Annotated in this window: 65 protein-coding genes and 2 pseudogenes (2 of these 67 running past the window's edge); 56 read left to right on the top strand and 11 right to left on the bottom strand. The window is 27.0% G+C overall.

What is annotated here, in order from left to right; genetic code table 4:
• The 3 genes from secA to AACL22_RS09970 all read left to right on the top strand — a co-directional run.
• Positions 1-2,044, top strand: partial view of a preprotein translocase subunit SecA gene (secA, locus tag AACL22_RS09960; protein WP_338991844.1) — the 3' portion only. 347 nt of this gene lie to the left of the window's left edge; only the last 2,044 of its 2,391 coding nucleotides appear in the window; the start codon falls outside the window, past its left edge; it ends in the stop codon at positions 2,042-2,044.
• 76 nt (positions 2,045-2,120) lie between these two features.
• The gene (gene whiA / locus AACL22_RS09965) at positions 2,121-3,044 is read left to right on the top strand and encodes a DNA-binding protein WhiA (RefSeq protein WP_338991846.1); all 924 of its coding nucleotides are present in this window, start codon (positions 2,121-2,123) and stop codon (positions 3,042-3,044) included.
• Between the two features lie 64 nt (positions 3,045-3,108).
• The gene (locus AACL22_RS09970; protein WP_338991848.1) at positions 3,109-4,527 is read left to right on the top strand and encodes an APC family permease; all 1,419 of its coding nucleotides are present in this window, start codon (positions 3,109-3,111) and stop codon (positions 4,525-4,527) included.
• 80 nt (positions 4,528-4,607) lie between these two features.
• Here AACL22_RS09970 and AACL22_RS09975 read toward each other — a convergent pair whose 3' ends face one another.
• A complete protein-coding gene (locus tag AACL22_RS09975; protein ID WP_338991849.1) occupies positions 4,608-4,874 on the bottom strand; it encodes a rhodanese-like domain-containing protein in 267 nt (88 codons plus the stop codon).
• 110 nt (positions 4,875-4,984) lie between these two features.
• Here AACL22_RS09975 and tpiA point away from each other — a divergent pair, with 110 nt between their 5' ends.
• The 14 genes from tpiA (at position 4,985) to AACL22_RS10045 (ending at position 18,684) form a co-directional block, all read left to right on the top strand.
• Positions 4,985-5,722 (top strand): triose-phosphate isomerase, encoded by a 738-nt coding sequence (tpiA, locus tag AACL22_RS09980; RefSeq protein ID WP_338991851.1) that lies wholly within the window; start codon positions 4,985-4,987, stop codon positions 5,720-5,722.
• Between the two features lie 123 nt (positions 5,723-5,845).
• Positions 5,846-7,378, top strand: a complete 1,533-nt coding sequence (locus AACL22_RS09985; RefSeq protein ID WP_338991853.1) for an ABC-F family ATP-binding cassette domain-containing protein — start codon at positions 5,846-5,848, stop codon at positions 7,376-7,378.
• A 4-nt stretch (positions 7,379-7,382) separates the two neighbouring features.
• Complete coding sequence (locus AACL22_RS09990; protein ID WP_338991855.1) at positions 7,383-7,685, top strand: GIY-YIG nuclease family protein; 303 nt, start codon at positions 7,383-7,385, stop codon at positions 7,683-7,685.
• Positions 7,686-7,708: 23 nt separating this feature from the next.
• A complete protein-coding gene (locus tag AACL22_RS09995; RefSeq protein WP_338991857.1) occupies positions 7,709-8,281 on the top strand; it encodes a hypothetical protein in 573 nt (190 codons plus the stop codon).
• Positions 8,282-8,406: 125 nt separating this feature from the next.
• Positions 8,407-8,730 (top strand): hypothetical protein, encoded by a 324-nt coding sequence (locus tag AACL22_RS10000; protein ID WP_338991858.1) that lies wholly within the window; start codon positions 8,407-8,409, stop codon positions 8,728-8,730.
• Between the two features lie 144 nt (positions 8,731-8,874).
• Positions 8,875-11,712 (top strand): excinuclease ABC subunit UvrA, encoded by a 2,838-nt coding sequence (gene uvrA / locus AACL22_RS10005; protein ID WP_338991860.1) that lies wholly within the window; start codon positions 8,875-8,877, stop codon positions 11,710-11,712.
• Between the two features lie 9 nt (positions 11,713-11,721).
• Complete coding sequence (locus AACL22_RS10010) at positions 11,722-12,639, top strand: bifunctional folylpolyglutamate synthase/dihydrofolate synthase (RefSeq protein WP_338991862.1); 918 nt, start codon at positions 11,722-11,724, stop codon at positions 12,637-12,639.
• A gap of 209 nt (positions 12,640-12,848) precedes the next feature.
• Positions 12,849-13,553, top strand: coding sequence for a folate family ECF transporter S component (locus AACL22_RS10015; RefSeq protein WP_338991864.1), 705 nt, complete (start codon positions 12,849-12,851; stop codon positions 13,551-13,553).
• Between the two features lie 165 nt (positions 13,554-13,718).
• Positions 13,719-14,966 (top strand): DnaD domain protein, encoded by a 1,248-nt coding sequence (locus tag AACL22_RS10020; RefSeq protein ID WP_338991865.1) that lies wholly within the window; start codon positions 13,719-13,721, stop codon positions 14,964-14,966.
• A gap of 28 nt (positions 14,967-14,994) precedes the next feature.
• Positions 14,995-15,906 carry an ATP-binding protein gene (locus AACL22_RS10025; RefSeq protein ID WP_338991867.1) on the top strand — a complete coding sequence of 304 codons (912 nt, stop codon included), beginning with the start codon at positions 14,995-14,997 and terminating at the stop codon, positions 15,904-15,906.
• Positions 15,907-16,213: 307 nt separating this feature from the next.
• Positions 16,214-17,110, top strand: coding sequence for a substrate-binding domain-containing protein (locus AACL22_RS10030; RefSeq protein ID WP_338991869.1), 897 nt, complete (start codon positions 16,214-16,216; stop codon positions 17,108-17,110).
• A 3-nt stretch (positions 17,111-17,113) separates the two neighbouring features.
• On the top strand, positions 17,114-17,692 hold the full coding sequence (locus AACL22_RS10035; protein WP_338991871.1) for a hypothetical protein: 579 nt from the start codon (positions 17,114-17,116) through the stop codon (positions 17,690-17,692).
• A gap of 29 nt (positions 17,693-17,721) precedes the next feature.
• A complete protein-coding gene (locus tag AACL22_RS10040; protein ID WP_338991873.1) occupies positions 17,722-18,342 on the top strand; it encodes a hypothetical protein in 621 nt (206 codons plus the stop codon).
• Positions 18,343-18,429: 87 nt separating this feature from the next.
• Entirely contained in the window at positions 18,430-18,684 is a 255-nt protein-coding gene (locus AACL22_RS10045) for an ABC transporter permease subunit (RefSeq protein WP_338991874.1), read from the top strand.
• A gap of 70 nt (positions 18,685-18,754) precedes the next feature.
• On the opposite strand, the gene AACL22_RS10050 is transcribed toward AACL22_RS10045, so the two are convergent.
• Positions 18,755-19,333 (bottom strand): hypothetical protein, encoded by a 579-nt coding sequence (locus AACL22_RS10050; RefSeq protein ID WP_338991875.1) that lies wholly within the window; start codon positions 19,331-19,333, stop codon positions 18,755-18,757.
• A gap of 868 nt (positions 19,334-20,201) precedes the next feature.
• On the opposite strand from AACL22_RS10050, the gene AACL22_RS10055 reads away from it, so the two are divergent.
• The 13 genes from AACL22_RS10055 to AACL22_RS10115 all read left to right on the top strand — a co-directional run bounded on the left by AACL22_RS10055 (position 20,202) and on the right by AACL22_RS10115 (position 28,640).
• Positions 20,202-20,933: a hypothetical protein gene (locus AACL22_RS10055; protein WP_338991876.1), complete on the top strand. Its 732-nt coding sequence runs from the start codon at positions 20,202-20,204 to the stop codon at positions 20,931-20,933.
• Positions 20,934-21,146: 213 nt separating this feature from the next.
• Complete coding sequence (locus AACL22_RS10060) at positions 21,147-21,305, top strand: hypothetical protein (protein ID WP_338990165.1); 159 nt, start codon at positions 21,147-21,149, stop codon at positions 21,303-21,305.
• An 11-nt stretch (positions 21,306-21,316) separates the two neighbouring features.
• Positions 21,317-21,775, top strand: a complete 459-nt coding sequence (locus AACL22_RS10065) for a hypothetical protein (RefSeq protein WP_338991878.1) — start codon at positions 21,317-21,319, stop codon at positions 21,773-21,775.
• Between the two features lie 18 nt (positions 21,776-21,793).
• Entirely contained in the window at positions 21,794-23,020 is a 1,227-nt protein-coding gene (locus AACL22_RS10070; RefSeq protein WP_338990163.1) for a hypothetical protein, read from the top strand.
• A 95-nt stretch (positions 23,021-23,115) separates the two neighbouring features.
• Positions 23,116-23,553: a hypothetical protein gene (locus AACL22_RS10075; RefSeq protein WP_338990161.1), complete on the top strand. Its 438-nt coding sequence runs from the start codon at positions 23,116-23,118 to the stop codon at positions 23,551-23,553.
• Between the two features lie 42 nt (positions 23,554-23,595).
• Entirely contained in the window at positions 23,596-23,739 is a 144-nt protein-coding gene (locus tag AACL22_RS10080; protein WP_338989351.1) for a hypothetical protein, read from the top strand.
• Positions 23,723-24,148 carry a hypothetical protein gene (locus AACL22_RS10085; protein WP_338991880.1) on the top strand — a complete coding sequence of 142 codons (426 nt, stop codon included), beginning with the start codon at positions 23,723-23,725 and terminating at the stop codon, positions 24,146-24,148. Before AACL22_RS10080 ends, AACL22_RS10085 begins: the two co-directional genes overlap by 17 nt.
• A gap of 86 nt (positions 24,149-24,234) precedes the next feature.
• On the top strand, positions 24,235-24,651 hold the full coding sequence (locus AACL22_RS10090; RefSeq protein ID WP_338990158.1) for a hypothetical protein: 417 nt from the start codon (positions 24,235-24,237) through the stop codon (positions 24,649-24,651).
• A 12-nt stretch (positions 24,652-24,663) separates the two neighbouring features.
• Positions 24,664-25,029 carry a hypothetical protein gene (locus AACL22_RS10095; RefSeq protein ID WP_338990156.1) on the top strand — a complete coding sequence of 122 codons (366 nt, stop codon included), beginning with the start codon at positions 24,664-24,666 and terminating at the stop codon, positions 25,027-25,029.
• A 9-nt stretch (positions 25,030-25,038) separates the two neighbouring features.
• Entirely contained in the window at positions 25,039-25,599 is a 561-nt protein-coding gene (locus AACL22_RS10100) for a hypothetical protein (RefSeq protein WP_338991883.1), read from the top strand.
• A gap of 15 nt (positions 25,600-25,614) precedes the next feature.
• Positions 25,615-25,848: a hypothetical protein gene (locus AACL22_RS10105; protein WP_338991885.1), complete on the top strand. Its 234-nt coding sequence runs from the start codon at positions 25,615-25,617 to the stop codon at positions 25,846-25,848.
• A gap of 51 nt (positions 25,849-25,899) precedes the next feature.
• Positions 25,900-27,153 carry a hypothetical protein gene (locus AACL22_RS10110; RefSeq protein WP_338989934.1) on the top strand — a complete coding sequence of 418 codons (1,254 nt, stop codon included), beginning with the start codon at positions 25,900-25,902 and terminating at the stop codon, positions 27,151-27,153.
• Positions 27,153-28,640 (top strand): hypothetical protein, encoded by a 1,488-nt coding sequence (locus AACL22_RS10115; RefSeq protein ID WP_338991887.1) that lies wholly within the window; start codon positions 27,153-27,155, stop codon positions 28,638-28,640. The genes AACL22_RS10110 and AACL22_RS10115 overlap by 1 nt, the downstream gene beginning before the upstream one ends.
• A gap of 295 nt (positions 28,641-28,935) precedes the next feature.
• On the opposite strand, the gene AACL22_RS10120 is transcribed toward AACL22_RS10115, so the two are convergent.
• The 6 genes from AACL22_RS10120 to AACL22_RS10145 all read right to left on the bottom strand — a co-directional run bounded on the left by AACL22_RS10120 (position 28,936) and on the right by AACL22_RS10145 (position 33,478).
• The gene (locus AACL22_RS10120; RefSeq protein ID WP_338991890.1) at positions 28,936-29,085 is read right to left on the bottom strand and encodes a hypothetical protein; all 150 of its coding nucleotides are present in this window, start codon (positions 29,083-29,085) and stop codon (positions 28,936-28,938) included.
• Positions 29,086-29,601: 516 nt separating this feature from the next.
• On the bottom strand, positions 29,602-29,904 hold the full coding sequence (locus AACL22_RS10125) for a lipoprotein (protein ID WP_338990153.1): 303 nt from the start codon (positions 29,902-29,904) through the stop codon (positions 29,602-29,604).
• Between the two features lie 13 nt (positions 29,905-29,917).
• Complete coding sequence (locus AACL22_RS10130) at positions 29,918-30,553, bottom strand: hypothetical protein (protein WP_338989166.1); 636 nt, start codon at positions 30,551-30,553, stop codon at positions 29,918-29,920.
• 139 nt (positions 30,554-30,692) lie between these two features.
• On the bottom strand, positions 30,693-31,289 hold the full coding sequence (locus tag AACL22_RS10135; RefSeq protein WP_338991892.1) for a hypothetical protein: 597 nt from the start codon (positions 31,287-31,289) through the stop codon (positions 30,693-30,695).
• A 453-nt stretch (positions 31,290-31,742) separates the two neighbouring features.
• Entirely contained in the window at positions 31,743-32,165 is a 423-nt protein-coding gene (locus AACL22_RS10140; RefSeq protein ID WP_338990150.1) for a hypothetical protein, read from the bottom strand.
• Positions 32,156-33,478: a hypothetical protein gene (locus AACL22_RS10145; protein ID WP_338991894.1), complete on the bottom strand. Its 1,323-nt coding sequence runs from the start codon at positions 33,476-33,478 to the stop codon at positions 32,156-32,158. Before AACL22_RS10145 ends, AACL22_RS10140 begins: the two co-directional genes overlap by 10 nt.
• A gap of 66 nt (positions 33,479-33,544) precedes the next feature.
• Here AACL22_RS10145 and AACL22_RS10150 point away from each other — a divergent pair, with 66 nt between their 5' ends.
• Positions 33,545-34,525: an IS30 family transposase gene (locus AACL22_RS10150; RefSeq protein WP_338993064.1), complete on the top strand. Its 981-nt coding sequence runs from the start codon at positions 33,545-33,547 to the stop codon at positions 34,523-34,525.
• Between the two features lie 152 nt (positions 34,526-34,677).
• Here the strand turns inward: AACL22_RS10150 and AACL22_RS10155 are convergent, their stop codons facing one another.
• Positions 34,678-35,109 carry a hypothetical protein gene (locus tag AACL22_RS10155; protein ID WP_338991896.1) on the bottom strand — a complete coding sequence of 144 codons (432 nt, stop codon included), beginning with the start codon at positions 35,107-35,109 and terminating at the stop codon, positions 34,678-34,680.
• A 1,038-nt stretch (positions 35,110-36,147) separates the two neighbouring features.
• Between AACL22_RS10155 and AACL22_RS10160 the strand changes: the two genes are divergently transcribed.
• From AACL22_RS10160 to AACL22_RS10235, 16 genes and pseudogenes are all read left to right on the top strand, one after another.
• Positions 36,148-36,408, top strand: a complete 261-nt coding sequence (locus AACL22_RS10160) for a hypothetical protein (protein ID WP_338991898.1) — start codon at positions 36,148-36,150, stop codon at positions 36,406-36,408.
• Positions 36,409-36,493: 85 nt separating this feature from the next.
• Positions 36,494-37,261, top strand: a pseudogene (gene pstB, locus AACL22_RS10165) (phosphate ABC transporter ATP-binding protein PstB).
• A gap of 172 nt (positions 37,262-37,433) precedes the next feature.
• Positions 37,434-38,432 carry a type I glyceraldehyde-3-phosphate dehydrogenase gene (gap, locus tag AACL22_RS10170; protein WP_338991901.1) on the top strand — a complete coding sequence of 333 codons (999 nt, stop codon included), beginning with the start codon at positions 37,434-37,436 and terminating at the stop codon, positions 38,430-38,432.
• Between the two features lie 189 nt (positions 38,433-38,621).
• Complete coding sequence (locus tag AACL22_RS10175; RefSeq protein WP_338991902.1) at positions 38,622-39,077, top strand: hypothetical protein; 456 nt, start codon at positions 38,622-38,624, stop codon at positions 39,075-39,077.
• A 157-nt stretch (positions 39,078-39,234) separates the two neighbouring features.
• Entirely contained in the window at positions 39,235-40,815 is a 1,581-nt protein-coding gene (gene metG / locus AACL22_RS10180) for a methionine--tRNA ligase (RefSeq protein ID WP_338991903.1), read from the top strand.
• 22 nt (positions 40,816-40,837) lie between these two features.
• A complete protein-coding gene (gene mnmG / locus AACL22_RS10185) occupies positions 40,838-42,745 on the top strand; it encodes a tRNA uridine-5-carboxymethylaminomethyl(34) synthesis enzyme MnmG (RefSeq protein ID WP_422397510.1) in 1,908 nt (635 codons plus the stop codon).
• Positions 42,732-44,069, top strand: a complete 1,338-nt coding sequence (cysS, locus tag AACL22_RS10190) for a cysteine--tRNA ligase (RefSeq protein ID WP_338991906.1) — start codon at positions 42,732-42,734, stop codon at positions 44,067-44,069. The genes mnmG and cysS overlap by 14 nt, the downstream gene beginning before the upstream one ends.
• 4 nt (positions 44,070-44,073) lie before the next feature.
• Complete coding sequence (gene trmFO, locus AACL22_RS10195) at positions 44,074-45,153, top strand: methylenetetrahydrofolate--tRNA-(uracil(54)-C(5))-methyltransferase (FADH(2)-oxidizing) TrmFO (RefSeq protein WP_338991907.1); 1,080 nt, start codon at positions 44,074-44,076, stop codon at positions 45,151-45,153.
• A gap of 6 nt (positions 45,154-45,159) precedes the next feature.
• Positions 45,160-45,408, top strand: a complete 249-nt coding sequence (locus AACL22_RS10200; RefSeq protein ID WP_338991908.1) for a hypothetical protein — start codon at positions 45,160-45,162, stop codon at positions 45,406-45,408.
• Positions 45,409-45,447: 39 nt separating this feature from the next.
• The gene (gene rlmB / locus AACL22_RS10205) at positions 45,448-46,182 is read left to right on the top strand and encodes a 23S rRNA (guanosine(2251)-2'-O)-methyltransferase RlmB (protein ID WP_338991909.1); all 735 of its coding nucleotides are present in this window, start codon (positions 45,448-45,450) and stop codon (positions 46,180-46,182) included.
• A gap of 19 nt (positions 46,183-46,201) precedes the next feature.
• Positions 46,202-46,786 (top strand): RNA polymerase subunit sigma, encoded by a 585-nt coding sequence (locus AACL22_RS10210; RefSeq protein ID WP_338991910.1) that lies wholly within the window; start codon positions 46,202-46,204, stop codon positions 46,784-46,786.
• Between the two features lie 53 nt (positions 46,787-46,839).
• Positions 46,840-46,989, top strand: a complete 150-nt coding sequence (gene rpmG / locus AACL22_RS10215) for a 50S ribosomal protein L33 (protein WP_004028373.1) — start codon at positions 46,840-46,842, stop codon at positions 46,987-46,989.
• 11 nt (positions 46,990-47,000) lie between these two features.
• The gene (gene secE / locus AACL22_RS10220; protein WP_338991912.1) at positions 47,001-47,438 is read left to right on the top strand and encodes a preprotein translocase subunit SecE; all 438 of its coding nucleotides are present in this window, start codon (positions 47,001-47,003) and stop codon (positions 47,436-47,438) included.
• A gap of 31 nt (positions 47,439-47,469) precedes the next feature.
• Positions 47,470-48,123 (top strand): transcription termination/antitermination protein NusG, encoded by a 654-nt coding sequence (nusG, locus tag AACL22_RS10225; protein WP_338991914.1) that lies wholly within the window; start codon positions 47,470-47,472, stop codon positions 48,121-48,123.
• A gap of 45 nt (positions 48,124-48,168) precedes the next feature.
• Complete coding sequence (locus AACL22_RS10230; protein ID WP_338991915.1) at positions 48,169-48,762, top strand: DNA-3-methyladenine glycosylase; 594 nt, start codon at positions 48,169-48,171, stop codon at positions 48,760-48,762.
• A 9-nt stretch (positions 48,763-48,771) separates the two neighbouring features.
• Entirely contained in the window at positions 48,772-49,350 is a 579-nt protein-coding gene (locus AACL22_RS10235; protein ID WP_338991916.1) for an HNH endonuclease signature motif containing protein, read from the top strand.
• A 17-nt stretch (positions 49,351-49,367) separates the two neighbouring features.
• Here the strand turns inward: AACL22_RS10235 and AACL22_RS10240 are convergent, their stop codons facing one another.
• On the bottom strand, positions 49,368-49,526 hold the full coding sequence (locus AACL22_RS10240) for an isochorismatase family protein (RefSeq protein ID WP_338991917.1): 159 nt from the start codon (positions 49,524-49,526) through the stop codon (positions 49,368-49,370).
• Complete coding sequence (locus AACL22_RS10245) at positions 49,511-49,873, bottom strand: isochorismatase family protein (RefSeq protein WP_338991918.1); 363 nt, start codon at positions 49,871-49,873, stop codon at positions 49,511-49,513. The genes AACL22_RS10240 and AACL22_RS10245 overlap by 16 nt, the downstream gene beginning before the upstream one ends.
• A 113-nt stretch (positions 49,874-49,986) precedes the next feature.
• Between AACL22_RS10245 and rsmG the strand changes: the two genes are divergently transcribed.
• From rsmG to AACL22_RS13905, 9 genes and pseudogenes are all read left to right on the top strand, one after another.
• Entirely contained in the window at positions 49,987-50,661 is a 675-nt protein-coding gene (rsmG, locus tag AACL22_RS10250) for a 16S rRNA (guanine(527)-N(7))-methyltransferase RsmG (RefSeq protein ID WP_338991919.1), read from the top strand.
• An 83-nt stretch (positions 50,662-50,744) separates the two neighbouring features.
• The gene (locus tag AACL22_RS10255) at positions 50,745-51,515 is read left to right on the top strand and encodes an AAA family ATPase (RefSeq protein ID WP_338991921.1); all 771 of its coding nucleotides are present in this window, start codon (positions 50,745-50,747) and stop codon (positions 51,513-51,515) included.
• Positions 51,505-52,401, top strand: a complete 897-nt coding sequence (locus AACL22_RS10260) for a ParB/RepB/Spo0J family partition protein (RefSeq protein ID WP_338991923.1) — start codon at positions 51,505-51,507, stop codon at positions 52,399-52,401. The genes AACL22_RS10255 and AACL22_RS10260 overlap by 11 nt, the downstream gene beginning before the upstream one ends.
• Positions 52,402-52,422: 21 nt before the next feature.
• Positions 52,423-53,523, top strand: a complete 1,101-nt coding sequence (ychF, locus tag AACL22_RS10265) for a redox-regulated ATPase YchF (RefSeq protein WP_338991925.1) — start codon at positions 52,423-52,425, stop codon at positions 53,521-53,523.
• 12 nt (positions 53,524-53,535) lie between these two features.
• Positions 53,536-53,994 carry a 2-C-methyl-D-erythritol 2,4-cyclodiphosphate synthase gene (ispF, locus tag AACL22_RS10270; RefSeq protein WP_338991927.1) on the top strand — a complete coding sequence of 153 codons (459 nt, stop codon included), beginning with the start codon at positions 53,536-53,538 and terminating at the stop codon, positions 53,992-53,994.
• Positions 53,995-54,020: 26 nt separating this feature from the next.
• On the top strand, positions 54,021-55,469 hold the full coding sequence (gltX, locus tag AACL22_RS10275) for a glutamate--tRNA ligase (RefSeq protein WP_338991928.1): 1,449 nt from the start codon (positions 54,021-54,023) through the stop codon (positions 55,467-55,469).
• A 7-nt stretch (positions 55,470-55,476) separates the two neighbouring features.
• Positions 55,477-56,706: an HD domain-containing protein gene (locus tag AACL22_RS10280; RefSeq protein WP_338991930.1), complete on the top strand. Its 1,230-nt coding sequence runs from the start codon at positions 55,477-55,479 to the stop codon at positions 56,704-56,706.
• A gap of 18 nt (positions 56,707-56,724) precedes the next feature.
• The gene (gene rpoE, locus AACL22_RS10285; protein WP_338991932.1) at positions 56,725-57,255 is read left to right on the top strand and encodes a DNA-directed RNA polymerase subunit delta; all 531 of its coding nucleotides are present in this window, start codon (positions 56,725-56,727) and stop codon (positions 57,253-57,255) included.
• 84 nt (positions 57,256-57,339) lie between these two features.
• Positions 57,340-57,671: pseudogene (locus tag AACL22_RS13905) on the top strand (CTP synthase); it runs 1,226 nt beyond the window's last position.

Raw genomic sequence — 57,671 nt, forward strand, 5'->3', positions numbered from 1 at the left:
TGTTCATGTTATTACTGTTAATGAATATTTATCAAGACGGGATTCAGAAATTAATGGTCAAGTTTTTAGTTTTTTAGGTTTAACAGTTGGTTTAAATTCTCGTGATATCACTAAAGATGCAAAAAGAGAAGCATATAGTTGTGATATTACTTATACTACTAATGCTGAATTAGGATTTGATTATTTACGAGATAATATGGTAAAAGTTTACAGTGAGAAAGTCCAACGAGGATTAAATTATGCCATTATTGATGAGGCTGACTCAATTTTAATTGATGAATCAAGAACACCATTAATTATTTCGGGGGGACGTCAAAACCGAACACCGCAATATCAAGCAGCTGATCATTTTGCAAAATCATTATCACGAGAGAATGATCTTGAAATTGATTTAGAAACAAAACAAGTTTATTTAACTCCAGAAGGAATTACTAAAGCAGAAAAAATCTTTTCAATTAATTCTTTATTTGATATTAAAAATACTGAATTATACCATTTAATCCTAAATGCTTTAAAAGCTAATTTTGTTTTTAAAAATGGTGTTGAATATGTTGTTCAAAATAATGAAATTATTTTAATTGATCAGTTTACTGGCCGTTTAATGTCGGGACGTGCTTATAGTGATGGTTTGCAACAATCATTACAAGCAAAGGAACGTGTTGATATTGAAGAAGAAACAGTGACAATGGCAACAATTACTTACCAAAACTTTTTCCGATTATATAATAAATTAAGTGGGATGACTGGTACTGCAAAAACAGGGGAAGAAGAATTTATTAAAATTTATAATATGCGTGTAATTCAAGTTCCAACTAATCACCCATTAATTCGCCGTGATGAAGCTGATTATATGTTTGCAAATCGTGATGTAAAAATGCAAGCAATGATGAAAGAAATTATTGCCTTGCATGAAAAGGGACAACCAATTTTAATTGGAACAACTTCAGTTGATTCATCAGAAATTGTGTCGCATTATTTACGAAATGCTAACTTAAAATTTGAAATGTTAAATGCGAAAAATCATGAGCGTGAAGCAGACATTATTGCAAAAGCTGGTGAAAAAGGAGCTATTACTTTAGCAACAAATATGGCTGGTCGGGGAACAGACATTAAGTTAGGTGATGGTGTTAAAGAAATTGGAGGATTAGCTGTTTTTGGGGTTGAACGAAACGAAGCACGTCGAATTGATAACCAGTTACGAGGGCGAGCAGGACGACAAGGAGATCCTGGTTTTTCACGGTTTTATGTTGCTATGGATGATGAATTAATGATGCGTTTTGGTGGGGATCGCCTACGTCGAATTTTTGCTCGGTTAGGTTCGGATTTTATTCAATCACGAATGTTAACAAGAGCAATTTCTAATGCACAAAAAAAAGTTGAGGGAATGAATTTTGATCAACGAAAACATATTTTAGATTATGATAATGTTTTAGCACAACATCGTGAAGCAATGTATGCACGACGTGATCAAATTTTAACAGCAACTGATTTAAAACCAATTATTAAAAAAATGCAATATTCGGCAGCTTATGATTTAACCAAAATGTTTGGTAATGAATCGCATGAGGAATGATTTATTCATTATGATGATTTAATTAAGGGGATTAGTGATAAAGTTGTTGCAGCTAATGTGTTAGAAAAAGCAGTCATGGAAAAAATGAAGCGAGAAGAAGTTGCAAAATATGTGGCAACAAAAATGAATGAATTTTATTTAGCGCGAACAGAAGATGTTCCTGCTGCTGTTATTAATCAAATTGAACGAAGTGCAATTATTACTTCGTTTGATGATTATTGAACAAAACATATTGATCAAGCAAGTAAATTACGAAGTGGAATTTACTTACGAAGTTATGCTCAAACAAATCCATTACACGCTTATGTTGAAGAAGCTGCAAAATTATTTGAGCATATGCAATTATCAATTGCACATGAAGTTGTAATTAAATTAGCAAATGTTGTTATTCGCAAAATTGATGGTGATATTCAAGCTGAACCGTTTCATGATTCAGAACAAGAAATTCGAGAATTTAAACAAAAAGGGTAATTAATAAACCACTATGCTAAAGTAGTGGTTTTTCTGTATTATTAAATTAAAATGGGGGATAAAGATGAGCTTTGCGTTGGAAGTAAAAAAGGAAATTGTTAGAAAAGAATTTGACCAAATGTGTCAGAAAGCTTTTTTAACTGGTTTTGTTAAATATAATATGACATTAAATATTAGTAATCATTTTTTTAACTTTGAAGTAACCTCAATTAGTAATCTAATTATTCGAACAATTTATACGTTTTTAAAAAATTTATATCAAGTTAAAATTGACATCATTATTGTTCAAGGTACAAAATTAAAAAATAGCAAAACCTTCAATTTACGAATTAAAGAACGAGCTACTGAAATATTAAAAGACCTACAAATTTTTGATGCAGAAACTAATCAAAAAATTGTTGCCATTCCATCAGAATGAAATGAACGACAACAACGTGCTTATATTGCAGGCATTTTTGTTGCTTGTGGTAGTGTTAATTCACCAGAAACAAGTAATTATCATTTAGAAGTTCAGTTTAATGATGAAGTTTCAGCACAATATTTTCAAAAATTATTGCATAAATTTCATTTTCCATTTAAGATAATTGTCCGTCATGATCGTTATGTTTGTTATTTAAAAAAATCAATTTTAGTTTCAGATTTCTTAAAATTAATTGATGCAATTAATAGTGTCCTTGCTTTTGAAAATACTCGTATTTCAAGGGATATGGTTAATAGTATTAATCGTTTAAATAATATTGAAATTTCAAATCAACAAAAAGCAATTAAAGCTGGGGAAGAACAAGTTGCAATGATTAATTATTTACTTGAACATGATTTGTTTGATGAACTAAATGAAAATACCAAAAAAGTAGCTTTATTACGAATTGCTTATCCCGATGCATCGTTGCAAGATTTGTCAGCATTATTAGAAAATGAAACTAGTATTGAAATTTCAAAATCGGGAGTAAACCACTTATTTCGTGAAATTAAGAAAAAATATTATGAAAATATAAAATAATTTATGTTATAATTCATTTATTATTTTTTATTAAAATAGGTCATTAAAAATGGAGGAAAAACTAATGGGAAAGCCTAAAAAGCACGTTAAATTTTTTGAATTTTTAACTGTTTTTTCAACAGCGGTTGGAATTACAATTGGAATTGGAATTTATTTAAAAAATGATACTTCAGAAGGACATCTTTTATATTTTACTCAAAATCCTTATTTATCAATTGGATTATGGATTTTAGTTGGAATTTTAGGAATGGCAATGATTATGGTCTTTATTGAAGTTACATCAGTAAAAACTAAAAGTGGACATGGGACATTACCATCATGGGCTAATATTTTAATTGGTCGGCAAGTTGGTAGTTTAATAGCATTATTTTATATCTTTTTTTATTTCCCAATTTTATTGGGTCTTTTCCCAATTTTTAGTATTAATGCAATGTTTGATGCACTAGAAGTGCAAAGCATTAGTAAGGAAACACAACATATAATTGCGATTGCTGTTGGCCTTGTTATTTTAATTTTATTTTACTTAATAAATATTTTTTTCCGAAATGTTGGTAAATGAGTTCAAACAATTGGAACATTTATTAAATTTATTCCTTTACTAGTTAGTCTAGTTATAGGCTTTGTTGCTCCAATTGAAAATAATGTTTTTGATAAATATAGAGAATTAAAGTTTGGTAACTTCTTTATGGGGATTTTACCAGTATTATTTTCATTTGATGGTTTTATTTATGCTGCAGGATTACAAAAAGAAGTTTCTAACAAAAATGTTGTTCCAAAAGCATTATTTGCTGCAATGTTATTTATTACTATTTTTTATATTTTAGAAGTTATTTCTTTATTTTTAGGAACAAATGATGGTAGTGTTTTTACTTTATTTAAAAATCTCCTTGGTGGTCCAATTGCAAAAGTCTTAATGTGATTTATTATGTTAACAGCATTAATGAGTATTAATGGTTTAACCTTTGTAGCTCCTTCATTTGGACATACAGTGCAAGAAGAAAATCTTGTTTATATTGGAAAGAAAGAATTAAGTTATCAACAAATTGGTTTGATTCAAATGGCAATTACTGTTTGTTTCAATTTAATATTAATGGGACTTAGTCTTGGCGTTATAGGTGATCCAATGTATTTATTAGATCTTTCTTCTAATGCCGTTAGTTTTACTGCTTTTCTATGTTATATTAGTTTAATTATTGCTGTTTGTGTTAATCGTTATACAAAGCAAGTAGAAGTAGCAAAAGTAAAAGGAATGTATTATTATGCTGGTTTTTCTCTTTTCTTGCTAATAGATTTAATAGGTTATATTATGTATAATTTCTTTGCTTATAGTAGTAATCATAAAACTTTATATAGTTTATTAATTATTATTTGGGGAACATTAGTAATATGAGGTATTAATGAATTATTATTATGGCATAAAGCAACACCACCTGCTGGTGAAGTAAAAATAAAAACCCCATTGATTAATAATGTTAATCAATAGGATTATAAGTAAGAATTTTATCAAGTTCATCAAACTGATGAACTTTTTTTCATCCACCAATAAGAATATAAACTTTAAAATTATGTTTTTTTTAATAAACGGTATAAATCTAAAAGAGAATGGCCAGCACTTGAAACAAAAAGAATTTTTTTATTTTTAGTTACTTTTTTTGAATAAATTAAACGAAAAAGATGATGAGGAATATTAATACTATTAATAATATGACTTTCAATTCATTCTTCTTTTGGACGAATATCAATAATTAACCATTTATCTGAATTATTAATTTTTGGTAGTCTTTTAATTGATTTAGTATTGTATTTCATTTCAAATGCTGATAAAAACATCTTTTTACCTCTATGAAAACATTATAATATTAAGAAAGTTAATATTTTATTAAGAAATCATTAAAATTTAAGTATATAATTAAAATGTTAGATAGAAACGAGGGAGAAGAATGCGAAAACCAATTATTATTGGAAATTGAAAAATGCATAAAGCAACGGATGAAACAATTGACTTTTTAAAACAAGTTGATAATGTATGTCATGATTTAAAACTTGAAGCTGGTATTGCAGTACCATTTGTTAATTTAGCAGTAGCAAAACAACATGCGCATCATTTAATTATTGCGGCTCAAAATTGTCATTATGAAGATTTTGGGGCTTTTACTGGTGAAATTTCAGTTGAAATGTTGCAATCTTTAAAGATTACGCATGTTATTATTGGACACTCAGAACGTCGTGAAATGTTTAATGAGACAAATGAAACAATAAACTTAAAAGCAAAAAAAATCTTAGCAAAAGGGATGATGCCGATTATTTGCTGTGGTGAAACATTACAACAATATGAAAACAATGAAACACAGCAAATTGTTGAAACACAAATTAAAAAAGCATTACAAGGTATTGATTTTGAAGATGCAAAAACAATTGTTATTGCTTATGAACCAATTTGAGCAATTGGAACAGGGAAAACAGCAACAGCTGAGATTGCACAAAATGTTTGTGCAATAATCCGAGCAAAAATTGCTAATCTTTATGATGAAGTAGTAGCAAATATGATACGAATTCAATATGGAGGTAGTGTTAAACCGGAAAATATTCAAGAATTATTAGCTCAACCAGATATTGATGGTGCTTTGGTTGGCGGTGCTAGTTTAGAACCAAAAACTTTTTTAGGGTTAGTAAAATAATTAATAATAAAAAATAATAAATAAGATTTTATTTTCAGAAGTTAACTTTGATAGATTTAACTTTTTTTTATTTTTCTTAAAATAAGATATAATTATATCTTAGAATAAAGGATTGAGGTTAAAATGAGTTTAATTAATATTGAAAATTTAAGTCATGCTAACGGTGGGAAAGTTTTATATAAAAATTCAGCAATTTGAATTAATAAAGGTGAACATTTAGCTTTAATTGGAGCAAATGGAACAGGGAAAACAACATTATTAAGTATTATTTATGGAAAACTTACTCCTGATGAAGCAGATATTGAGTTGCATACAAGGGTAAAAATTGGTTATTTAGACCAACACCAAGAGTTAGATGGAACATTAACAGTTGATCAATTTTTAAAATTAACATATCAACATTTATTTGAAATTGAGGAAAAAATTCATGCAATTTATGAAAAAATGAGTCTTAATTATAATGAAGATGAACTTGTCAAAGCACTGAAATTACAAGAACACTTAGATCAAAATGGTTTTGAAACAATTGATAAGGAAATTCGTAGTTTAGTTGATGGTTTAGGAATTGATCCAGAAAAATTGAATGTTAAATTATCCGAATTATCGGGTGGTCAACGAGGAAAAGTTATCCTAGCAAAGTTATTATTATCAGAAAATGATTTTTTGTTATTAGATGAACCAACTAACTTTTTAGATTTAGAACAAGTTAAATGATTAGCCAAATTTTTACAAAATTATGAAAAAGCGTTTCTAGTTGTTTCTCATGATATTGATTTTATTAATAAAGTAGCAAAAGTGATTTATGCTATTGAAAACTTAAGCATTAATCGCTATGTTGGTAATTATCAACAATATTTAGCATTAAGTGAATTAAAAAATGAACAATATGATAAAGCACAAAAAGGTCAAGAACGTCTAATTAAAAAATTGGAAACTTATGTCGCAAAAAATAAGGCGCGTGCTTCAACAGCAAGAAGCGCCCAGTCACGACAAAAACAAATTGATAAAATTGAGGTAATGGATAAACGGCATGAATTAACAAAACCAAAATTTGTTTTTAAATATAAGAGACCAGCTAGTATGACTATTATTAGTGCAGAGCAATTAGCAATAGGATATCAGCTTCCTTTAATTAAGCAATTAACATTTGATATTCGTGATGGTGAAAAATGTATTGTGCAAGGATATAATGGAATTGGAAAAACAACCTTTCTAAATACTTTAGCAGGAAATATTCCTAAGTTAGGTGGAACATTAAAAATTGGTAATGGAGTAGTTATTGCGTATTTTCATCAAATTGAACAATTAATGGATATGACACCAATTGAATATTTAAAAAACTTATTTCCAGACTTGGAAGAAGGGCGAATTCGAAGTATTTTAGCCAACTTTGGCGTTAAAAGTACTTTAATGCAAAATCAGATAACAAAGTTGTCGGGTGGTGAACAAACAAAGGTTCGGTTATCGGCATTATCTTTACAACCATGTAGTTTACTAATTTTAGATGAACCAACGAACCATATTGATGTTTTGACCAAAAAAGCATTGTTAGAAGCAATTCAAGCCTTTGATGGAACAGTTCTAATTACAACGCATGATATTAATTTAAATGTTAATTGAGCTGACAAAGTGCTTGATTTTGAAACGATGGTTTAGCAATATGATGCAAAAACATTATTTTTATGTCTTATTCTGTGCTGATGAAACACTCTATGCTGGTTATACGGTTGATTTAAGACGGCGCGAAAAAGAACATAATATGGGCATTGGGGCAAAATATACCGCTTTAGCAAAACGACGACCAATCAAAATAATTTATAGTGAAGAATATGCAACTCGTTCTGCAGCAATGCAATGTGAAGCCGCTTTTAAGCAATTATCACGGTTAGAAAAAATTATCTTTTTGCAAGAACATAATATTAATTTACCATTTGTAATTTCATCAGATATGGTAAAATCATAATAGGAGCATGAAGTGGGGGTAGGATGGATAGTAATATTAAAGTTTTAGTTGATGAATTAACTAAACTATATCATCGTTATCAAACAGAATCACTGCGTAATGATATTATGACTTGCTTAGATATTTTAAAATATTATGATTTTAATGACAAAAATAATCAAATTTTTATTGGTTATGTCGTACGAGTTTTGTTTATTGTAACAGTAAAGGTTGAAGAAAATATTGATTTAACAACGGATTTATCAAATTTAGTTGCTAAAGGATATACAACTGGTAATCATCGTAATATTTTTCGCCGCAAAAAGTCAAAAAATACTAATGATTTTGAAAAAGAAGTTGAGTTTTATATTAAACGAAATTATTTTGATGATGAATATGAGCGTTTACAACGATTACTTTTGAAAAGGAACGCCAAACTAATTGGCCCCGTAAATGATTCTTTAGCAGGCTTTAATTATGAAAAAATATTAACTAATGCTATTCAATTATTGGATAATCAAGAATTAGTATTAAGATTACAAAATGTTGTAATTCTAATTTTAAAACCATTTGAAATTGAAAAAAAATGAATTTTTAACGAAAGAAACATTAATTAGTAAGCAATTGCTTGCAATTAATGAACATCGTGCTAAATATTTGAAGCAATATAACAAATTATTTCTTCAAACAAATAATTAATTTATATAGTACAATATAAGTAGTTTAAACAAGGGAGGAAGTTATGAAACCAGAATTAAAGGAATTATTATTAAAAATTAAAACTAAAATTAATGATGATAAACTTTTTCGTGATTTTATTGGCGAAGTTCTAAATGAAGCTAATTACAATAATTATTATGAACAATCAGTTGCTGATGAAGAAATTGCAGAGCAATTAGTTGAAATCTATTTTATTGAAAATTATAGTAGTGATGAAGAAGTTTCAGATCTAAAAGAAAAAATCATGAAAATTTTATTCTTTTTAGAAGGACAAGAAGAATTAATTAAAGAGTATGCTTATTTTGTTGAAACCAAAGTAAGTCAAATTGTGACAGAACTTAACTAATTTTATTAATCTGACAGTTAATGTTAGATTTTTTAAACTTAGATTTAATCATTTGTACATATTAAAAATTTACAATTTTCTTTTTTAAAAATAAGATTATTTTATGATGCTAATTTACAAAAAACTAATTAAGAGGGTGAGAGAATGGGAAAAGATTGAATCGTTGTTAAAGGCGCTCGAGAGAATAATTTAAAGAATATTGATGTTAAGGTACCTAAAGATAAATTAGTTGTTTTTACTGGTTTATTAGGAAGTGGAAAATCATCATTAGCTTTTAATACCATTTATGTAGAAGGAAGACGCCGTTATATTGAAAGTCTATCAAGTTATGCTTGCCAATTTTTAGGTGGAAAAGAAAAACCTGATGTTGATACAATTGAAGGTTTGTCACCAGCGATTTCTATTGATCAAAAAACAACTAGTCATAATCCTCGCAGTACTGTTGGAACAGTTACTGAAATTTATGATTATTTACGTTTATTATATGCTCGCGTTGGGACACCATATTGTATTAATGGTCATGGGGTTATTAAATCAGTAACAGTTAAAGAAATAATAAATAATTTAAAACAACTTTTAACAGAAGGTGAAAAATTTATGATTTTGTCGCCAGTAGTTCGTGATAAGAAAGGTAGTTTTAAAGATTTATTTGCACGTTTAAAACAAGAAATTTTTATTCGTGTCAAGGTTAAAGATAAAATCAAAACTTTAGATGAAGAAATTGAATTAAATAAAAATAAACGACAAAATATTGATATTATTATTGACCGTTTGGTTTATAAAGAATCAGCAGATTTATTAAGTCGAATTCATGATGCAATTGAAGTAGCGTTAAAATATGGTAATGCATTAGTAAAAATTGATTTTGCTGATCAAAAAAAAGAAATGCTTTTTTCAACTAATTATTCATGTAGTATTTGTGGTTTTGTTATTCCGGAATTAGAACCACGATTATTTTCATTTAATTCACCCTCAGGAGCTTGTAGTGAATGTAAAGGATTGGGAGTAAAATTAGAAGTTGATGAAGATTTATTGATACCTAATCGGTCATTATCAATTTTACAAGGGGCAATTATTTATTTAAAAAATATTGTTAATACAACAAATATTGAATGGCAAAAGTTTAAAGTTTTAGCTAATCATTATCATATTGTGTTAGAACAACCCGTCAGTGATTTGACAAAAGAGCAACTAGAATATTTGATTCGTGGTAGTGATGAACCAATTGAATATAATTTAAAAACAGCTAGTGGGAACATTATGCGGGGATATGATTATATTGAAGGAATTGGGCAGTTAATTGAACGTCGCTATACGGAAACATCAAGTGAATCACAACGTGAATATTATAAACAATTTATGACAGATAAAAAATGTGGAACTTGTTTAGGAAAGCGATTAAATGAAATTCCTTTATCAGTTAAGATTAACAATATTAGTATTTCTGAATTTACTGATTTATCTGTTGAAGATGAATTAAAAGAAGTTTTGAATTTAAAATTAACAGAATCACAACAAGAAATTGCACGATTAATTATTAATGAATTAGTTAATCGTTTGGATTTTTTAAGTCGTGTTGGATTAGGTTATTTAACGTTATCACGTAATACTTCAACATTATCAGGTGGAGAAGCTCAACGAATTCGATTAGCAACGCAAATTGGTAGTCAATTAACAGGGGTTTTGTATGTTCTCGATGAACCTTCAATTGGATTACACCAACGAGATAATGATAAATTAATTGAAACATTAAAAAGTTTACGTGATTTAGGAAATACTTTAATTGTTGTTGAGCACGATGAAGATACGATTTGTGCTAGTGATTATATTATTGACATTGGTCCACGTGCAGGAATTAATGGGGGGCAAGTTGTTGCTGCGGGAAGTATTGATGATATTCAACAAAACCCAAATTCAATTACTGGTAAATATTTAACTGGTGAATTAGCAATTGATGTGCCAAAAAAACGGCGTGGTGGTAATGGCTTAGTATTAGAAATTAAAGGAGCACGAGAAAACAATTTAAAAAATATTAATGTTACAATTCCTTTAAATAAATTTGTTTGTTTAACAGGTGTTTCAGGAAGTGGTAAATCAACTTTAATGAATAAAATTTTATGAAAGGGTATTAAGAAAAATTTAGGGTTAGCAACTAAACGACCAGGGGCACATGATAAAATCGTTGGGATTGATAACATTGATAAAGTAATTAATATTTCCCAATATCCAATTGGGAAAACACCACGGAGTAATCCAGCAACTTATACATCAGTTTTTGATGATATTCGTGATTTATTTGCCAATACAAATGAAGCTAAAGCACGAGGGTATTTGAAGGGTCGTTTTTCGTTTAATATGCCAGGTGGACGTTGTGAACATTGTCAAGGTGATGGAATTATTAAGATTTCAATGCACTTTCTACCAACGGTTTATGTTTCTTGTGAAGTTTGTGAAGGGAAACGTTATAATGATGAAACATTATTAGTTAAATTCAAAGATAAAAATATTTATGATGTTTTAAAAATGACAGTTGACCAAGCTTGTGATTTTTTTGCGGCACAACCAAAAATTAGTCAGAAGTTAGGAACAATGCAAGAGGTTAGGTTAGGTTATATTAAATTAGGTCAATCAGCAACAGAATTGTCTGGTGGAGAAGCCCAACGAGTTAAGTTATCAACCTTCTTGTTAAAACGGACAACGGGAAAAACTTTATTTTTATTAGATGAACCAACAACGGGATTACATGTTGATGATGTTAAAAGATTGTTAGTAGTTTTGAATAAAATTGTTGATAATGGTGATACTGTTATTACGATTGAACATAATTTAGATGTTATTAAAATGGCTGATTATATTATTGATTTAGGACCAGAAGGTGGCGTTGGTAATGGCATGATTGTTGCAACAGGAACACCAGAACAACTTGTTTTAAAAAGTGGCACTAGTTATACAGCGCAATATTTAAAACCTTTATTAAAGTAAGAGGTTACAATGGATGTAAAAAAACAACTTTTTAAGGCAACGTTTTTTCAAAAAAAATATAATTTGGCAAAATTATTAACAGAAAAATATGCGAATGCACAAAATAAAATTAAAGTAATTAATGTTGTTGGTACAAACGGAAAGGGATCAGTTTCAAATTACTTACACCGCCAGTTAATGTTAAATTATCAACGGGTAGGTCTTTTTACATCACCAGCATTTTCAAAACATAATGAACGAATTAAAATTAATAGCAAGATGATTAGTGATAGTGATTTAAAACGAATTATCAAAGAAATTAAAGAAGAAATTAAAACTTATCAATTAACTTTTTTTGAAATTTGAGTTTTAATTTGTATTAAATATTTTTTAGAGCAAAAAATTGATATTGCAATTATTGAAGCTGGAATTGGTGGCTGTTTAGATGCAACGAATGTTTTTAATAATCAATTAGCTGTTTTATTAACTTCAATTGATTATGAACATACTGAGATATTAGGCAATACTTTGGATAGTATTATTCAAAATAAAGTTGGAATTGCAAAAAACAATTGTCAACTTTTTATTAGTGCTAGTTGTAAAAAACATTTTAATTTAATTGCAAAATATTATAATTCGGATAATATTATTACAAGCGAAGTTTACCCACATGCAATTAATTATTACCAAGAATTTAATGTTGGCTTAGTTATTAAGTTTTTAAAAATTTTTAAGTTTAAAATTAATTATGAGCTTTTAAAAGTGAACCCAGTCTTAGGGCGTTTTACCCAACTAAGTAAAAATCCGTATTTTATTATTGATGGAGCACATAATCCAGAAGGAATTCGTGCCTGTATTCATACTTTTGAAATGTTACATAATTTGAATCGAAATGAAGTATTAGTATTGTATGCTTCTTCACAAAAAAAAATTATATGCAAAATTTAACTTTATTGAAGGAACATTTTGACAATAATTTATATATTACGGAATTTCAGCATCCAATGTCCTGAGACATTAATAATATTAAGATACAGAACAAAGTTAAAAATTGGAAAAAATTATTATTACGAAATAAAACAAAAAATATTTTAGTTTGTGGGTCTTTATATTTTATTCCGTTGGTTTATCAGTTTTATTTAGAGAGGGTGTAAAATATGCTATATATATTAACAAATATTGGTGCTTGTTTAGGAATTGCTATTTTATTTTATCTTGGGGTATTATTAGATTATAAAAATTGAAAAAAAATTAGTATTTTAACAATTACAATTATAAGTTTATTAATTACATTATCTGTTATTTTCACAAATGTCATTAGTTATACTATTCCGTTTCCATTTATGGGAGGAGGAGTAATTCAATTAGCATTAGGTAACTTTTTAATTTTTGTGATTGGAATGTTATTTGGACCATTTTTGGGTGTATTGAGTGGTCTTGCTACTGATGCTTTAGGGGCTTTGGTAAATATTAGTGGAACATATCATAGTGGTTTTTCCTTTAATCTTGCTTTATATGGTTTTTTAGGAAGTATGGTTTTTTTATTTAAAAGTGATAAATTTTGAATATTAAAAACAATTATCTTATATGCAATAGGGTTTGCTTTAATTTCATTTGCATTTAATGTTTTATGATTATATGCAATCGGTCTAAAACAAGTTCTTTTCCCAATGGCTTTTGTTATTAAAGCAATTAAGTTTCCAATTCAATTGGCAATTTATTTACCAATGGTTATTTCAAGTTTTACTATTTTATATAAATTAATTACTTCACGTCATAATCTTGCTTTATGATGCACCCAAAAAGGATTATTAGTTTTAACACCAATTAAATTTAAAAAACAGAAAAGATATAATAGTTAAAAGTTGTTTATATGTGGAAAAGTTTTAAAAACTTAATAATTATAACTGTTTTATTTAAAAAAGATTGTGGATAAGTCAGTTAATAGCATTATTTTAACAAATTATATTTACTTATTAATTGTTCATTGTAATATTATTAATGATTAAACAAAGAGGAACGGGAAAATGATGGAAAAAGAAACTACTTATTTAATTAAACAAGAATATCAATTGTCAGATGATGAACGTATGTTACTTTTATGTTTATATCGGCCAATTATTGGCGATAAAGCACATATGTTATATATTGCCTTAACAGCACAAGATTTCATCTTAGAATTAAATACTAAATATCATTTAGACAATCTTTTAACATTATTACAAATATCATATGATGAATTTTTAGTAGCAAAAAGTAAATTAGAAACAATTGGTTTATTAAAGATTTTAAAACGTGAAAAAGGAAAGCATTATATTTTAAAACCACAATTACCAATTTCCGCAATTGCTTTTTTTGAAAATCAAATTTTAAGAAATTATTTATTGAATATTGTAGGAGAAAAATCTTTTGCAATTATTAAAGCTAAATTTATTGTTAATCAGCAAGAGGGTAAACAGAAGCATAATGATTTATCTGGTCAATTAAGTGATGAAACAATGACATTTGATTTTGTTTATATTGATAAATACTTAGCATCAAAAAATGCAAATCATAAATTATATTTACCATATCGTGAAAAAATTATCCAGTTAGCAAATTATTACAATGTTTTAACAAATAATCTTGCTATTTTTATTTATAAAAGTATTGAGTTAACTGCCAAAGAACGAATTTTTAATTATGAAACATTTCAACATTTACTATCTGATTTTCATCAAAAAGCAATATTAAAAAAACAATTTAATGGAGAACAATTAAATTTAATTGTTAATGATGAAAATGTTATTAAACCAACTAATATGTTAGAAGCAAAAATTAATGAAATGGTTTCAATTGATCCAATTCAATATTTAACTTTACTACGAGAAAATAAGAAGCCAACACCAATTGAAATTGAATTAATTCGCGATTTAATTATTAATTATTCATTGAGACCAGGGGTAATTAATTGCTTAATTGAATATGTTTGATTTAAAAATGCTCATCGAATTGAAAAAAAGTATTGTGAAAAAATTGCAAACACTTTTCATCAATTACAAATTAATACTGTTGATAAAGCAATGGAGCATTTACGCAGTGCTTATGCAAAAACACAAAAAAGTAAAGTTACAAAAGATGCTATTAAAGCAAAAACATATCAATGGAAAGAAAAAGCAGTTAAACATAATATGGCTGAATTAGAATATAATAAAATTTATGAACAAAAACGGCAAGAACAAGGAATAAAAAAAGTTGATCTTACACAATTATTAGATGATTTAAAAAATTTATAATAGTAAAAATGAAAGAGAGATGGGGGCAATGTCAAAACTAAATTTATTAAAACAACTTCAAAACAATGCAGAGTTAATACTTAATTTACAAGAAATTGCGTTTGATATTAATAATTATCAACAGTTTGAGACACTCTTTCAAGAATATTTAAAAAATTATCATCAATGTGAAAAAACATCATCTTTATCTTTATGCCAACAATCCTTTAAAGGATACAAATATTATATTAAAAAAGAAAATAATAATTTGTTTTTAACACGAGTTGAATGTAATCATACAATAGCTATTAAAGAAAAAAATAAAATTAAAAATAATTATCTTTATTATGACTTTAGTGATGAATTATTAAAACTACGATTAAATGATATTAAAAAAGATGAAAATTTTAATAATATGCATCTTATTATTGGCGAAATGGTTAAATTTGTTAAAGGTCAACGAAAAAAAGGTTTATATATTCATGGCCAGCCAGGAGTTGGCAAAACTTATTTATTAATTCGCTTAGCTAATGTTTTAGCAAATAATAATCGTAAAGTTGCTTTTATTTCAGTAATTAATTTAATTAATCGAGTAAAGGAATCATTTAATCTTTTTAATAGTGAATCATCATTAGTAGAAATTTTATTAGGAGCGGATGTTTTATTTTTAGATGATATTGGTGGAGAAACAGTTTCTCCATGAGTTCGTGATGATTTATTATTTCGTATTCTAAATGACCGTATTAGTCGTCGACTGCCAACTTTTTTTTCATCAAATTTTACAACAACAGCTTTAACAACGATTTATGCAAATGTTAAAACTGAAATTAATGATAAAGAAATTAATAAAGTAAAAGCATTAAGAATTGTTGATCGGATTCGAGGGTTAGCAACCGAATTAGAATTGTTGGGAAATAGTAGGAGAACTGATGAGGATTATGTGAAAAAGTTAACAGTCTAGGAATGTTGTCTGTTTTGGGGGTGCTTGCTACAAATAATTTTAATTAAGATTGGAAGTAATTAACAATATAAAGTTTTTAGTTAATAAAGTATTTATAAAGAAGGTACTATATTAACTTTTTAATTTTATGGAATTTTTTTGCTAATTTATTTTAAAATGGAAATAAATTTGATAGAATATTACTTTTCTTGCATTTTGCTTTATTTTAAGTAATTATTATTCCATAAACAGTTTTTATGATTTCTATTTTAACTGTTTAATAGTGAGTAATATTAATAAATTACTAAAATAATTTGGAGGATATGATTTGAAAAAAATTTTAGGATTACTATCAACACTAATGTTAAGCGGTACGAGTGCTATTAGTGTTATTAGTTGTCAACAAAAACAAACTTTTTTGTTTGGTGGTTCAACTTCGGTCCAAGGATTAATGAATTCTGTTTTAAAAAAATTTAACCAAGAACATAATATTAGGATTGCTTATAATAGTAGTGGCTCTAGCGGAGGTGAAACAGGAATTAAAAACAATACCTTAGTTTTTGGTTTTACTTCACGAGCTTTAAAGACAGAATTTACAAAAGATCCATATGCTGGTTTAAAATTTGCTGTTGACGGCATTTTGTTAATTGCTAATTTACCATCAGATTGTCAAGGATCAAATTTAGAGTTAGATTTGATTAGTAGTAAAGTTGACGTTTTAAAGTCAATTTATGAAGGGGAAACAAAAATTTGAGGTAATTTGTTAGAATGTCAATCAACAACAAATGTTACCCCTATTAATCGTGAACAAAATTCAGGTACACGTGATGTTTTCCAAGAAAAATTACAAATTAAAGAATTTGATTCGCAATTACGAACAGCTAATAATACTGCAGCAGCAATTAAGGAGGTAAAGGATAATTCAGGGTCAATAGGATATGTTTCATATAGCGCTAAAAAATTAGTAGAGGAAAATAAGTTGAGTATTTTAAAATATAAAGGAATTGTAGCATCGCCAACAACTTTACAAGAAAATTATGAATTAAAGCGTTATTTTGAATTAACATTTCATTTAAAGGGTGATAATTTATCATTAGTTAAGAATTTTTTATTATTTTTAAAAAATGAAGCTAAGGGACAATCAAACATTCAAGCTGATGAATTAATTCCAGCTTGAGAATGATATGGTACAAATCCTTTTTCTGATTTATTCACATTAGATTAATTTATGAATCAAATTAGTATAAATATTTTTAAATGCAAGCAAATTACTGATCGTCTTGCAAAAGTAATGATTAGTTTATTTTCATTGTGTGCCATTATTGCTGTATTTTTAATTATTTATTTCATTGTTATTAGTGCTATTCCTGATTTACGTTATCAAGGATTTTGAAACTTTTTAACAGGGACGAAGTGAATTATTAATAATGAAACAGGAGAATACCAATTTGGCGCTTTAGCATTTATTGTTGGTATTATTTTAGTTTTAACATTAGCGATTATTATTGCTGCACCATTAGCAATTTTAACCGCTCTTTTTGTCACAGAATTTTTATCTAGACAAATAAGAAATATTATTATTTTTGTTATTGAATTATTAGCCGGAATTCCGCCAGTTTTATTTGCGGTATTTGGGCGAGAAACAATTGGTATGTTATTTGTTCGGGCGGGAGCTAGCGGACCAACAAATTTATTAACAGCAGGGGTTATCCTAGCTTTTTTAGCTTTGCCAACCATTTTTGCTTTTATCGGCAAATGATTTTTTAAGTGTTCCGAAATCATATCGTTTTGCAGCTCTAGCCAATAGGTGCATCTCGTACATATACTGCTTTTAAAGTGGTAAAAACAGCTGCAAAAATAAAAATTATTGGTGCTGTTATTTTTGAAATGTGCCGTGTTATTGGTGAAGTTACTGCTATGATTTTATTAACAGGAATGGCGGCACAAATTCCTAATTTATGGCAAGGATTTTGAAGTTTTTTATTTAGTCCAATTGCAACATTAGCAACCAAAATTGGAATTGAATTACCTGAACATGTTGCTAGTTTACACCGTTCAGCTTTATTTGCTTTAGGCTTAATTCTATTAATGATGGTTTCAATTTTAAATATTATTATTTTAACTACTTATAAAATTCAACGACAAAAAGAACAAGGGAAGCATTTAATTCGTAGATGAAAGCGAAAACATTCTCAACGAGCAAGCAATTCATTAGCAGAAGGAAGTAATTCAACTTGATTAACAGACAAAGATTTTCTCATGTTAATTAATAAAAAGATAAAAACTAATTATTATAATAAAACAATAAATTATTGTCGAATTTTTTGAATGATATTAACTTGTTTGCTTACACTTAGTTTTTCTGCATGGATTATTTTAAATATTATTATTAATGGTTTTGCGGCAATTAGTTATTTAGCACAGTTTGATTCAAGCGCTTTTATTGGTTATTATTAGTTACCAACACTTATTATTTCAACTTTTATGTTAATTTTCACGGGAACTTTTTTTTCAATTCCGATTAGCATCATTACAGCAATTTATTTGAGTGAATATGCGCGAAAAAATAGTCGATTAGTAGCATTAATTCAATTTTCAACTGATGCTTTAGTTGCAACACCATCAATTGTTTTTGCTATTTTTGGATATGTTGTTCTTGTTGTTGGGTTGGGACTTGGACATAATTTTTGATCAGCTGGGTTAATGTTTTTTATAATGACGTTGCCAATTATTATTCGAGTAGTTGAGCATGCACTGCATGATGTTCCTCAAGAATATCGTGATGCTGCTTTTTGATAAATAGGGTTTTCTGAAATATCTTTGTTTTTAATAGTTACTTTAATTTTATCATTACCATTAATATTATTTGTTACTTTAAATTTCAGTCTATAATTTGCCCTGTTTTAGGTGAAATAAATGGTGTATTTGGTTCTTTATCATCATTTCAACAATAAACAAATTTAAAATAATTATCATTTTTAACTCATAAATGTGTAAAACCAGTAAATCCCGGTTGGTGTATATATAAATTAACGGCACGTACACCAAAATAACTGCCTAAAATTAAATAATATTGATCTTTTAAATTATCAATTGTCTTTTGTGAAGAACCTACATCTGTATCATTTTTAAATTTAATAATACGTCAATCAAAATTTTCATCACCACGTCATATTACAAAATAATATTTATTATCTAATTGTTTAAAAGGTTTTTCATTTGCATCAACGTTATTTCAATAATTTATTGGCTGTGGTGGAATAGACCCGCCACTAAAATTAAAATATGATGAATTTAATTTAACTTTACAATGTTCAAATTCTCAATACCCAGTTTCTAGTTCTCTTGGATTAGATATTAATTCAAAATAATAGGGAGAAAATAATTTAACATCATCATTATAACCTTTATTAATAGCGTATTTACTATATGTATAATTTGATAACATATATATAACTTGTTTAATTCTTTTTACATAGGCGTCCTGTACGATGAACCGGCAAAAAACAACTCTTGTGAGATTGTTTTTTTTTATTTTTATATTAAAAAACATAAATTTATTTGCATTATTCATCGGATAGTATCTTTAAATTTAGAACTTTTATCATAAAAAAACAGATTAAATTCTGTTTTCCCTACACAAAATAAACAATATTTTTATAAATCCTTTCAATAAAGGTATTATCCGATGAATAATGCGGCACTTAAAATTTAATATTTTGATGCTTAAAGATGAATAACTCATCTATGGCACGAAGCCTTAAAGAAAGTGTGAAAGCGATTGGATTTACTACTCCTATTTATTTCTTTAATTCTCGGCAAGATTAATCACTTGCGAAATGTCAGAGCGCGTGTTTTTTGCTTGTTTTCATAAAAAGAGTGCTGTTAAACCGAAAAAACAATATCGGACACTAAAAAAACAAGAGGGTTGGAACTCCAAAAGGTTATTTTCTTTATATAAAGTTGTGTAGGGATGGATGAAGCGTAATTAATAACTGGGTAAACTGTTTCTTTGTTTATTTCCGTATGGGGGTAAACTCTATCAAAATATCTTATCCCGCCCCCGCTCACCTTCAAAGTGAAGCGGGGGCGAAGTAATTAAATACTAAAATAAATTATTTACTAAATATCAAAATATTAACCAATAAAGGAATATTATGTTTTTTTACAGAAAGGAAAATATTTGATGAAAAAATGAAATAAAAAAATTAAAAATAAATTACAAGAATTAATGATACGAGCTTATCTAGTAACGGTAAATGATATTAATGATGAAATTTGAGCAACAAATAAAAATAATTAAGGAGTATAGATAAATGACAGAATATAAAAGTTTGTATATTAATAAAACTTGAAATGAAATAACAACGTCATTTGATTGAGTTAATTGTCAGCCTGTTAATTGTCGTATTTCACATCATAAAAAGCATTATGATTTGCAATGTTTAGAATGAGCCAAAATGTACTTAATTTTATTTAAAGACAAGTGAGATGTTATTGTTTCATATATGCAATATTATAAAATTAACGATATTTTAGATTTAGCATCCGATGGATGAAAAATATTACAAATTGACAAAAAAAATAAAACAAATAAATTAAAATATATTATTGTAATTGACCCTGCTGGAATTGGACAAACTGGTATGATTATTTATAATGTTTTGCAAAAGAAAATAATTAATAATATTACTTTTAATTCTAAAAATGAAGAAGAAGCAATAAATAATATGTATTTAATATTAAATGAGTTTAAAAATAAAATTTGTTCTTATTTAAATAAAGTTATTGTAATAATTGAAGATTATCAACTTAATAAAGGTTTAAAAATAAAAAATCCATTAGCTACTCCTAAATTTATTGGTGGTTTAAAAGTTTTATGTAAATATCTATTTAATTTAAATTATGTTTTACAATCGCCAGTTGTTAAGAAAAATTATATTTATAAAGGAAATATTAAAATGACAGAGCACGAACACGATGCTTGAAAACATTTACAATATTTTATAACAGAAGGAGTTGATAAAAATGGCACAAACAAAAAGTAATTTACTTAAAAAATCAATAACTAATAAATCTAAAATAAAAAAGTTAATAAATTAGAATTAACTGTTAGATTACATGAAAACCCAATTAAAACTAAAATTAAGGCACTGGTTGCTGCTGGTGTTGAAGTTGATGCTTGTTCTGCGAAATGTCAGTGAGAAGGATTAAATTACTCAACATTATCAATTTATAATCCGTCAGTTGTATCTGCTTTTTTGAAATTAAAAAAAGATGATGAGATAAAAATTAAAGGCTCAGTATTTAATCAGTTAAATATAAAAACTAAACGCTATTTTTTATCTTTTCGAGTCGATAGTTTCGAAATTATACAAAAAGCGATTAGAAAAAGAACAAATACAAGTATTAAAAAATAGGAGGAAAAACAATGGCATTAAAAAATGTAAAATTTGTTCTTATTGATAAAAATAATGAACCTATTAAAAATGAAGATGATAGTTTAGATATTAAAACTGCTGAAATTATTTTAGAAAATACTGTTGAAGTTGAAGAATTAAATGCAAGTAATTTAGAAAATAGTAATCAACAAATCAACGAACTACAAACAAAAAATACTGAATTAACTTCACAAATTGAAGAACAAACAATTCAATTAAAACAAATTGAAGTAATTGATTTTATTAATTCTTTAACTGATAATGAAGATTTTAAAAATGTTTTATTAAAATCTTATGATATTACTGATGATATTGAAATCATTAAAGTACAATTGCAGAGTGTTTATGATGAATTAATTAAGGTACAAACAGTTAATACTGGTGGCGTACCAAAATCAGAAAATAAAGAAAACAATATTTTAGATACAGACAATGTATTTAATAAATAAGAAAGAAGGTATAAAATTATGGCACAAAATCCACAAAGAATATTCGGCGATATTGTTAATCAAGCAACACAAAAAGATTGTGAATCATTTGACCAATGATATTTACAAACTTATCAACAAAAATTTAGCTGAGAGGCATTATTTGCGTGAAAAGAAGCAAATAAGTTTGGTTTAACATATAAAAGAAAGAAAAATATTAAATATAATGAAGGTATAGGAAAAGATAAAAAAGTATTTAATACTGATGACAGTCTTTTAAACTATACTGAAGTAAAGTTTGAAGATGGAACAGTTGAATTAGATACAATTTTAACTTTTGCTCGTAAATTAGACCCTGTAGAAAATGATTTTAATCCTAATCTTTGGGCGGCTGATATTGAGCAAGCAATGGATACTGAAGTTGCTTATAAACGCAATAAAATTTTAGAAATTATTAATAAAGGAACTGTTACAACTATTCAAGGACAAAAATCAGATGATACAAATGCTTTACAAATCCACGATGAAATTATGGATAAAATATATGAAAATGGCTTTACCCCATCAGAAACAGTTGTCTTGGATTCGGCAGATTTTATTCGTGGAATTCGTAATAAATTACAGTTACAACTTGGCGCAAATGACCAAATAAATAGCGTAATTGAAACAAGTGGAGCAATGAAAACTGTTGAAGGAACAACATATTATATGGTTCCTAAAAAATTACCAATTATTAATAAAGATGGTTCAGAAGGAACAATTGAATTATTACCAAACGGAGTTAATGCAATTGCCTTTAAATTTAGTAAAAAATATGATCCTCTTATTTTACGCAAAAAAGACCATACTCCGCTAAGGGTTGGTGCTGCTGCGTTAGGTACTGGAATGGGTAATACTTTAATTATGGAAAGAGTTTTATATTTAGGTGGAGCAGTAGTTGAACCTAAAGGAATTATTAAACATATTGTTACAAAAATTGATATTAGTAAAATTAATAAATTAGATAAACCAACTATTCATGTTGTAAATCCAACACAAACAACAGCAGAACAGTTAAAACCACAATTTAAAGATGTTGTTTTAAAAGCAGTTAAAGCCGTAAATAGTTCTTTAACTGAAAGTGATTTTGATTACTTTATTGAAAGTAAAGGTGAAGATTGACCAATTAATATTACAAATGATAAAACTGTTTCTGTTCAAATTGAAGGTAAAAACAACGCTACTGGTCAAACATCTCCGATTGATGTTAAAATTAAAAATTCTTAATAGTACTAAAAAATAGTACTTTTTCGTTTGATAGATATGCCAATTAGAACATCTAAAACAGCTCTTATTTATGCTGTTAAAAAAATCCAACTAGATTGTCAATCCAACAACAAGAAAAAAATTTTGGTTTACAGTTATTAGAATTTTTAGGAATTCAAGTTTTAGCTCTTGGTTTATCAGTTTTAACTGGTGGTATTGCTTCGGCTGTTGGTCTTGGTACGGGATTATCTAATTTTGCCGCAGCATTTATTTCGTTTGGAGTAGAAACAGCAACCGATTTTGCCGTAAATCAAATATATGATAAATTAACATCAGAAGTAACAGCAAAAAGTACCGCCTTAAATTTGTTTCCAGCAATTGGCGGTGTTGGTAAATTAACGCGTGCTGCTCGAACAACTAGAATTTTAAAATTAGCAAAAGAAACTAAATTACTTGAAAAATTAGGTGTAATAACTGCTAATAATTTAGAAGATGTTGTAAAACAAGTTACAGGCAAAAAGATTTTATCTGATAAATTAATATTTGATTTTTAAAAGCAGGCTAATAATGAAACTTTATTATATACATTTGGTAAATTGGCCCGAAATGATTTTTATAAAGGTTTTAAAGTTTCTAATTTAGAAACAATTAATAATTTATTAAAAATTGAGAAAAATATTCAAAAAATAAGCCCTACATTAGTTCAAAAAATACCGCGCGTAAATGAAAAAAAATGCTAATAAATTGTTATATGAATATGGATTAAATATTGATAAAATAAGCAAAATTAATACTAATGAGTGATATAACATTATGACTAATCTTCATAAAAAAGGTGTTGGTAAAAATCTACTATTAAATGCTAATTTAATGCGGAGCAGTAAAATATATAATAATAAATTATTAAATATTTTTCACCAAACACCAATTAAATTAAATAAAATTTTAAATCATTTAAACCCAAATTTTTATATTCAAAAAGTAACTAAAAAATTATTAGCTCCAATTGAAAAACAAATAATTACAATTAAACAAAAAGTAATTAATAAAATTACTGATAAAACTAAAAAATATTCTCTAAATTTGAAACTAAAGCTATTAAAAAAGGCCAATTATTACCCTTTGCTTATGGTTCTGATGTTTTTTTAGCAGTAAAAATTGTTCCATTATCAGTTGCGGGAGAAGTTGCTTTAACAATATATTATAAAAATCCTAAATATGTCCCTATTGTCGTTATGACAACTTTAATCAAAGCAGAACAGTTTGTTTTGGCTCCTGAACCGTTTAAATTCTATATGAACAGTGAGTGGTTTATTGGTTGGGGATTTAAAAAAACAAGTTTGTTTAATTTAGTTTCTTTTGCCCCACTTGTTTATCAGCAAGTAGTAAAAGATAGTTTTAAAATATATCGGATAATTGCTAAGATATTAAAAATGCAAGAACAATTTAAAAATAACTTTAATAAAGATAAATTGTTAAATACGCTAGAAGATAGTGTGGTTACTAGTTTGTTAGGTAATGGACTAGTATTTCAAGCATATAAACAACTCAGAACAAAACAAGATTTAAACAAAACAATTAAAACAAAAACATTACTAAATAGTAAAAAATTTATATTAAAGAAAATATATTTTAAAAAAAGTAAATGATAAGGAGATGATTAAATGTTAAATGAATTATGACAAAATGTTACTTTGGAAAATTATAATAATTTTATTCCAATGACAGGTAAAATTACACAAGTTCCAGTTCGTTATAATAAGTTCTTTAAAGGTGATGTAGAATTATGATTTAAAACATTTGCTTTAAGAGCCAAAAATATGATTAATTCTTACTTAAACTATTCATTTTCAAAACTAAAGTTTGAAACATTTAAAGATCCATTATTAAAGAAAATTTGTATTAATATGGTGTTTATTACGATTGAGCATTGAACATTTAACCGCATTCCAATTGAATTTTTTACTTCGGCAAATATGAGTGTTGGTGATATTAATTATTCATCGCAAAATGACCCTATGATTACTTAACAAGGTCTATTGCCTACCTATGCAAAATCATTGGCTAATTTAACAACTTTAAAGAAAATGTTTCGTACTTTTCAAGAAGAAGGTATTGATTTAACAATGATTGATTTAGAAGCATATTATACTCAATTAGAAGTTGATGCTTTATTAGATAAACTTGTTATAGAAAAAATTAAAGATGAAAAACTTGCAAAAATAAAAGAAGAAATTTTAGATGAATTAAAAAAATCAATTGTTATACCAAAAGTTCCAGATTGAGAAATTGTTGATACTAGTGATTTTAAAGTTGGACAAAAAGGATATACTATTCCTAATTTTGATAAAGAAAATTATATTTATAGAATTTGAGCCTCAGGAAAAAATATCAAAGGAGATTTAAAAAGTCAAGGGATGTTGCAAACAAGGCATAGTTTTAGACAAACAATAGGTGTTATATATGATCAAATAGGTGTTAATAGTGCATGTTTAGCATTATCTATTAATCCTGATAGATTGATTAATATTGGAGTTAATGGTCCAGCAACATTTAGACCTTTGGGATTTGTGTTTATTGAAAGAAAAAAGGTAAATTAGAAAGGAGATGTTATTATGTCAAAAGTAAATATTAAAGATGTAATTATGTTTTTGAAAATCTTTGGAGTTTCATCATTGTTTTTTATCGCAGGAATTATTATTTGTTTTATAGGAGAAAAAACATTAGGTATTTCTTGACCGGCATATGTTATTGTTTCAGCAATGCTTATCGGAGCTGGAATTATAGTTTTGATTATTGAAACAATTAGATTTATCAAAACACATAACAAAAAAACAAAAAGAAGATAGTATTGAAGATGTTATTAAAAAAGAAGAAACAAAATAAAGGGGAAGTTATAAATGGGATTGTTACCAGCAAAAAAGAAAATAAAAAAAGATTATGATATTGATAGTTATTATCTTAATTTAGCATCAACTATTACTAATCGTAAAAATGTTACTGTTCAAAAACATAATGAGATTTTAAAAAAAAGAATTTGTGAAGATAATGCTAATTTTTTAAATCCACGAGATTTAGAAATTAGCATTTATAATCCACTTACTAATCAACAATTAGATACTAAATTAATTAATAACTTTTTAAAGATGCAAGACTTTACTAATAAAAATTGATATAACGAATATAAAATTAATAAGAATGGTAGGGGTACATACTTTATTTTTGTTAATAATTCAAAACTTAATTTTATTACTATTGATTTTTACAATGACCAATATGATGAATTAGGTAATTTAGTATCTTGTACTTTTGATTATGATTCTTATATTAAAAATGACCAGAGTATTTTTATTACTGAAAAATTAGAGATTGATGCTGTAACTAAACAAGTTAAAGTTATTAGAAAGTTAAAAACACGATTATATAGTACTATTACCGACTTATATATTGATGATGCTAAATGAAATAACTATACAACTTTACAAAGAGAAGAAATATTACCACTTAATTTTATTCCAATTCAAATTATTCCTAATAACCCTAATTTTGAGCCTTCTGCTCGTTATGGTAAACAATTTGCTAGTATTTTAGATATTATTGCTGAAAAGATAATGTTAGATCCATTATTAAATAGTGGTAAATTTACTATTAATACTAACGGCGTGACTGGTGTAGTTGACCAAGAAATTAGTAAAATGCTAGCTTCATTTATTGAAAATGACTTGTTATTAGTTGAAGGAGACCCTGATAGTAATTTTCAACCAGTAGATTATATTGCGGGTAATTTTAAAGGTGAACAATTAACCAAAATATATGATTGATTATTAACTAATTACTATAAAATAAATCGCCATCATGTTCCCGCAATCGCCAAGGGAGCCCAACAAACACAAGCAGAAGTTGCGGGAGTAAATATTCAAACAAACGCATCATATGAACAAATGATATATATTAGAGAAATTAAATTAACTGAATTCATTATTAAGTTAATTAAATATGATAATGCGATTTTAAACAGTAGAACATTCAATATTAAAAATATTGATGAGTTAATTGTTGATGTTCGCTTACCAGTAAATGCTACTTTAAACAGACAATTAAAAAACAACGAAACTATTATCAATATGCCTAATGAAGAAGGAGAACAAGAATAATGTTAAAACCATCTGAAAAAATGTTAGCACAATTAGCGGAAAATGATGAACCAATTGACTATTCAATCGATAGTATTCCGTTAGATTTTGCTGCTCAATCGCAGTACAGCAACCCTGACTTAGAACAATTATTTACTGAAGACCGTGCAAGAACCTTATATATTTATAAAATTAATAATATTGTTAAGACAAAGCAAAAACCAATCTTAAATTACTCTCAAAATAGCGTTAAAATAGGTTTTATTGACAAAGATGAATATATTAAAATAACTGGTTATGAAATTAGTGATTTTAACTTTAAATTACAAATTCAACAAAATACCACAGTCCAAGATAATAGCACAAGTTATGTTATGATTGATGAAAAAGATATTTTAATTAATGATATTTCAAAACAAGACAAAGAATTTTTAGAATCCTATGACTTAAAAATAGTATCTATTAATGAGCCAATTAGTGAAGATAACAAAAATGAATGTTATATCATTGAAGAATACAAAGGCCCTTATTCACCCGATGGTGTTAATATTATTAAATCTATGCATTTAGTTAAAATAACTGATTTTAAATGAAAAAACCAAAATAGTATTCATTTAGTATTACAAAAATCATTACCCGAAGACACAGTATTTACTGGGATTGAAATTAAATACCCTAAATCAATGTTATTTGGAAATATTAAGTGTTGAGGCAATGTTAATGGTGTTTATTCTTATCCATCATCAATAGTTGAAAACGCTAGTTTAGTACCTTTACTATCAATGCCAATTGAAACAAACCCTAATGTAAGAATATTTCAGTATTGATTTACTGAAAGTTTTTTACCATGAAGTATAGCCAAAAACTATATTCAAGGAAAAGATATTTTAGATTTGGTAAATAAAAATGGTTTAGAAAAAGTTTTATTAAATTATTTAACATATCGTTATAATTATGACCGTAAATTTCAAGGAGCAAAATACGATGAAAAAGGTAATCCTACCAATAAAGTGGCTGAACTGCGCCAAAAATTTGAAGGACAAAAACCAGAAGATGTAATTGATGGTTTATTTGAAAATTGAAAATTAGATAATTCCACATTTCTTAATGAAAATGTTGTCAAAAGATTTAAACAAATTATTTATATGTTATCAAATTATACATATAGCAAGTATGCAATTAATAAAGGCTATAATGATGATATTAAATTAATTGCTCCTTATTATTTTAAACTAATTTCAAAACCAAATAGATTAGAAGAAGGATATTTTTATTTTTCAGATTGTCAAGTACAAATATATTCATTATATTTTGATTTTATTGGTTCTAATCCACCAATTACAGTAAATTATTGAAAAGAAATTAAAGCACAAGAAAAACCATTTAATCAAGTGGATAATAAATGATATTTTGCTATATGGAAACCTAATAATTCTATTTATTGAAAAATATCAAAATTTAAACACGATACAAATAAAGGAAAAAAAATGAGGATTGAGATCCATTAAAACCATATTATATTGATCTCTTTTTATGGGTTTTTGAAACAAAAGAACAAGATTTATTAATAGATGATCAATCAGAAGGTAAAATAGAACGAATTTTTTGAAATGAAGATAAGGGACGAAATTTTAAAGCAGTTTATCGTTGAAATGGTGGTGGTGAACCTCTTAAACCTTTAATTGATTCAAGTACTGGAAAAATTATTGATTGAAATTTAAAACAACAAATAAATGTTAATAATAACAAAGATAATGAAATTAAAGTAAGTGTTAAAAACAAAGATATTTCAGAAAATCCTATTTATCGATTAGAAGCAAATTTTTTTAATTGATTATCCGTAACAAATGAATTAGAAACAAATAACATTCCTTCTCTTATTCCATCAGAAATTAAATTATCTGATGGTGAATATGGGAAATATTTAACTAATTTAATTGTTTTTAATGACAAAATAGAAAACTATTTAAATTATTTTTCTGAATGATATAAATTACTTTATTCTAAAATAGATTGAATTAGTACAATCGAAGATTTAATTGATTATAGTATTAAAATAACTTTTGATAAAAAACTATTTAATTTAAATCAAATTGAAATATCAGGTATATGAGGTTATGGTAATTATGAAATTACAATTTTTACTGAAAAAGAACAAATTAATATTAATAATTTACAACTATTTAATAAAAATAATGAAAAATTATCATTAATTATATTAGAAATATAAAAAGTCATTTATTAAAATGACTTTTTATTATTCATTAACTTTTACATTACCGGTTTTATCAATAATTAAATTAGGTACATTAGTATCTTCTAAATTTCAACGATAAACTGCTTTAAAATTTCGTCCCTTATCTTCATTTCAAAAAATTCGTTCTATTTTACCTTCTGATTGATCATCTATTAATAAATCTTGTTCTTTTGTTTCAAAAACCCATAAAAAGAGATCAATATAATATGGTTTTAATGGATCTCAATCCTCATTTTTTTTCCTTTATTTGTATCGTGTTTAAATTTTGATATTTTTCAATAAATAGAATTATTAGGTTTCCATATAGCAAAATATCATTTATTATCCACTTGATTAAATGGTTTTTCTTGATATGCTATTCATTCTAAAATACCATTTTTTGTTTTTATATTATTTTTTTCTTTTAGTTTATTTAATTGTTCCTCGATATATTGTGGTGTATTACAGGCAACTAAACTGGCTGTACTTGTTCCTATTAAAGTGATTGTTCCCAAAAGACTTAATTTCTTTTTCATATCGTGTTTATAATTAATTCTTTACTACCACTATATCTGTTTTTTTATTTTTAAATGTTACATTTTTTTCTTCCGAATTTAAGGGAATAGCTTCCCCAATCTCAGTCTGATGCATAATTATTTCTTTTTTACTTTTAATATCATAGTAAAAATTTATACTATTATCATTATTTATTTTTATTTTTGAGGGTAAAATTTCATTTTCAAATAAACTAAGCATAGCATCTTTAATTGAAATATTAACTATTATTTCATTATTATTTTTATCAATTAATTTTGCACTAACCATACCTTCAATTTTTTGATAATAATTTAAAATAAGCTCTATATTATTTTGTAAAGAAGTAACATAAACTGAAATTTTACTATGTGGTGGCACCTTTACTGGTTGAGATGGAACAGTTATTGTTGTAGTGTTTGTGGTTGTTTTAATTTCTGTTTCAGAAGAATTTGAAGTATCTGTTATAGTATAAGTTTTTGACTTCCCTCATGTATAACCACCACCAGCTTCAACTGCAACTTCAAGTTTTGCACCAAAAACAACAGGAACACCAGCATTACTACTAGCTTTTGCTGTAACTTTAGTATTTACATTTGTACTTCAATTATCAGTATTTGATGTTGTTTCTGATTTAGAAAATCCATTCATTTTTTGAAATGTATTTGTTTCTGTTAATTGTTTAGAACAAGAAACTGTATTTTGAATTTGTTCAATACTACTATTATTTATAAATGTTGAGTTAGAATCTTTACAAATATCATTAAGATCTTGTTCTAAATTATATGATTTATTTTTTTTGTGTTTCTTCTAAAACAAGTTCAGATTCTGTTAAATTTTTTAAATTAATATTTAAAATCTGTTTAATTTCAGAATTAGGATTTTGTTTTTTATGATATAAATATAACCCTCTTTTTACTTGATCTCTCATATTAATAATTTTAGATTCAATTAATTGCAATGTATCATATTCATAAACTTTATTATCTTTTGAACCAAAGTATAATTTGTTATTTAAAGCTACTCCAGAAGATAAAATACTTCCATTTGTTGTAATTACAACTTTTTGTTGTTCAGTTTTAGGATTATATTCATAAACATTATGATCAAAAGAACCAAAGTATAATTTATTATTTAAAACTACACCGGAAGAAATAATACTTTTATTTGTTATAATAACAATTTCTGAAATTCCAACAATATTATTTTTTTTATTATCTTGTCTTTTTACTCTATTTAATTTTTCTAAATTATTTTTTTGTGAATAATTAACTTTACTAATTTCTAATTTAGTTTCTTCTTTTTGATAGGGGCTAGCAGCAATTGTTGTTGGTACAGCGGTTCCACCAATAGTTAATAGACTTAATAAACTTAAAAGTTTTTTCATTTTATTATTTCCTTTCTTTTATCTTGAAAATTTTTATCAAGATCTATTGACATTATATATATATATATATACAAGCACTTTTTAAACATATTTGAGAAAGGAAGTTATTTAAATGATTATTATTGTGATTATATTGTACTAATTTGGGCTCGCGGTGATTTTCATAAGTTTTGCGAAAAATGCCTTAAAGTTTAAAAAAACTTTTGCCGCGCTTTTCAAAATACTTGGGAAAAATTCTAAGCGTTAAGCGAAGAATTTTATAAAGGTTCCCAAATTTGTTTGAAAGAACCTCAAAATCTTTTTTAACTTGTAAGTCATTTTATCACAAAAATTTAAGAAAATCAACCGCTCGCCCAAAACCTAAAAAATCTGCTATTACAGATTTAATAAAAATATAGATAAAAATTAATTGAAATATTCTCTAATTTTATTTCAATAATATTATAATACATTTTATATACCCATTTTAAAGCGATACGGATAAGAACCATAAAACAAAGCATCATATGGATCGTGGTACATTTTACTGTCGGGTGTGTTTGTTTTGGTATCGCTAAATCTTAATTCACTAATACACTTATCTAAAAATGGGAAGTTATATAATATACCATATATTTTGCCTTGAACAAACATTTTTCTTATTCATGTTACACGATTAATTATTCCCGCTTCTTTATTAAGGGATGTCTGATGTTTTTTGGCTTTAAACATCTTAATTTTATAACCTAAATAAGGGTAAATATCTTCTTGTAATTTTTGCATAAAGTCATGAGCATTAATATCATAATGAAATGTAGCATATTCAAAACCATCAAATTTATCAAAACAGTTAATTATTCATTGTCCGTAATGTTCAACTATTTCATTTAAATTCATTGCGTTTTTTGGGGTAACAACATTTTTTTAATTAAATATTTATCATATTCATTATTTTCATTAATTTTATAACCACTAAATAAAAATACTGTATGGTCTTCACTACCATTAGCATAATCAACACCAATTGAATAACTATCAAATTGATATTGTTTTGTATTTGTATTATAAAAATCTTGTAAATTATACTCTTTAATATATTTACGATAATTTCGTAAAACATAAATACTGGGGTCATTATCGTTATATTCAAAACCGTAATATTCAAGTTCAAATAAATCGGGTCGTTCTTCTTTATTTGCTAAAACAATTTTTTTGGTAATATCAGGTATTTTATTTCAAACAGCCCCCATAGTTAAACGCAAATTAAAAATACCCAAACCATTAAATGCTTGTTTGTTTTCTGAATATACCTGATTGTGTTCTTTTAAAATATTTTTAATTCTTTCATTTAAAGGTAAATATGGCGTTACAAATTTTTCATAAAAGATATGGTATTTATCAAAAGGATTAAAGGTAAATTGATTAGAATATGTTTTATAAAAATATGTTGTAACTGTTATATATTGTTTTGCTATGTTGTCTCATTCTTGAAATGTCCAAGATAATTCTTTTACTGGAATAGGATTATCTAAATTATATTGTTCATTATCATTTTCATCCGTGTATTTTTCGTAAGACACTTTAAAACTTTTAGAACGAAACATTGAAACTCTTAAATTATTATATCTTTTATCTAGTTCTTTATCAGTTAAGATTTCTTTTTCTTCAGCATGTATCATTTCGTCAGTTCATGCTGATATAATACCACTACCTTTACCAACTTTCCCCATAATTTTATTACCATTAGCATAACCAGCAAAAGCAATGCGAACACCACTAGGAAAAACAATTTCGCCACCTTCTTTAACATTTTTAGGTCAAACAATACCATTTTCATTGTCATACCCTATATCAATCTCATATTTATCATATAGATAGTTGCAGACATTAATTGTATCGCCAAATGTAGTATCTTCGTGGGTATTGGCATATCTTCGTAAAATGTTAGATGAAGCATCGGTAAAATTACAAGCAAAAAATAATTTTTCTGCTAGGTGATTTCATGTCTTATTAGTACCACGCCCCGCTGAGACAAACTTAAAAAAACATGGCGAAGTAAAATATCGGGCATAACTATCACCAACAAAATCTTTAAATACTTCTCAATCAAAACCAAAATTATAGTCACTAAAATTTAAATTATATTTTTTATTTAAATGTTCATAACTAGTAATTCGTTTTTTATTATTAATTTTACTAAATTCTTGCATATTTATTGACCTCTTTATTTTATATATAATACATTATAAGAAAAAATGAAAGGAATTTGTATAAAAATGAGAAAATTTAAACATTTAACATTTGATGAGCGAGATTTATTTAAAGATTTATTATTATCTGATACTTGTAAAAAGAAAAATGGCACAATTAATTTATCTGAAATATCACGACAAACGGGTCGTGGAGTTAATACTGTTAAAAGAGAAATTAAGCGATTTAAAAATATACAATATTATAATCCATATCAAGCACAAAAAGATTATAAACAAAAACGTAAAAAATGCATTAAAAAACTACCTAAATTTACAAAAGAGCAGTTAGATTTTATTAAAATAAGATTTAATAAATACCACGATACACCCGAACAATTAATTTATCGTTATTTCTTGGAATTTGGTGTTAAATTTCCTGTTTGTGTTAAAACATTGTATAAATGAATTCGCTTAGGTGAATTTGGATTAAAAAAAGAAAATTTACCCCATCGTGGTAAAAAATACAAAACAAAAGGAAAAACTGATAATCGTGGTAAATTAACTAACTTTAAATCAATTTGAGATATTGAAAATAAAGTTTCTAATGTTGGATGATTTGAAATGGATACTGTTGTAGGAAAAGACCATCAATCTAGTAATTTAGTTTTAGTAGAACAATCAAGTAAAAATTATTTTGTAATGAAATTAAAAAATAATACTGCTAATGAAGTTTTAGAAAAATTTAAAGATATTGTTAAAAATAATAATTTAATTGGGAAAATTAAAGGAATAATAACTGATAGAGAAAAAGAATTTAGTAAATGAAGAGAAATAAAAATATTTGCTGAAACACAAGTTTATTTTTGTGACCCCGGTAAACCACAACAAAAACCATTAATTGAGCATATGAACGGTGAATTTAGATATTGACTTTCTAAGGGAATTGATTTTAATAATATTAGTCAAAAAATGATAGATTGAGTAGTTAATGTTATAAATGATAAACTCCGACCATGTTTAAATTGATTAAGTGCAAAGACAATGTTTTTACAAAATTTTAAATAAATTTATTAGTTAAAATTTAATAAATTATTTTTAGTGCGCTTAAATATGAATAAAATAAGATAAAATTACAAAAATTTAATTTTTTCTGAAAAAGTTGTTGCAATTTATTAAAAATATTTTATTATTAACTTAACAAGATATAAATTTGCCGTTTATATATACACAGCGCCTATTAAATACATATTATTTATTGCTTCTTCTTTTTTGGAATTAAAAGTAATATTATTAATTATTTTCTTTTGCAAAACATTATAAATAATAATACCAGTTTGTCCAATTCCAGCAGGGTCAATTGCAATAATATATTTTAATTTATTTTTTTTGTCAATTTGTAATATTTTTCATCCATCGGATGCTAAATCTAAAATATCGTTAATTTTATAATATTGCATATATGAAACAATAACATCTCACTTGTCTTTAAATAAATTTAAGTACATTTTGGCTCATTCTAAACATTGCAAATCATAATGCTTTTTATGATGTGAAATACGACAATTAATAGGTTGACAATTAACTCAATCAAATGATGTTGTTATTTCATTTCAAGTTTTATTAATATATTTACTTTTATATTCTGTCATTTATTTATACTCCTTAATTCTTTTTATTTGTTGCTCAAATTTCATCATTAATATCATTTACTGTTACCAGATAAGCTTGTATCATTAATTCTTGTAATTTATTTTTAATTTTTTTATTTCATTTTTTCATCAAATATTTTCCTTTCTGTAAAAAAAAACATAATATTCCTTTATTGGTTAATATTTTGATATTTAGTAAATAATTTATTTTAATATTTAATTACTTCGCCGCCCGCTCACCTTCAAAGTTGAGCGGGGGCGGATAGGATATTTTGATAGAGTTTCCCCCATACGGAAATAAACAAAAAAACAGTTTACCCAGTTATTAATTACGCTTCATCCATCCCTACACAACTTTATATAAAGAAAATAACCTTTTGGAGTTCCAACCCTCTTGTTTTTTTAGTGTCCGATATTGTTTTTTTCGGTTTAACAACACTCTTTTTATGAAAACAAGCCAAAAAACACATGCTCTGACATTTCACAAGTGATTAATCTTGCCGAGAATTAAAGAAATAAATAGGAGTAGTAAATCCAATCGCTTTCACACTTTCTTTAAGGCTTCGTGCCATAGATGAGTTATCCATCTTTAAGCATCAAAAAATATTAAGTTTTAAAGATTGAATTTTGGATTAATCGTTAGATAGTATCTTTTTTTATCTCATTATCTTTTTTAATTCTTTGTTTATTAAATATATTTTTTAGTAATTATATTTAACAATTAACTAACAACTAAATAAAACAATTATTCAAAATTTTTTAAGAAAAGAAAGGATGGATTTTTCTGAAAAAACATATTTTATTAAGTGTAAAAGATACTATCTAACGATTAATCCAATAAATATAAGTATTTTTTACAAAATAAAAAGCACTTTATTCTTTTTCAATAAAGTGCTACATTTGCATTTACAATTTACAGTCTTAAATATTTTTGTTAAAGTTATTGGTTTATTTGAAAATAATCACCAACCAAAATGGTGAATAACAATTAGTATTTTAATTAAATGTTATTGTGGTTCTTTGCTAACTAAAAAATGCTTGAAAAAACGACTTCAAAAAAATTCACATAACTCAAAAAAAGTTAAGAACATCATAACAAAACTAATAGATTACGATAATCAATTACTAAAAGAATATCAAACAAAGTTAACAAAATTAAAAACCCAATTAACAAATACGCATCAGCAGAAAAAGAAGGATAATTATCAGCTATCAATTAGTGCTTTAGAACAAAAGATTCAAAATTTACAAGAGGAAATGGAACAAATTTATGATAACAAAAACAACAAAATCTTTTAACAATAAAATTAAAGAATGATTTAAAAAAATTTTTCGCCGCTTAATAAATCAACATCAACATACATTATTAAAAAAACCAACTCCGTTACAAAAAAATACTGTTTTAGGAATTGAGAAATTTGATTTTTATTATAATTTTGGAACCAAACAAGCATTGTTTAATATTAACTTAAATATTTTGCGAAACAAAGTAACAGCTTTAATTGGACCATCAGAATGTGGAAAATCAACTTTGTTACGAGCAATTAATCGAATGAATGATTTAATTGAAGGTACAAGAGTTAATGGTGCAATTATATATAATGGTAAAAACATCTATCAGTATCATCAAAATATTATTTCATTGCGAACAAAAATTGGAATGGTTTTTCAAAAACCGAATCCATTTCCAAAGTCAATTTATGAAAACATTGCCTTTGGATTAAAAAGTTTAGGAATTTTTGATAAAAGAATTCTCGACCAAACGGTGGAATCATCATTACGACAAGCCGCATTATGAGATGAGGTTAAGGATAACTTGCAGGATTCAGCATTAAGTTTGTCGGGAGGACAACAACAACGATTATGTATTGCTCGTGCAATTGCGCTAAAGCCAGAAATTTTGTTAATGGATGAACCAACAAGTGCATTAGATTAAATTGCAACTGCGAAAGTTGAAGAGTTAATTTTGGATTTAAAAAAGAATTTTACAATTATTATTGTAACGCACTCTTTACAACAAGCGGCACGAATTTCTGATTATACTGCATTTTTTTGAATGGGACAGTTAATAGAATATAATAAAACAGCATTATTGTTTTCTCATCCTCGTGAATCAAAAACAAAAGATTATATTACAGGTCGTTTTGGTTAAAAAGATTAAATTTATTATTTGGTTCTATTTTGATGATAAAGTAACCTTTAATTTGGATATTTTCTAATTTTCTTGCAAATTGACTCTATAAGTTGTAAAATATATAGTAAGTATGCAATATTTTTATTGCAGACTAAGAAGGTATCAAATATATGTAGAGGAGAAAAAGCAGATGACAAAAATTGCAATTAACGGGTTTGGACGTATTGGCCGTTTAGCTTTTAGAAGATTATTTGACGAAAAAAATGTTGAAATTGTCGCAATTAACGATTTAACTGCGGCAAAAACTTTAGCAACATTATTAGAACTTGATTCAGCCCAAGGAGGATGAAAAAGAGGAAAAATTTCTTCAGAAGAAGGCGTTATTATTGTTGATGGGAAAAAAATAAATGTTTATGCCAAAAAAGATCCTGCTGAGTTACCATGAGGTAAATTAGGCATTGATGTTGTTGTTGAATCAACAGGATTCTTTGCTGATCGTGCTGGTGCTTCAAAACACCTTACAGCCGGAGCAAAAAAAGTTTTAATCTCAGCTCCAGCAAAAGGAACCGATGTTAAAACAATTGTTTATAATGTAAACCATAAGGAAATTAAAAAAGAAGATACTATTATTTCAGGGGCAAGCTGTACAACTAACTGTTTAGCACCAATGGCAAAAGTATTAGACGAAAAATTTGGAATTGAAAAAGGATATATGACAACTGTTCATGCGATAACAAATGATCAAAGATTGTTGGACTTAGCACATGATGATTTAAGAAGAGCACGTGCTGCTTTTTCAAATATTGTTCCAACTAAAACGGGAGCAGCAGCAGCAGTTGCATTAGTATTACCACAATTGGAAGGTCGATTTGATGGAATGGCTTTACGTGTTCCAACTATTACTGGTTCAATTGTTGACTTAGCAGTTGAATTGAAAAAAACAACAACAGTTGAAGAAATTAATAATGCAATAAAAGCAGCAGCTTCAGAAACTTTTGGCTATAATACACAACCAATTGTTTCATCAGATATTATTGGTGAAACACACGGATCAATTTTTGATGCAACATTAACAAAAATTATTGAACGTGATGGTAAACAATTAGTTAAAGTATATGCATGATATGATAATGAAATGTCATATGTATCACAAATGGTACGTACATTATTATACTTTGCGACAGTCTAATTAAAATATACAAAACACTAAAAAATATTTTAGTGTTTTTTTATTTTTCTAAAAAAAGATATTTCTTATGCTATGATATTTATATAAGAATTACTCTTATAAAAATAATCTAACAAACTATAGTTAATATCCGTTTGTTTATTTACTATTGATAATGGAGACAATTAAAGCAATTAAGGAGAGCAAAAAATGAAAAATCCTATTTTAGAAAAGCATTTTAGTAATATTCGTGATCAACTAAAATTAGTTTTAAATACAGAAAAAATTCATGACTCAACAAACCCAATCCAATTATTATATGATAATGTTCTTTTAATTCGGAACAATGGACGCGTTATTACCGATGAGGATTTTACATATCGTTTAGAATTAGCCTTGGCAGATACTTATAAAACACTGTCATTACGAATTGATTCATTATTACAAAATGCTAAAACATTAGCTTTTAGTTATTTTAAAGAAAAATTAGATATTAAAGAATGACGCGATGATTTATATGCTGATGCTGTTGAAATATTAAATGAAAAATATACTGATAAACTAATGCAAATAGATTTTATTTATATTCCTTATCAGATGACAGAAATGTTAAATGAAGGTTTACGCAATATTTCTTCACGAAAATTACATGAAGTAACAGCATAAAAATAAGTTTTATTTATGAATAAATAGTTATGGAAATAACTATTTTATTTTAGTAATTTTCAAAGACCTTAATTGTCTTTAAAAAACCCTTATTTTATTGGCAAAAATGCGATATAATTTATATTATTAAAATGTATAACAATGAGAGGGATATATTATGAGTCAAAACAAGAAATTATTTTATGTTACAACCCCAATTTATTATCCAAGTGCGCAATTACATATTGGACATGCATATACTACTACATTAGCTGATATTATTAATCGTTATAAAAAAATGGCTGGTTATGAAACTTTCTTTTTAACAGGCAGCGATGAACATGGTGAAAAAATTGAAAAGAAAACAAAAGCAGCAGGGGTAACACCATATCAATTTACAACAATGATTGTTGATAATTTTAAATTATTATGAAATAAATTAGGAATTGAATATTCAAAGTTTATTCGTACTACTGATAAAGAGCATGAAGTTGGAGTCCAAAAAATTTTTAGTAAATTATATAATAATGGAGATATTTACTTAGGAGAATATGAAGGTTTATATTGTGTTAGTTGTGAAGAATTTTTAACTGAAGCACAAATTGATAAAGTAACAAACCAGTGCTTAATTTGTGGTAATAAACCACAAAAAGTAAAGGAAGAAACATATTTTTTTAAAGTCTCAAAATATAGTCAATTTTTAATTAATTATTATAATAATCATCCTGGTTTTATTGAACCAGAACCAAGAAAAAATGAAATGTTAAATAATTTCATTTTACCAGGCTTAACTGATTTATCTGTTACTAGAACAACTTTTTCCTGAGGAATTAAAACCTTAGAAAATGATAAACACATTATTTATGTTTGAATTGATGCATTATCAAATTATTTAACAGCATTAGGTTATTTATCAAATGATGAAACATTATTTAATAAATTTTGAAATAATGAGGATGTTGAGATTTTGCAACTATTAGGAAAAGAAATCGCTCGTTTTCACACGATTTATTGGCCAAGTATGCTAGAAAGTTTAGGGTTACGTCAGCCTAATAAACTTTTATCGCATGGTTGAATTTTATTTAAAGATACTAAAATGAGTAAATCAATTGGAAATGTTGTTGATCCATTATATTTAATTGATAAATATGATCGAGATACATTACGGTTTTATTTAGGATATGAAATTCCAACTGAAAATGATGGCAAATTTTCTTATGAAATGTTTTTAGAATCATATAATGCTCATTTAGTTAATAATATAGGGAACTTGGTATCACGAGTAAGTAATATGATTAGTAAATATTTTAATGGTCAGTTAGTAAAACAACAACAATTGGATAATGTGCTAATTGAAAGTTGTATCCAAGCGGTGCAGAATTATCAGCAGGCAATGGATGCTTATCAAATTTCAGCAGGACTAAACATTATTTTGGAATTATGTAATAAGGCGAATAAATATATTGAAGAAAATAAACCTTGAGAGTTAAAAAAAAACGAAAAGATGGAGCAATTATATGAAACTTTAGCAAGTTTAGCTTATACTATTATTGTTAGTGCTTTTTTATTGCAGCCAGTTTTAGTTGATAATGCGCAAAAAATTGCCGATTATTTTAATGTTAATTTAACTGATTTAACATTTGAAACAATTTTAACGCAAGAAATCATTTATAATAAAACAATAGAGAAAAAAGAAAACTTATTTAATCGTGTTAATGTAGAACAAGAATTAAAACAAATTGAAGCAGAATTAAATTAATAAAACTAGTAAAAGAGGGAGTTTAATGAAAAAATATGATGTAATTGTAATTGGTGCTGGTCATGCTGGCGTCGAAGCAAGTTTAGCTGCAACAAGAATGAAAAAAAAGACATTATTAGTTACTTTGCATAAAGATAAAATTGCATTAATGCCATGTAATCCCTCAATTGGTGGTCCAGCTAAAGGGATTGTTGTTCGTGAAATTGATGCCATTGGTGGTGAAATGGCAAAGGCAGCTGATGCAACAGCTTTACAAATGAAATTATTAAATTCTTCACGTGGTCCTGCTGTATGAGCATTACGCGCTCAATCAGATAAGATTGAATATGCAAAATATATGCAAAAAGTAATTGAAAAGCAAGATAATTTAGATTTATATGAAGGAGCAGTTCAATCTTTATTGGTTGATGATGACAATAATTGCTATGGTGTAATGTTAAAAGATCAAACACAATTTTTTGCAAAAAAAGTTATTTTAACAACAGGAACATATATGCAATCTTTAGTGTTACAAGGAATGACAAAAAAAGCAGAAGGACCTGATGGCGACATTACAACAGCAGGATTATCAACCCAGTTAAAACATTTAGGGTTTGAGTTATTTCGTTTAAAAACTGGTACACCAGCACGTGTTCTTAATACTTCAATTGATTATAGTAAAGCACAACCAGAATCAGGGAGTGATTTGCAACTAGCTTTTTCTTATTCAACAAAAACCTTTACACCGTTACAAGAGCAAGAATTATGTTGATTAATTCATTCAACACCAAAAACACATAATATTGTGCAAAAAAATTTAACAGCATCAGCAATGTATTCTGGAAATGTAAAAGGAACAGGGCCACGTTATTGCCCAAGTTTTGAAGATAAAATTGTGCGGTTTGCTGATAAACCACGTCATCAAATTTTCTTAGAGCCAGAATCAAAGAGTTTAAATACAATTTATGTGCAAGGATTTTCAACTTCAATGCCAATTGATGTACAAGAAAAAATGCTACGTTCCTTGCCAGGATTTGAAAATGTTGAAGCTTTAAAATGAGCTTATGCAATTGAATATGATGCAATTGTACCAACACAATTAAAACATACGTTAGAAACAAAAAAAATTAAAAATTTATATACGGCGGGTCAAATTAATGGAACAAGTGGCTATGAAGAAGCTGCTTGCCAAGGTTTAATGGCTGGAATTAATGCTGTTTTAAGTATTGACCAAAAAGAACCTTTCATTTTACGTCGTGACCAAGCTTATATTGGAGTGCTAATTGATGATCTAATTACAAAAGGGACAGAAGAGCCTTACCGTTTATTAACTTCTCGTGCTGAATATCGTTTATTATTGCGCAATGATAATGCTGAAGAACGATTAAAAAATTATGCTTATCAATTTGGTTTAATTGATCAAAAAAGTTGAATTGAATATCAAAATAATGTGCAAAGTTATAATGAAATAATGCAATTGTTAAAAGAAACTTATTTTACGGCAAAATCACCATTAATTCAAAAACTAACTAAATTAGGTGTTGCCAACATTACAGAACGCATTTCTGGTTATAATTTATTAAAACGACCAAATATTGAGTTAAAATATTTAGAGGAGGAGTTACCACCGTTAAATAATTTAAAATCATTTTTAAAACAAAATTTATTAATTAATATTCGTTTTGAAGGATATATTAAAAAAGAACAAGAAATTGCTTTAAAAACAATTAAGTTGGAAAATAAATTAATTCCAATTAATTTGAATTATGATTTGGTAGATAACTTGGCACTTGAAGCACGAGAAAAATTTAAAAAGATTAGACCAATTTCAATTGGTCAAGCGAATCGAATTTCAGGAATTAATCCAGCTGATATTCAAATGTTGTTATTTCATTTAAAAAAATGGAATTGGATGCAAATAGATAAGAGGGTGAAGTATGAAATTATATAATACTTTGACTCGTAATTTTACAGATTATGGTCAAGCAAAAAAAATTAATATTTATGGTTGTGGACCAACTGTCTATAATTACATTCATATCGGTAATGCCCGTGCAATTATTACTGTTGATTTATTAGTTAGTTTTTTACAATTTCAACATATTGAGGTTAATTATATTCAAAATTACACGGATATTGATGATAAGATTATTGCTAAAGCAGCAACAGAACATAAAACTGAACAAGAAATTGCAGAATTTTATATTAAAACTTTTGAAGAAGATGTTTTTAATTTAAATGTTAGAACACCAGCAAAGCGAGTACGAGTAACAGACCATGTTAAAGATATTATTACTTTTATTCAAAAATTAGTTAAACTTAATGCTGCATATGAAGTTAATGGTAGTGTATATTTTGATATTGCAAAATATCAAGCACAATATGGACAATTAGCTAATAAAAAAATTTCAGAATTAGAAACTAATATTCGAATTGAACATGATGCTAATAAGCATAGTCAATATGATTTTGCTTTATGAAAGCAAACAACCGAAGGAGTTTCTTTTCCCTTTTATAATCAAAAGGGTAAATTATATCAAGGTCGCCCAGGTTGACATACAGAATGTGCTGTCTTAATTGATAAATTTTTTCATAAAGAAACAATTGATATTCATGCCGGCGGAATTGATTTAGTTTTTCCTCATCATGAAAATGAACGAATTCAATTTTTAGCAAAAAATAATAAGGAAATTGCAAACATTTGAATGCATAATGGGCATTTAAATGTTGTTGATAAAAAAATGAGTAAATCATTAAATAATACTATTTTAGTTCGTGATTTTATTAAATTATACGGAGCAAATACATTACGTTATTTGTTATATGCGACTAATTATACACAACCATTAAATGTAACAGAAACTTTAATTATTAGTGCACAAGGTGAAATCGAAAAGATTTTTAAAGTCTTAAAAGCAGTAAATTTATATTTAGCTGAATATAACTTAAATTATAATTTAGCACAACATGGTGACAATGTTAAGAAAGTTCTTGCTGAGTTAGCAAATAATTTAAATAGTCCAAATGTTTTAACTATTATTAGTAAAATGACTAAAATTATTAATACTCAATTACGTGATAAAAAACTTAATTTGCAACTTGCTAGTGATTTTTATAATATTATTTTTAATATTATGAATTTTAATTTTAAGTTATCAGTGATTAGTGGTGAAATTCGTAAATATTTATTAGAATGAATTAAGTCAAAAAATAATAAAGATTTTGTCAAAGCAGATGAGCTTCGTAAGGTTTTAGTAGAAAAAGATATTTTGTAACGGAATGAAACAAAAAGAAATTAATATTATTGGTGCTGGGTTAGCAGGTTGTGAAATTGCTTACCAATTAGCAAAACGTGGTTTAAAAGTAAAATTATATGAAGCAAAAACATTATTTAAAAATCCAGTTCAAAAATTAAATACATTTGCAGAATTAGTTTGTTCTATTTTTTTTCGTAGTGTTTCAAGAGAAAATGCAATTGGAATTTTAAAAGAAGAATTAAAGTTATTAAATTCTTTCATTTTAAAAACAGCTTATGATGTTCAAGTTCCTGCTGATGATGCACTTAGTGTTGACCTGGAGTTATTTTCACAAAAAGTTACAGCAACTTTAATAAAACATTCTAATATTACCATTATTTATGATGAATTTATTAAAATAGATCCAAAACAAATTACTATTATTGCTGTTGGACCATTAATGACAACAAATTTTGCTCTTGAGCTTAAAAAGTTAGTTGGTAAGAAAGCATTGTATTATTATGATGGTTCAACCCCAATTGTAACAAAAGCTGGAATTGATTTTTCAAAAGCATATTATGGCGCACGACATTTAGAACAAAAAGATTATATTATTTGTCCATTAACAGAAGATGAGTTTAATCAATTACTTACAGAATTAGTAACGGCAAAACGAGTTCCTATTGCAGATTTTGAAAAATATTTTAGAGGTTGCCAACCAATTGAGATTATGGCACAAACATCACGAAAAATTCTTTTAAATAAACCAATGAGTAGTAATAATTTACCAGACAAAAATGGTAAGCAGCCATTTGCAGTGGTTCAATTACGACAAGATAATGTCATTGATAGTTTATATAATATTGTAGGTTGACAGACGAATTTAACATGGCCAGAACAAAAACAAATTATTACACAATTTATTCCAGGTTTAGCAAAAGTAGATATTGTTCGATATGGAGTTTTACATAAAAATAATTATATTAATTCACCAAAAGTTTTAAATCAATTTTTACAATATAAACAAAATAATAATATTTTTTTTGCTGGTCAAATTATTGGGGTAGAAGGTTATTTAGAATCAGCGGCAGCAGGTTTATTATGTGCTTTAAATGTCTATTAATATGTAATGGATTTACCATTAATTAAATTTCCTTCAGAAACTGTGTTAGGAGCATTAGTCAACTATGTTACAAATCCAAAACAACGAGATTTAAAACCAATGAAAGCAAATCTTGGTATTATGCCAACTTTAACAACTAAGTTTAAAAATAAACCAGAGAAAAATTTAGCACTTTATTCTCGGGCAAAAAAAAGAAAAAAGAAACTATTAAAAAATATCAAATTAAATTATAATACTTATAAAGAAATTTATTAATATAGGTTATGAATAATAAAACAGGAAAAGGAAGAAAGTATGCAAGAATATATATACATTTACGGAATTAATCCTGTTGTGGAGTCATTACTAAATCCAGCAGTGAAAATTAATAAACTTTATTTATTACCACAAGGGAAAAATAATGATTATTATTTGAAACTAGCTAAAAGTCGTCAAATTAAAGTTGTCTTTTGTTCAACAAATAAAATGACAGCTCTTGTACAAACTAGTAAGCATCAAAGTCTGGTATTGGAAATTTGCAAGCCAGAAAATTATTCATTAACTGCAATAACAACAAAAGCATTACAAAATAGGCATCCATTTTTATTAGTCCTTGATCAAATTTCTGACCCACATAATTTTGGGGCAATTTTGCGTACTTGTGATTTGTTTAATGTTGATGGGGTTATTATTCTAGAAAAACGCCAAGTTGATATTAATGCTACTGTTGTCAAAACCTCTGCAGGTGCTTTTAATTATGTTCCAGTTTGTCGAGTAAATAATTTAACTAATGCAATTGAATATTTAAAAAAACAAGGGTTTTGAATTTATGCAACAAGTTTAACTACAACAGCCCACAATGTAAGTAAATTAAAATATGATACGCCAATTTGTCTAATCGTGGGTAATGAAGGAACAGGGATTAGCGCAAAATTATTAAAGCATTCTGATTTTAATATTTATATTCCAACAACAGGTCATCTTGATTCTTTAAATGTATCGGTTGCTAGTGCTATTTTAATTTATCAAATTAAAATGTTGCAACAATAAAATTTAATTTAGAAAGGATTTGACTATTGTTACGATGAATGAATATGAATTACTTTATTTATTTCAAGAAGGTCATAATCAAACAGCATTATTTAGTTTATATAAATTATATGTACCCTTTCTAGAAGATGTTAAGCGCCGAACTTTTTATAAGTATTTTGGTTTACCAATTGAATTAGTTGATTTAGAAAGTTTAAAGTATTTTTCAGTATTAGAAAGTGCTAAAATGTATAATCCCTATTCGTCAAAAAAATTAAAAGATTTTATTTTTCAACGTTACACATGAGATATTCATAAACAAATTCGTCAATTTTTTAATATAAAAAATAAAGTTTTAAATTATTACATTAAATTAACTAATGAAAATATTACTAATCAAGATGAAAATTTTTCAAATAAAATTGCTTGTTTTGATGAACAAAAACAAATTATTAAAATATTTTATCAACGATTATCATTATTAGAAAAAGAAGTATTTCGGTTATGATTTGCTGGTGAAAATATTTATAATATTCACCACTTATTAGGGTTAAATTATCGGCAAGTTGATAATGCAATGCAACGAATTATGCAAAAAACAAGAGATTTTTACAAAAATAGTTAATTAAATATATGAATATTGTTATTAATATACTATAATTAATTATGGTGAATATTATGCGCGAAAAGATTATATTAGTATGTTCAGAATGTTTAAATCGAAACTATACAACATTTAAAAACAAAATGACACAAAAAGAACGATTAGAAATAAATAAGTTTTGTAAAACATGTAATAAACATACTAAACATAAAGAAACAAGGTAGAGGTGTTTGCAATGAAAAAAAATGAAAAATCAAAAAAGAATGTTAAAACAGTTTTAACAAAAGAAGAAAAAAAAGCGTTAAAAATTCAAAAGAAAAATGAAAAAGCAGTGCTAATTTTTCAAAAAAAAGCAAGTAAAACAGCACCAATTCAAGTTGGGACAAAAAAAGTAAGCACAACACCAGAGGTTGATGAGAATGGTGAACAAATTAAAAAAGGTCTTTTTAAGCGTAAAAATTCAAATAAAAGTAAAAAAACAAATTGAAAATTAGCTTTTCGTGAATTTCCTGTCAAAATGGCAAAAGAAGTCACAAGAATTCGATGAACAAGTAAGGGTAGTTTAGGACGCAAGTTTTTAATCACAATTTTATTTATTATTGCTTTTGCGGTGTTTTATTTAGTATTAGATTTAGTTTTATATCATTTACTAACTGTTGCTCGCATCATATAATAGATAAGTTTAAAAGGAGTAAAGTAAGGTAATGTTAGGAAAAAACACAATAACAGATGAAATCATTGATAATGATAAAAGTGAAGACAGAGAAACTTTAGAAGATGTTACAAAGTATCCTGGAAAATGATATGTAATTAATTGTTATTCTGGACATGAAGACCGTGTTCGTGATGACTTAATTCAACGGGTAGAATCATTAAATATGAAAGATGTTGTTTTTGATATTAGAGTTGTAAAAGAGATAGTTTCAGCCAAAAAAGGTGGAAAACTAATAGAAAAAGAAAAAAATGTTTATCCAGGTTATATTTTTATTAATATGATTATGAACGATGAAGCTTGATATATTGTTCGGAACACAACAGGGGTTACTGGATTTATTGGCTCATCAGGGCGAGGAACAAAACCTTTTCCTTTAACAGATCAAGAAGCAAGGACAATGCTTTCAAAATCATTGGCAGCTAAAAAAACAGCAACACAGCAAGGGAAAAAAGTTAAAAAAGTATTTGTGGCAAACTTTGAAGTGAATGATTATGTTCGAATTTTATCAGGAACTTTTACTGATATGGAAGGACAAGTAACAAAAATTGACACTTCAAAAGGGATTGCGATAGTAAATTTAGAAATGTTTGGTCGTTTGACACCTACTGAAGTTGAATTTGACCAATGTAAAAAAATTGGTTAGGTTAGCATAGCAAATTAATATTAATTTTTGTTATGCTTTTTTAAAATGATAAATGTAAACCGTTTAACTGAGGATACTTTTTTTATGCGAAATGCTATTGTTGTTGCACGCGAATTATTAGGAAAATATTTAGTTCGAATTATTGATGGGAAAAAAATTATTTGTAAAATTATTGAAACTGAAGCTTATGATGGACCCGAAGATGATGCTAATCATGGTTTTAACAATAAACGTAGTTCTCATAATGAAGCACTTTTTTGAAAAGGTGGCTTTGCACATGTTTTTCTCATTTATGGGATGTATCATTGTTTTAATATTGTTACTGACCAAGTTGATTTTCCAAGTGCAGTTTTATTACGCGCTGGTGAAATTATTATTGATGAAACTGTTTCTGACTTTGTTTCAACACCACGGTTAGCAAATGGTCCTGGAAAGTTATCACGCTATTTAAAAATTACTAAAGCTGATGATGGACTTTCACTGCTAGAAAGTTCAGTTTTATATCTTGCCGAAGATACTGCACCAACTGCAATTGAAATTACAACTACACCACGGGTCAACATTGAGTATGCAACAAATTTTAAATTAAAACCATATCGATTTTATATTACAGATCATAAAGCAGTTTCGAAAAAATAAGAGGTTAAAATGAATAAAGCAAAAAAAGCAGAAACTTGAAAGGTTCACCGGGAATTTCCCTATCTTGAGATTAGTAATATGGGGCGTGTTCGTAATATTGTAACAAAGAAAGTTAAAGAATTAAAGAAGCCAAAAAATACTAATTATTATTTAATTCGTCGTCGTGAAGATGGAAAAACAAAAACAAGGCCATTACATAAGTTGGTTGTTGAGTTATTTATTGGTTCAGTTCCGCCAAATATGACAATTGATCATATTAATGGTAATCCTCGTGATAATCGAGCAGAAAATTTAGAAATTGTTTCAAAACGAGAAAATACAATTCGGCAAATTAGGATGTGATCACATCCGCATAGTTTTTATAATCGAGATCTAGTGAAAGCACATAGTGAGAAACGATGAATGTATCGTGGTGAACTATATAATTGAATTGAAATCTTAAAGCTATTACATGCTCAAGGAATTATATACTATCAAGTGAAATGAAAAGGAAGTAGTAAAGGGCGAATTGGTCAATTACCAAATGGTAAAACAATTATGCGTGTCAAAAATATTGATTCTAATAATGGTGATGGTAATGATTTTTAAAAAAACTATTATGTTGTTTATTCATAATAGTTTTTTAAAAAAATAATTTGTGGTTTAAGTCCAGCACTAGCATTTAAGTCAATAATACCATGATAGTTTAATTTAATAGCATCAACAAGTGTTGCTGATATGCAAACATCTGTAGCAACACCAACAATGACTAAGTTAGTAACCATGTGTTTTTGAAGAAATTCATGTAATCCATTTGAAGTATGATTATCACTAAAAAACCACTGTAGCTATAAAAATCTTGTTGTGTTCCTTTTAAAATAATATGGACAAATTGCGATGTAGTTAATTTATATAACTCACTGCCAAATGTATTTGCAATGCAATGTGGACCTCATTTAGCAAACGAACAATGATTATTAGGATGAAAATCTTTTGTCGCAATAACTAAATCACCATTCTGATGAAATTCATGAATTAAAGCAACAATTTTTTCATATAATTTTTCTGCTCCTGGAACATATAACGCTCCTTTAGGAGCAACAAAGTCATTTTGATAATCAACCCGACACAATTAAGGCTTTTTTATTCATTTCATAATCCTCTCAATTATTTTTTAAATGTTTATATATTACCATATATATTGTTATAATGTTAAAAGAAATTAAAAATTCTAGGGGGATATTGATGATTAAATTAATTAAAACAGCGCTACCAGAATTAGAAATTACACCTGAGCAAGAAAAACAGTTACAATTATATTATCAATATTTAGTTGAACAAAACCAAATTATGAATTTAACTACAATTATTAATGAAGACGAGGTTTATCTTAAACATTTTCTTGATTCAGGATTATTATTAAAAGAATTCTCATTGTCAAAGGAGATGACAGTTAGTGATGTTGGCAGTGGGGCTGGTTTTTCAGGGCTGGTTTTAAAAATTCTTTGCCCAACAATTAAATTAACAATTATTGAAGCATTAGAAAAACGATGCTTATTTTTACAACGATTAGTGATGAAGTTACAATTAAAAAATGTTGAAATTATTCATGCTCGAGCAGAGGAATATAGTCGAGAGCATGCTGAATCTTTTGAACTTGTTGTTTCTTGTGCTGTTGCTAATTTAGGGGTGCTTTTAGAATTAGTAGTGCGAATGGTTAAAACATCGGGAAGGATTATTTGTTATAAAGGGCCAAATGTTAAGGCTGAATTACAAGCAGCGCAAAAAACTTTATCAGTTTTAAATTTAAAATTAGAAAAAATTCAACATGAAACGATTCCACAACTTGGTGAACGGAACATTTGTTATTTTATTAAAACAGAGGCAACTGCAGAACCATATCCTCGTCGGTTTAATTAAATAAAAAAATTTCCAATTAGATAAAGTGTTATATAATAATAATGTATAAAATTATCAAATGCAACGGAACAGAAAGGACAATTATGGGAAAAATTATTGCAATCACAAACCAAAAAGGTGGCGTTGGTAAAACAACAACTTCGATTAACTTAGCGGCCGGATTGGCACGTACTGGACAAAAGATTTTATTAGTGGATATTGATCCCCAAGGAAATGCAACAACGGGGACAGGTGCTAATAAAGAAGAAATTCATGAAAGTATGTATGATGTTTTAGTTGGACAAATCCCATTAAAAAATATTATTATTTCAAATATTATGACTAATGTTGATTTAGCACCAGCAACCATTTCATTAGCGGGAGCAGATATTTATTTGATGGAAAGAACAGAAGATAACCAAAGCATTTTATTAGAGCAAATTAAACCGGTTCGTGATAAGTATGATTTTATTTTAATTGATTGTCCCCCTTCCTTAGGATTAATTAATCGAAACGCACTAGCTTGTGCTGATTCTGTTTTAATTCCAATTCAAGCAGAGTATTATGCTTTAGAAGGTTTGGCACAGTTATTAACAACAATTCATTTTGTACAAGAAATGTTTAATGAAAGTTTAGCAATTGAAGGAATTGTTTTAACAATGTTTGATTCACGAACAAAATTATCATTTGAAGTGATGACAGAAGTTAAAAAATATTTTAATGAAAAAGTTTATCGAACACATATTCCAAGAAATGTTAAAATTAGTGAATCACCATCACATGGTTTGAGTATTTTTGAATATGATAAAGGTGGTGCAGGTGCAGTTGCTTATGAAGAATTAGCAAAAGAGGTGTTGGCAAACAATGGCAAGTAATACTAAGAGTCGATTAAGTTCAAAAGGGTTAGATAAAATTTTTGGTGAAGGAATCAACGAAGTAATTAAAGGGATTGAAAGCAATGATGCATTAAAAGAGACAGCGAATGAAATTGTATTAGCGGAAATTTTTCCTAATCCGCATCAACCCCGCAAAAATTTTAATGAAGAAGAATTAACAGAATTAGCACAGTCAATTAAAGAATATGGTTTAATTCAACCTATTATTGTAAAAAAAACGAATAATGGTTATTATTTAGTTGCCGGAGAGCGTCGTAGTCGGGCTGCCAAATTAGCAGGATTAACAACGATTCCAGCAATTGTTGTTGATTTTAATGATCAGCAGATGAAAGAAGTTGCTTTAATTGAAAACATTCAACGGGTTGATTTAAATTCAATTGAAGAAGCTAATGCTTATAAAGAATTAATTGAGTTACTAGGATTAACCCAAGAAGAATTAGCACAACGAATTGGAAAATCACGAAGTCATGTCACAAATACGATGCGATTATTAAATTTACCAACTGAAGTGCAAACCTTGTTATTAGAAAATAAAGTAACAATGGGGCAAGTTAAACCATTAATTAGTTTAAATGTTGACAAAAATGAATTTAAAAATATTATTAATAAGATTATTAATTTAAATTTAAATGCGCGTCAGGTTGAAGAATTGGTCAAAGAATATAATCCAAAAATAACGAAACCATTAATTGAAAATTCAGAGAAGGATTCATCAAAACGAGCTGTTAATGAATTTTTAGAAAATAAAATAATGCGAAAATTAGGAACAAAAGTAGTTATTGATACTGACAAAATTGTTATCAAGTATACTGGAATTAAAGATTTAAACCGTATTTTAGAATTATTAGGTTTAATTGATGATTAATTAATAGTAAGGAAGAACATAATGGCATTAAAAATGGGAATAGTTGGTTTACCAAACGTTGGTAAATCAACTTTATTTAACGCAATTACAAATTCACAAGTTGAAGCAGCAAATTATCCATTTGCAACAATTAATCCAAATGTTGGGACGGTAAAAGTTCCTGATGAACGAATGGATACTTTAATTACTCTTTGTGCTCCGCACAAAGCAATTCATAGTACCTTTGAATTTTATGATATTGCTGGATTAATTGCGGGAGCTAGTAAAGGTGAAGGTTTAGGAAATGCTTTTTTGCAAAATATTCGCGAAACTGATGCAATTTGTATGGTCATCCGTTGTTTTGATAATAAAGATATTACCCACGTTCAAGGAACAATTGATCCAATTCGTGATATTGAAATTATTAATTTAGAATTAATTATTTCTGACCAAGAACAAATTAAAAAACGAATTGATAAAATTAGCAAAAAAGCACAAACTTTAAAACAAAAAGAAGATGTTTTTGAGTATAAATTATTATTAAAGTTAGCAACAGGATTAGAACAAAATAAATTATTAAAAGATTTAACATTATCAGATGATGAACTAAAAGTAGTAAAGAATTTTAATTTATTAACAATTAAACCTTTTATTTATGTTGCTAATGTTGCAGAAAGTGATTTAAACCAACCAGATAATTTTTATGTTAAAACAGTTAAAGAATATGCTCAACAACAAGCAATTGAAGTCGTTGTTATTTGTGCTAAAATTGAAGAAGAATTATCAGCATTAGAACCAGATGATTGGAAATTATTAATGGCTGATTATGGCATTAAAGAAGCTGGTTTAAGTCAATTAATTAAAAAATCTTATGCTTTATTAGGTTTACAAACATTTTTTACTGCTGGCAAGCAAGAAGTACGAGCATGGACTTTTAAAAAAGGAGCAACAGCACCAATGTGTGCAGGAATCATTCATTCTGACTTTGAACGTGGTTTTATTCGCGCAGAAGTTTATTCGTATGATGATTTAGTACAATATGGTAGTGAAAAAGCTGTAAAAGAAAATGGTCGGTTACAAAGCGAAGGAAAAACTTATGTTATGCAAGACGGCGATATATGTTTTGTAAAATTTAATGTTTAGGGAGAAATAATAATGCGAATTGGCAATAGTTATAATTTACATAATTTAAAAGTAGAAACTGGTTTTTATTTAGGGGGAATTTTTATTCCATGCCAATACCAAATTGAGGCTGTTTCTGATGGTGATATTTTGTTACATACAATTAGTGAAGCAATTATTGGAGCCTTAGGATTAGGTGATTTAGGAGAATGGTTTGATGAAACAAATAAAAAACTTAATTCACAATTAATTTTTAAAAAAGCATTAACATTAATGACTGAACAGAATTATCAAATTAGTAATATTGATGCAACAATTATTATTGATGAACCACACTTGCAAAAGCATAAAAAAGCAATTAAAACTAATTTACAAAAATTATTACAAATTACGGCTGAAAAAATTAACTTAAAAGCAACAACTACTGAACAAAATTTTCCAAATATTATCCAAAGTTATACAACATTATTACTTTTAAAGCAAAATGATTAGGTCAAAAGCTAGAATGGAGGATTAAAATGAAACAAAAAGTCAGATTACGTTACGCACCAAGTCCAACGGGATTTTTACATATTGGTAATACAAGAACAGCATTATTTAATTATTTATTTGCAAAACATTATGATGGTGTTTTTGTTCTACGAATTGAAGATACAGATATTGAACGAAATGTTGAAGGAGCGATTGCGTCACAATTAGATAATTTACGTTGATTAGGAATTGAACCAGATGAAACAATTGATCGCCCAGGGACTTATGGACCATATCGACAATTAGAACGGTTAGAACTTTATCAAAAATATGCGCAAAAATTATTAACAACAAAAAAAGCATATTATTGTTTTTGTACACCAGCTGAACTTGAAAAAGACCGTGAAGCACAATTGGCAAAAGGATATCTTTCACCACGTTATAATCGCAAATGTTGACAATTAACTTCTGAACAAATTGCTGAAAAATTAGCAAAACAAACCTCATATAATTTACGTTTTTTCGTTCCTGATGAAGCAAGTTATGATTTTAATGATTTAGTCCGCGGTCCTGTTCATTTTGAAGGAAAAGATCTTGGCGATTGAGTTATTTTAAAATCAAATGGAATTCCAACTTATAATTTTGCGGTCGTAATTGATGATATGTTAATGGAAATTAGTCATGTTGTTCGGGGAGAAGAACATATTTCTAATACACCAAAACAATTAATGATTTACGAAGCATTTAATGCTAAGCCACCAATTTTTGCACATTTAACCTTAATTGTTAATGAGCAACATAAAAAGTTGTCAAAACGAGATAGTCATTTAATGCAATTTATTAGCCAATATCGAACATTAGGATATTTACCAACAGCAATTTTTAATTTTATTAGTTTATTAGGATGATCGCCTCCGGGCACTGTTGAAATTTTTAGTCATGATGAATTAATTAAAATTTTTGATGAAACGCGGTTTAGTAAATCGCCAAGTATGTTTGATGTTAAAAAATTAACTTGAATGAATAATTATTATCTTAAAGCAATGAATGATGAGGATTATCTAACTTTTGTTCGACCTTTTTTAGCAAAAAGCTATGATTTAACAAAAAAAACATCAGAATGAGTAAATATGTTATTATTAATTTATAAAAAAGAACTTCAATATGGGGCAGAAATTGTGACCTTAACAAAACCATTTTTTGAACCAGCAACAAAGTTATCAATGGCAACGCAAGCAGTGTTAACAGAATTGAGCGGTTATGAAGAAATGATAACATCTTTTAAAACAGCGTTAAGTCAATTGCCAGTTTGAGATGAACCAAATATTAAGCAATTAATTAGTAAAATGGGGGAACAATATGCTATGAAAGGAAAGAATTTATTTATGCCAATTAGAATTTTTACTTCTCATCAAGAACATGGACCAGAACTAGCCAAGGTTATTTATTTATTAGGGAAAGAAAAAGTAATTAATAATATTACTAAATTACAATAACAAAAAAATGAAATTACCACTAACAATCCGAGATAGTGTTCATGGCGATATTGAAATTAATGAAGAAATTACCGTAAAATTAATTAACACTTCAGAATTTCAACGCTTGCGTCGCATTAGTCAATTAGCAGGGGGACAATTTGTTTTTCCAAGTGCGTCGCATACGCGTTTTTCTCATTGTATTGGTGTTTATCATTTAGTTAGTAAAATGTTAGAAACAGCAAGTTTTCAAGAAATGTATAGTACGCATGAACGATTATTGGTTAAATTAGCAGGATTACTGCATGATGTTGGTCATGGTCCATTTTCACATACATTTGAAATGACTAATCATGTCACAAAACAGAATATTAGTCATGAAAATTATTCGTCTTTATTAATTAAAAATCCAACAACAAATATTAATAAAATCTTAGCGGTTGAATTTAGTCCAGAAGAAATTAATGAACTATGTATAATGATTGAAGGTAGACATTTGGACGGGGTTTTATCATCGTTAGTATCTTCACAATTAGATGCTGACCGAATGGATTATTTATTACGTGATGGACAAACAAGCGGTGTAGATTATAGTCATGTTGATACACAGTGAATTATTCGGCATTTATTTATTAAAGATAAAAAGATTGTTTTTCCGTTAAAAGTACAGTATGCAATTGAATCATTTTTAATTGGCCGTTATCATATGTATAAGCAAATTTATTTACATCCACTAAGCATTGGATTTGATTTAACTTTCCAAATGATGTTCAAACGATTGTATGATTTATACCACAGCAATTATCAATTTAAAAATAAAGTAATAATTACTTTATTAATTCCAGTGTTGGAAGGAAAAATGATGAGTCCAGATCAATATTGTACATTAGATGATTATACATTATTTACATATTTAAAAATGTTAGAAAATGAAAATGATGAAATTTTAGTTACATTAATTGAAATGTTCACGACACGAAATTTTTTGCAAAAAATAAACCCAGCAAAAAGAAATTTCGAAGAAATTAAAAATAATTTGATAAAAAAATATAAAAACCATTATAATTACTTTATGGTTGAATATAACCTAAAACCAGTTAAATTATATGATAGTGATACTAAACCAATTTATATTGATACACCAAAAGGAATTAAATGCATTATGGAAGTTTCAGAAGCCTTAGCATTTAAAAATAATAGTAAAAAGACAGCAACAACAATTTGGTTTTCAATTGGAGAAAAATATGAGAATGATTAATAAGAAAGATTTAAATTAATGAACGATAATGTAGAGTTATTAAAATTAGTGTATTCATATTTAAAAAAGAAAAAAAAAAGCGATACTTTTGAAAATATTTGAAATGATATTGCATCAAAAAGTGATGTAACAGTTCAAGGAGCCAGCAAAGAAGATGTCATTGCAGAATTATATACTGATTTGGTGTTAGATAATCGTTTTGTGTTGACAAGTGAAGGTATGTGAGGGTTACGTGAATTCTTAAAGTATGATGAAATTAAAAAACAATATGATTATACTGACCAGTTTGAAACAACAGAAGAATTTGAAGATATTGATTTAGAAGAAAATAATGATGAAGAAGAATCATTAATTGATACTCTTGATTTTGATGATACATTAGATGATGATAACGAGGAAGATGATTTTGTTGAAATAGAAGTTGATGATGATTTAATTGAAAATGACTATTCTATTGATGATGACGATGAAACAGTAGCAGCTAAATTGGGTATTACAGAAGAAATTGACTGAAAAGCTCTTGAAAAAGAAATGGAAGAAAATAATTAATACCAAGATTAAAGAGTGTTAGAAGTGACAACCCTGTTAATTTCTAAACTCTTTTTAATTTGAGGATGAAAAAATGACAAAACAATGGCAAAATATATTTTTGTAACTGGTGGAGTTGTCAGTGGCTTAGGGAAAGGCATTACAGCTTCTTCAATTGGTGTTTTATTAAAAGCAAGTGGATTAAATGTTTTTATGCAAAAATTTGATCCATACTCAATGTTGACCCGTGGTGTAGTTGTAATTTCAATTGCAGTTGGTGCTGAAACAGATTTAGATTTAGGACATTATGAACGTTTTATTGATGAAAATTTAACAAAAGAATCAAATATCACTTCAGGACGAATATATAAAAATGTAATTGAAAAAGAACGCCGTGGCGAATATGAAGGTGGGACAGTTCAAGTTGTTCCCCATGT

Source organism: Spiroplasma endosymbiont of Seladonia tumulorum, from assembly GCF_964020235.1.
In the GTDB taxonomy this organism is placed as follows: domain Bacteria; phylum Bacillota_I; class Bacilli_A; order Mycoplasmatales; family Mycoplasmataceae; genus Spiroplasma.